The sequence below is a fragment of the Thioclava sp. GXIMD4215 genome (genome assembly GCF_045291555.1).
GTDB classification, from domain to species: domain Bacteria; phylum Pseudomonadota; class Alphaproteobacteria; order Rhodobacterales; family Rhodobacteraceae; genus Thioclava; species Thioclava litoralis.
Map to the genome: position 1 here is coordinate 2018832 of NZ_CP149515.1, position 57231 is coordinate 2076062.

Sequence of the window (57231 nt, forward strand, 5' to 3'; positions counted from 1 at the left end):
ATAACCATCCGTATTATCGGCAAAAATACTGCCATCTTCCGCCAGAACCAGCGTATTGGCAGACCCGATCAGCTTAGCACGGTCGCTGACCTCATCTGCCAGCGCCAGAGCCGCCTCCTTATGGGGAATGGTAATATTCACCCCGACAAATCCGGCCTTATGCAAGCCGCGCAAAACCGCTTCCAGATCCGCAGGCGCGACATCCATCGGCACATAATAACCTGACAAGCCATAGCTGCGCAGCCAGAACCCGTGCAATGCCGGAGAACGCGAATGCGACACGGGATGACCGATCACACCGGCCAGCGGAATTTTCTTATGGCTCATGTTGTCAGCTCCCCACGCGCACGCAACCAGTTCAGAAACTCCATTAACGGCAGTCCCAATACGTGGAAATAATCGCCTTCCACCTTGGAAAACAAGCGCACACCCTCTTCTTCAAGCTTGTAGCATCCGACAGCCTGCTGGATAGACTCCCAGTTACGCGTGACATACTCCTCGATAAACCCTTCCGAGAGATCATGCATCGTCAGGCGCACAACGCCGACATGCCGCCAGAGCGGTTCATTGTCACGTATGATCACAGCCGCCGACAAAAGCTTATGCGTCTTGCCCGAAAGAGCGCGTAACTGTGCAATCGCCGCTTCCTGGGTGTCCGGCTTGGAAAAGATCCGCCCCTCCAGATCAAGCACCTGATCCGCCCCCAGAACCATGACGCCAGCGACGCTGCGCGAGAGCTTCTTGGCTTTCATCTCGGCCAGAAAATCAGCGACATCACGCGGCGATGCACCTTCTGCCTGCATCGAGGCACGGATCATCTCTTCATCGATACGGGCGGGTTTTGCCACGATTTCCAGCCCCGCATTGCGCAGCAATTGGGCCCGAATTTCGGACTGGGACGCCAGCAGGATGGGGATAGTCATGTGGATAAGCCTCTCGGTAACCGTATGTATAAAACAGGGGATAACCCCGACAGGCGATTTCCTCCACAGTTATCGGCAGGTTTCACGCAGCTTCGAAGATATTTTTCCACCTGTGAGAAGAGTCTTCCTCAGTCTGTGAGCGACTCATATAGGTTAACTTTTCCCACCAGTTTATCCACAAGCCGAATCGGACTTTGCAAACTTTGCAAACATTTGAAAACATGATTTTTTCTTGTTAAATCGTGCAGGTTATCGACTCTGTGGGCAAATAGTTTATCCACTGTGGATAAATCGGGGAATAACGGTGAATCCACAGTATCCACAGGGCCTATAATCATCTTCTATTCTTTCTTAATTATATTTTTATTTTTAGAGAGAGATTGGCGCCTAACACCGGAGACCAAGCCATGCTGACAGCCGTGCAAGATTTTCTCGCGATCTATTATCCGTGGATCAAAGCCTTCCACGTGATGTCGGTGCTGGCGTGGATGGCAGGGCTGTTCTATTTGCCGCGGCTCTTCGTGTATCACGTGGAAGGGCTCAAGAAGCAGGGGGTCACAGCGGGTTCGGAAATGGATCTTCTGTTCCAGCATCAGGAGCGTCTGCTTTTGAAAGCGATCATGAACCCTGCGATGATCTCGGCATGGAGCTTCGGTCTGTGTCTGGTTCTGATCCCTGGCGTTGTTGACTGGACGATGGCGTGGTCGTGGGTCAAAGCGGCTTCGGTGATCGGGATGACGTGGTTTCATCACTGGCTTGGATTGCGCCGGAAAGATTTTGTGAATGGCCGCAATACCCGTAGCGGCAAAACCTATCGGATGATGAACGAGCTCCCCACGCTTTTCATGGTTCTGATTGTCATCGCCGTGATCGTGAAATTCTAGGCAATCGTTGACTCGCGGGCGATTTTGATCTAGCGCAGGACAAAACCCCGACCGTCCTGGCCGGGAGTCGTTCCAATTACATCGAGATTTCGTTTCGGCTGGCCCGAAAGCGAGGGGAATTCATGACCGAAGAGCGTCCGCATCCCGAAGACGAGCGTCTGAATCTGGCTGACCTGAAGGCGAAAAGCCCCAAGGCATTGCTGGCTATGGCCGAAGAGTGGGAAATCGAGAACGCCTCGACCATGCGCAAGGGCGAAATGATGTTCGCACTGCTGAAAGCGCATGCCGAAGAAGACATCACCATTGGCGGGGACGGGGTTCTGGAAGTGTTGCAGGACGGTTTCGGCTTCCTGCGCTCGACCGAGGCCAACTATCTGCCGGGTCCGGACGATATCTATGTCTCGCCCGACATGATCCGCCAGCATGCGTTGCGCACTGGCGACACCGTCGAGGGCATCATCCGCTCTCCGGGTGAAAACGAACGCTATTTCGTGCTGACCAAAGTCGAGAAAATTAACTTTGAAGAGCCCGAAAAGGCGCGTCACAAGGTTGCTTTTGATAACCTGACGCCGCTTTATCCCGACGAGCGCCTGAAAATGGAGATCGAGGACCCGACGATCAAGGATCGCTCGGCACGGATCATCGATCTGGTTGCTCCGATCGGGAAGGGGCAGCGGTCGCTGATCGTGGCACCGCCGCGGACCGGTAAAACGGTTCTGCTGCAGAATATCGCCACCTCGATCGAGAAAAATCACCCCGAGTGCTATCTGATCGTGCTTCTGATCGACGAACGTCCGGAAGAGGTGACCGATATGCAGCGTTCGGTGAAGGGGGAGGTTGTTTCCTCGACCTTCGACGAACCGGCAACGCGCCACGTGGCCGTGTCCGAGATGGTGATGGAAAAAGCCAAGCGTCTGGTTGAACACAAGCGCGATGTGGTGATCCTGCTCGACTCGATCACCCGTCTGGGGCGCGCGTTCAACACCGTGGTGCCGAGCTCGGGCAAGGTTCTGACCGGTGGTGTGGATGCCAACGCGCTTCAACGCCCGAAACGCTTCTTCGGGGCGGCACGGAACATCGAAGAGGGCGGGTCGCTGACGATCATCGCGACCGCGCTGATCGATACCGGTTCGCGTATGGATGAGGTCATCTTTGAGGAATTCAAAGGGACGGGGAACTCGGAGATCGTGCTGGACCGCAAGGTGGCCGACAAGCGCGTCTTCCCGGCGATGGATATCCTTAAATCCGGTACGCGGAAAGAGGATCTGCTGGTTGAACAGAAGGATCTGCAGAAGACCTATCTGTTGCGCCGCATCCTCAACCCGATGGGCACGACCGATGCGATCGAGTTCCTGATCTCGAAGCTCAAACAGACCAAAACGAATTCGGAATTCTTCGACTCCATGAACGGTTAATCCGTTCCCGAAAGGGATATGATGGATACGATCTTTGCACTGGCCACTGCCCGCGGAAAAGCGGGGGTGGCCGTTATTCGTATTTCCGGGCCGAAAGCCTGGGAAGCTGCCTCGCGTCTTTGCGGGACGTTGCCGCCTGCGCGACAGACCGCGCTGCGTGTGTTGCGGCTGGAGGGTGAGGCGCTGGACGAGGCAGTGGTGCTGCCCTTTGCCAAGGGGCATAGTTTTACCGGCGAAGAGGTCGTAGAGTTTCATATCCACGGAGCCGTGGCGACAGTAAGTGCGGTCTTGCGGGCCTTGGGCACGAATCCCGACCTGCGAATGGCGGAAGCGGGCGAATTCACCCGCCGCGCGATGGAGAATGAGCGCTTGGATCTTTCTCAGGTCGAAGGTCTGGCTGATCTCATCGAGGCGGAAACAGAATCCCAAAGAAAGCAGGCTCTTAAAGTTCTGTCTGGCTCTGTCGGGAAGGTCGTGGACGGCTGGCGCGAGCGGTTGGTCAGAGCTGCGGCGCTGTTGGAAGTGACCATCGACTTCGCCGATGAAGATGTACCGGTCGATGTGACGCCTGAAGTCCTTGCTGAAATTGATGCGGTTCAAAGCAGTTTGAGCGAGGAAATCCGGCGTTTTGGTGCGGCCGAGCGTATTCGCGATGGTTTCGAGGTGGCGATTGTTGGCCGTCCTAATGCTGGAAAATCAACACTTCTCAATGCGTTAGCGGGAAGAGAGGCCGCAATTACTTCCGAGATTGCCGGCACGACAAGGGATGTGATCGAAGTTCGCATGGATCTGGCGGGATTGGCGGTTACATTACTGGATACCGCTGGATTGCGCGAAACCACAGATGTTGTCGAAGCGATTGGGGTAGATCGCGCGATCAGTCGAGCCAAAGAAGCCGATCTGCGGGTTTTCTTGCTGGATGGGGAAGAGTTACCTCTCCTAGAGCCACATGCGGGAGATCTGATCGCTTATGGAAAAGCCGATATTGTAAGCGGGGAAGGGCTTCGCGTGTCAGGAAAAACCGGCACGGGAATAGACCAGCTTGTTGCCGAGATTACCCGGCGCCTTCTTGCTCAAGCCGAGGGGGCAGGGATCATGACGCGGGAACGACATCGTGATGCACTTATTAACGCAAACCGGGCTTTGGATTCGGCGCGAAATGAGGTAATGAGCAGTTTCGACCGTCCTGAACTTTCTGCGGTTTATCTGCGGGAGGCCGCTCGGTCTTTGGAATCTTTGTTGGGCAGGGTGGATGTCGAGAATCTCTTGGATGAGATATTCTTGAGTTTTTGCATCGGGAAATAGGAGTGTTTCACGTGAAACATTTTGACGTTATTGTTGTCGGCGGCGGACATGCCGGAACCGAAGCAGCCCATGCAGCCGCTCGCATGGGAGCAAAGACTGCGTTGGTCACACTTCGCCGTGAGGCGATAGGCGTTATGTCGTGCAATCCGGCGATAGGGGGGCTTGGTAAGGGGCACCTTGTTCGCGAGATTGACGCGATGGACGGTGTTATGGGTGTTGCAGCCGATAGGGCAGGGATCCAGTTCCGTCTTCTTAACCGGCGCAAAGGGCCCGCGGTTCAGGGACCAAGAGCTCAAGCGGACCGAAAGCTTTATCGTCAGGCGATGGCTGATCTTACAGCTCAACAGGCCAATCTTGAGGTCGTTGAAGGAGAAGCCGTTGATCTTGTGATTAAAAATGGTCGCATTGCCGGTGTGATGCTTGCAGATGGCGCAGAAATAGAATGTCAGTCGGTCGTCTTGACGACTGGCACGTTTTTGCACGGTGTTATCCACATCGGTGATAAAAGCTATCCTGGTGGACGCATGGGAGATCGCCCGTCCGTTCCACTTGCCGATAGGCTGAAAGCCCTGGACCTCCCTCTTGGGCGCCTTAAAACAGGGACGCCACCAAGGTTGAACGGTAAGACCATTGATTGGTCAATTCTTGAAAGTCAACCCGGTGATGATGATCCGGCCATGTTCAGCTTTCTGAATAAGAAGCCGCTGGTGCGGCAGATCTCTTGCGGAATCACGCATACCAACGAAGTGACGCATCAGATTATTCGCGAAAATCTGTCCCGTTCGGCAATGTATGGGGGACATATTGAAGGGGTAGGGCCGCGGTATTGCCCTTCAATCGAAGACAAGATTGTTCGATTTGCGGATAAGACATCGCATCAGGTCTTTTTGGAGCCAGAGGGACTTGATGATGATACCGTATATCCTAACGGTATTTCGACGTCTCTTCCCGAAGACGTTCAACATGAATATGTGCGTTCGATGCGGGGGCTTGAGAATGTAGAGATCCTCCAACCCGGATATGCGATCGAATATGATTACGTCGATCCGCGCAGCTTAAATTCCTCTTTGGAAATGCGCGCGCAACCCGGATTGTATCTGGCGGGGCAAATTAATGGCACGACCGGATATGAAGAGGCTGCTGCGCAAGGCCTGGTTGCCGGTCTGAATGCCGCGGCTGCTGCGCTAGGGCGGGAGCAGGTCCAGTTTTCGCGCACGCAGAGCTATATCGGTGTGATGGTTGATGATCTTATCACCCGCGGAGTAACGGAACCTTACCGCATGTTTACATCGCGAGCGGAGTTCCGGCTTTCCCTTAGGGCAGATAACGCCGATCAACGTTTGACCCCACTCGCATTGGAAATCGGCTGCGTATCCGATGTTCGGACCGCCACATATCTGGCAAAACAAGAAGCGATGGACGCAGGGCGCGCGCTTATGGAAGCCTGTGTTCTGACGCCGAAAGAGGCGATCTCTCATGGGTTCAAGGTTAATCAAGATGGACAGCGTCGGTCTGCATTTTCCTTCCTGTCTTTCCCCGACATAACTTTTGACGATATGGCGCGGGTGTTCCCTGAACTTCAGGATATCGGTCCCGAAATTTCCGATCAGTTGGCGAAAGACGCGCTTTACGCAAATTATCTTATCCGTCAGGAGCGAGATATTGCAGCAATGCAGCGCGATGAAGCTTGGAAAATTCCTGAGGATTTTGACTATTCGGGTTTGTCTGGTCTTTCGAACGAACTCCGGCTCAAACTCGGCAAGGCACAACCTAGCACTCTTGGACAGGCGGGGCGTGTCGATGGTGTGACACCAGCTGCGTTGGCGTTGATTCTGGCGAAACTGCGCCAGTCGCGGAAACAGAAGTCAGCGTGAGGCGCAGCTATGGAGCCTAATTTCCTCATTGATGTTTCACGTGAAACAATCGAGCGTTTCGAAATTTATGAAGCGCTGGTCAAAAAGTGGAATCCTGCGATCAATCTTGTGGCGAAATCGACGATATCGCAGTTTCAGAAACGGCATCTGGCAGATTCTATTCAAATTTATGACCCGACGCTATCATGGAAGCGCTGGGTCGATTTGGGATCTGGCGGCGGTCTACCGGGGATAGTTGTGGCCATTTTGGCGGCCCAACATAATCCAGAAGCTCAGGTGCATCTTGTTGAGAGTGATCAGCGCAAATGTGCGTTTCTTATGACTTGCATTCGCGAGTTGTCTATTTCAGCGCAGGTTCACAGCCAGAGAATTCTGGATATCCCTTCGTTACAAGCCGATGTTATTTCAGCGCGGGCCTTGGCTGCCCTTGACATGCTTCTTGAGTTCTCAACCTACCACCAGCGTGAAAATGCTGTTTTCCTTTTCCCGAAAGGGGCGAATTGGAAAAGTGAAGTGCTCGAGGCGCAAAAGTCATGGACCTTCAAATATGAAGCTTCTAGAAGCAACACAGATCCAGATGCAACAATACTAAAAATCTCAGGAGCAGAGCGTGTCTGACCGTTCCTTGATAAAGGCGCCGCGTATTATTGCGGTGACCAACCAGAAGGGTGGCGTGGGAAAAACCACTACGGCGATCAACCTTGCCAGCGCACTGATCGAGCAGGGCTGCCGTGTTCTTGTGGTTGATCTTGATCCGCAGGGAAACGCATCGACCGGGCTTGGGTTGGAACTCGAAGATCGTGATTACAGCACCTATGATCTGCTGACGGGGGAGGCAGACGTTGGTGATATTGTTGTCAAAACGCAATGGGACGGCCTGTGGCTCAGTCCTGCAACAACCGATCTGGCCTCTGCCGATATGGAACTCCATGACGCCGACCAGCGCAGCTTCCTGCTTCAGAAGGCACTACGTTCCGAAGACATCAATGATCTTGAACTGGACTATATCCTGATTGATTGCCCGCCGTCCCTAAGTCTTCTGACGGTTAATGCGATGGTGGCAGCAGATTCCGTACTTGTGCCGCTTCAGGCCGAATTTTTCGCACTTGAGGGTCTATCGCAGCTGATGCTGAGCGTTCGAGAGGTGCGGCAGGGCGCGAATCCGAATTTGCGCATCGAGGGGGTCGTTCTCACCATGTATGATGTCCGTAACAACCTCTCGCAGCTGGTCGAAGCCGATGCACGGGCGACTTTGGGCGAAATCGTCTTCAAAACGATGATTCCGCGCAATGTCCGGATCTCTGAAGCGCCGTCTTATGCGCAATCCGTTTTGCATTATGATAGCGGGTCACGCGGGGCGAAAGCCTATCGTGCTCTTGCAAAAGAATTATTGGAGCGCCACGAAGGCGCAAATCGCAGGGGGGCACATGAGCAAGAAGCCTGAACGCCGGGGGTTGGGGCGCGGATTGAGTGCCCTGATGGCTGATGTAAATATTGAACCGAACCAGGATAATACGGTGCCGCGTCGTCCCGAAAGTTTCATCCCGATCGAGAAGATCGAACCCAATCCCGAACAGCCGCGCCGTCATTTCGACGAGCAGGCGCTTCAGGAGCTGGCGGATTCTATTCGTGAGAAGGGTGTCATTCAGCCGCTCATCGTCAGGGCGCATCCTTCTAAAAGCGATATGTACGAGATCGTTGCGGGGGAACGCCGCTGGCGGGCGTCGCAACTGGCGCAGTTGCACGAGCTTCCGGTCATTATTCGGGATTTCAACGACACCGAAGTTCTTGAAGTCGCCATTATCGAGAACATTCAGCGTGCAGACCTCAATCCTCTGGAAGAGGCGCTGAGCTATCGCCAGTTGATGGATCGTTTCGGTCATACGCAGGAAAAGGTGGCCGAGGCTCTTTCGAAAAGCCGCAGCCATATTGCGAACCTTTTGCGCCTTCTCAATCTGCCCGACGAAGTTCAGGAATATTTGCGCGATGGTCGTCTGACAGCCGGTCATGCGCGCGCAATGATTACCGCCGACGATCCGATCGGTTTGGCAAAAGAAGCGGTGTCAAAAGGTCTTTCGGTTCGCGAAGTCGAGCGTAAGGCCAAGTCTCCGACAGCCGAGAAAAAGCCGAAGAACCGCCCTGTGATTGAAAAGGATGCGGATACTCGCGCGCTGGAAGCCGATCTTTCCGCGACAATCGGCATGAAGGTCGAGATCAATCATAGAGGCGAAGAGGGCGGGACGGTTGTTCTCAGCTATAAAGATCTCGAGCAGCTTGATGCAATCTGTCAGATGCTGACAAAACTTTAATCCGGCATCAGTTCACGGATAACCGCATTGAGAACCGCGCGACCTTCACGGGTGGCGCGGATTTTCGTTTGATCCGTCTCTAACATGCCGATATCGACAAGATAGGCGATGCGATCCTGTGGCAGTTGTGCGCCGCTTAGTGCTTCGTAGCGTGTCACATCCAGACCCTCCTGAAGCCGCATGCCGAACAGCAGGAATTCCACCACTTCCTCACTGCGCGGCAGAGCCTCGCGGGAAAGCTCGCCAGACCCCGTTTTGCGGACCTGATCTATCCATGCACCGGGTTGTTTGAGGGTGTCCGTCGCATGGCGGATCCCATCATGGGTCAAACGACCATGTGCGCCTGGACCGATACCGGCATAGTCACCATAGCGCCAGTAAATCAGGTTATGCCGGCTTTCAGAGCCTTCTTTCGCATGGTTAGACACTTCATAGGCCGGAAAACCGGCCGATTCCGCTATATCTTGTGTCAGCAGATACATATCCGCAGCACTGTCATCATCGGGTAATCCCTTCAGAAGTCCGCGCTCTGCCCGTGCGCCGAAAACAGTGCCTTCCTCAACTGTCAGTTGATAAAGCGAAAGGTGGTCAATCGCCATCGACAGCGCCTCAGATAGTTCTTTGCGCCAGTCGGACAGGGTCTGGTCCTGCCGTGCATAGATCAGATCGAAGCTCACGCGATCAAAGACGGAACGCGCGATATCAAAGGCTTTGCGGCCTTCCGCAACCGAATGCATCCGCCCCAGTTTACGCAGATCGGCATCGTTCATGGCCTGCATGCCCATCGACACACGGTTAACGCCCGCTTCGGAATAGGCTCTGAAGCGACCCGCTTCGATGCTCGTGGGGTTCGCCTCCAGCGTGATCTCGAGATCATTCGACATGCGCCAGCTTTTGCGCACGCGGGTCAGAATGGCGTCAACCACATCCGGATCCATCAGCGACGGCGTGCCGCCACCGAAAAACACCGTGTTCAGCACACGGCCCCCGGTTTCACCTGCGAGACGGTCGATTTCCGATAGATAGGCCTCGGCCCAGACTTTCTGGTCGATAGAGGCCGTGACATGGGAATTGAAATCGCAATAGGGACATTTTGCGGCGCAGAATGGCCAATGGATATAAAGTCCGAACCCTCCGGCGCGCCAATCTTCAATAGCAGTCGTCATGGGCGCACTCCGGTGGTGGGTGCCACGTGTTTCACGTGGCACAACAGGTCAGGCAGGCTCGAAAGCCTCGGTCAGTTTCTTGAAGGCGGCCGCGCGATGCGACAACTGGTTTTTGCGCTCGTGGCTCATCTCGGCGAAGGTATGGCTCGAGCCTTGCGGCTGGAACATCGGGTCATAGCCATGCCCCTGTTCGCCGCGCATAGGCCAGACAAGATGACCCTCGCAGATGCCTTCGAAGACCTCGTCATGCCCGTCCGGCCATGCCAGAACGAGGGTCGAGCAGAACCGGGCCGTGCGTGGCCGGTCAGCGCCGGATTTTTCGCACTCGGCCCATGTCTTTTCCATCGCCATCTTGAAATCGCGGCCATTGGGGGTCTCTGCCCAATCGGCGGTATAGACACCGGGCGCCCCGCCCAGACAATCCACCTCGATGCCGCTATCGTCCGACAGCGCGGGCAGGCCGGTGGCTTTGGCGGCGGCATGGGCCTTGATCCGTGCATTGCCGACAAAGGTGGTTTCCGTCTCGTCCGGCACGGGAAGATCCAGTTCGGCGGCGCCTACGCATTCGATGCCATAGGGTTTCAGAAGTTCCGATATTTCTTCCAGCTTGCCGGCGTTATGGGTCGCGACAAGCAGTTTTTTCTCTGTGAATTTTCTCATCCAATAGCGTCCTTCTGTGCGGCAACCAGTTCTGCAATCCCGCTTTCAGCAAGATCCATCAGCTGGTTCATCTGATCGCGGGTATAGGTAGAGCCTTCTGCCGACATTTGTACCTCGATCAGCTTACCCTTGCCGGTCATGATGAAATTGCCGTCCACACCGGCCTCGCTATCCTCGGCATAATCGAGGTCGCAGACATTCTGGCCCGCATAGATCCCGCAGGAGACAGCCGCCACATGGTCGATCAGCGGATCGGAGGTGATGATCCCCTTGGCCAGCAGTTTGTTGGTGGCAAGACGCAGCGCCACCCAGCCACCGGTGATCGAGGCGCAGCGTGTGCCGCCATCGGCCTGAATGACATCGCAGTCAATCACGATCTGCCGCTCGCCAAGGGCGCTCCGGTCAAGCCCTGCACGCAAGGCCCGACCGATCAGGCGCTGGATCTCGACGGTGCGGCCACCCTGTTTGCCAGCGGCGGCCTCGCGGCGGGTGCGCGAATGAGTGGCGCGGGGTAGCATGCCATATTCCGCCGTTACCCAGCCAAGACCGGTATTTTTCAGGAACGACGGCGCGCGGTCTTCGATGGTTGCGGTGCACAGCACGTGGGTGTCGCCCACCTTGATCAGGCAGGACCCTTCGGCATGTTTGGTAACACCGGTCTCGATAGTGACCTTGCGCATTTCGTTGAGGTTCCGTCCTGAGGGCCGCATATCCGCTCCTTTGGTGTAAATCGTCCTGCCCCATTTGCGCGCCTTCCTCGTATGATGCAAGGGCTCAGGACAGATTGACGATCGCTCTCGCAACCCGTTTACTGCGGCTCAGGAGTTTTGAGACCATGACAGAGCAAAAACAGACCCTGACAGAGCTGAATGACCGCTCGCGCGAGGTATTCCGCCGCGTGGTCGAGGGCTATCTGGAAACCGGCGATCCGGTCGGCTCGCGTAGCCTGACCCGCATGATGAGCGAAAAGCTTTCGGCGGCAACCATCCGCAATGTGATGAACGATCTCGAATTCCTCGGTTTGCTGGACAGCCCGCATATTTCGGCGGGGCGGGTGCCGACGCAGATGGGGCTGCGGATGTTTGTCGACGGTTTCATGGAGGTTGGCACATTGGGGGCCGAGGACCGCGCGGCGCTGGATGCCAGCGTTGGCGGCAATGATCCCGATCTGGGCAATCTGATGGACCGCGTCGGCTCGGCCCTGTCGGGAATGACGCATGGGGCGAGCCTTGTTCTGTCGCCCAAGCAGGAAGCGCCGATCAAACACATCGAATTTGTGGGCCTTGCGCCCGATCGTGCGCTGGTGGTGCTGGTTTTTGCCAATGGTCAGGTCGAAAACCGTGTCTTCACACCGCCGCCCGGCCAGACGCCATCCTCGCTACGGGAGGCGGCGAATTTCATCAACTCGCTGGCCGAGGGGCGCACCTTGACCGAGCTGCGCCACGTGATGGCCGATGAAATCAGAAACCGCCGTGCCGAGCTGGACACGCTGGCGGCTGATCTGGTCGAGCAGGGGCTGGCCGAATGGGAGGACAAGGGTACCTCTTACGAACGCCTGATCGTGCGCGGACAGTCGAATCTTCTGGAGCAGATCTCCGATCTCGACCGTATCCGCACCTTGTTTGATGATCTGGAACGCAAGCGTGACATCGCGGAATTTCTCGATCTGGCGCAGGACGGGGACGGTGTGCGCATTTTTATTGGCTCCGAGAACAAGCTTTTTTCACTTTCGGGTTCCTCTCTGGTGGTAAGTCCCTATATGAACGCTGATCGGAAGATAATCGGTGCGATTGGCGTCATCGGCCCGACACGGCTGAATTACGGGCGGATCGTGCCGATCGTGGACTATACAGCGCAACTGGTCGGGCGGATGCTGTCGGGCCGGGGCAAAGGATGAAACGCATGAGCGACAAAAAAGACGAAATGAGCGAAGATCAGGTTCATCTCGACGAGACGTTCGAAGACATCATGAACGAAGGCGAGGGCGAGCTTGAAGCCCTGCGTGCCGAACGCGACGAGCTGCGCGACCGCTGGATGCGCGCATTGGCCGATGCCGAGAATTCGCGCAAGCGTGCCGATAAAGAGCGCCGCGATGCCGAAAATTACGGTGGGTCGCGTCTGGCCCGCGACATGCTGCCGGTTTTCGACAATATGCAGCGCGCGCTGAACGCTATCTCGGACGAGCTGCGCGAAAAAGCCGAGGCGCTGATCGAGGGCGTCGAACTGACCCAGCGTGAGTTGCTGAACGTCTTCGAAAAGCACGGTATCAACCAGATCGCGCCGCAGGTGGGTGACAAATTCGACCCGACCCATCACGAAGCGATGTTCGAAGCCCCCGTGCCGAACACCGTGGCGGGCGACATCATTCAGGTGATGGATGTGGGCTTTATGATCCACGACCGTCTGCTGCGTCCGGCCAAGGTCGGTGTCAGCTCGACGCCGAAGTGATGTTTCACGTGACGCATTGAAAAGGGGGCCGCTTGGCCCCCTTTGTCATTTCAGCATCTCGCGCAGCTCATAAAGCGCCTGTAGCGCCTCGCGCGGGGACAGGTCATCGGGATTGATCCCGCTCAGGCGTTCTTCCAGCGGGCTGGGGCCTTGCGGCACTGGCGCAGGCGGCGGCGCAGAGGCGAAAAGCGGCAGATCATCAATCAGCATCTGTTTCTTGGCACCGCTGTCACGGTCGCCTTTCTCCAGCATATCCAGCACCGATTTCGCGCGTGATACCACGCTATCGGGCAGACCCGCTAAGCGCGCGACCTGCACCCCGTAGGACCGGTCAGCCGCGCCCTTCTTCACCTCATGCAGGAAGATCACATCGCCCGCATGTTCCTTCACGCTGACGGTCGCATTTTCCACCCCGTCCAATTTGGCCGAAAGCGCTGTCATCTCGTGGTAATGGGTCGCAAAAAGGGCACGGCAGCGGTTGGTGGCATGTAGATGCTCCATCACCGCCCAAGCAATCGACAGCCCGTCATAGGTGGCGGTGCCGCGCCCGATCTCGTCGAGGATCACCAGCGCGCGGTCATCGGCCTGATTGAGGATCGCTGCGGTTTCGACCATCTCGACCATGAAGGTCGAGCGCCCCCGCGCCAGATCATCGGCGGCCCCCACGCGGGAAAACAGCTGGCTCACCAGCCCGATATGCGCCCGTTCCGCAGGCACGAAACTGCCTGCCTGCGCCAGTAGCGCGATGATCGCATTCTGTCGCAGGAAGGTCGATTTACCCGCCATATTCGGGCCGGTCAGCAGCCAGATCGCAGGCGTGCTATCCTTGGTCAGCCCGCAATCATTGGCGATAAACGGCGTGCCCGAGCGCTTGAGCGCATGTTCCACCACCGGATGCCGCCCTGCGGTGATTTCAAACGCGCGGGAGCTGTCGATCTCGGGGCGGACCCAGTCACCCGAGCGCGCCAGATCGGCAAAAGCACAGCCCAGATCAATCTCGGCCAGCGCACGCGACGCCTCGCCGATCGGCCCTGCCTGATCCATGATCGCGGCTTTCAGCCTGTCATAGAGCCGCTTTTCGATCTCCAGCGCCCGCGCACCGGCATTATGGATGCGCGTTTCCAGTTCCGACAGCTCTACTGTGGTGAAACGCACCTGATTGGCGGTGGTCTGACGATGGATGAATTTCTCGGACAGAGGCGGGGAAAGCATCTTCTCGGCATGGGTCGAGGTGCATTCGATGAAATAGCCCAGCACGTTGTTATGCTTGATCTTCAGGCTCGAAATGCCGGTTTCCTCGACAAATCCGGCCTGCATACCCGCAATCACCCCGCGCCCCTCGTCCCGAAGGCGGCGCGTTTCGTCGAGTTCCTCATCATAGCCCTGCGCGATAAACCCGCCATCACGCGCCAGCAGCGGCGGCTCGGCAATCAGGGCGGCATCGAGCAGCGCCACCAGCGCATCATGGCCCTGTAGCGCCTGCGCCGCATCCTGCAACAAACGCGGAGCCTCAGAGCCTGTGATCACATCATAAAGCCCGTCCGCCTGACCTAAGCCATTGCGGATCGCGGCCATATCGCGCGGGCCGCCGCGGTCCAGCGCCAGCCGCGACAGGGCGCGGTCCATATCGGGGCAGCGCTTCAGATCGGACCGCAGATCTTCTATAAAACGGGTCTGTTCCACGAGAAACGCCACCGTGTCATGGCGGGCATGGATCTGCGCCAGATCGCGCGAGGGGGCCGCCACGCGACGTTCCAGCAGACGCGCCCCACCCGCCGTCACAGTGCGGTCGATGACATTCAGCAAAGACCCTTCGCGCCCGCCTGACAGAGCCTGCGTCAGTTCCAGATTGCGCCGCGTCGAGGCGTCGATCTGCACGATGGTGCCTGCCTCTTCGCGCTGGGGGCGGCGCAGAAGCGGCAGTTTGCCGCGTTGGGTCAGGTCGAGGTAGTCGACAATCGCGCCCATGGCCGAAAGCTCGGCACGGGTGAAACTGCCAAAGGCCTCAAGCGAGCCCACCTGATAGAGATCGCGCAGCTTCTGCTCGCCCGAGGCACTGTCAAACACCGCCCGCGCCAAGGGGGTCACGGCGGCCCTCACATCCTCGATCACCTCGCGGAAGGCCTCTTCGCCGCTATCCGACACCAGCACCTCACGCGGGGTCAGGCGGGCCAGTTCCGGCCCCAGACGCGCGGGTGCACAGGCCATCACACGGAATTCGCCGGTGGAAATATCAACCCAAGCCAGCGCGCCCTCGTCCCGCAGGGCGGAATAGGCCGCAAGGAAATTGTGGCGCCGCGCTTCCAGAAGGCTTTCCTCGGTCAGCGTGCCGGGGGTGACCAGCCGCACGACATCGCGTTTGACGACCGATTTATAGCCGCGCTTCTTGGCCTCGGCGGGATCTTCCAACTGCTCGGCAATCGCCACGCGAAATCCCTTACGGATCAGCGTCAGCAGATAGCCTTCGGCGGCATGGACAGGCACGCCGCACATCGGGATCTCTTCGCCCTCATGGCTGCCGCGCTTGGTCAGCGCGATATCGAGCGCCGCAGCCGCCTCGACCGCATCCTGAAAGAACATCTCGTAGAAATCGCCCATGCGGTAGAACAGCAAAGCCCCCGGATTGGCGTCTTTGATCCCCAGATATTGTTCCATCATCGGTGTGACGGTCGGCTTTGCCATCGGTTGCCCCCTGTTTGCTCGTGGCGGACCCTACAAAAGGCGAAGCCGGCCCGCAATCTATTGAGACGCAGGCCCCAAGCGGCTAAGAAGATTGTGACTTGCAAGAAGGATATCGGCCCACATGTCCGGAAAGAACAAAATCACCCGTGAAGAAGCTCTGAGCTATCACTTGGAGCCCACGCCGGGGAAATTCGAAATTACCCCGACCACCCCCATGACCACCCAGCGTGACCTGTCGCTGGCCTATAGCCCGGGGGTGGCGGTTCCGGTGGAAGCCATCGCCGAGAACCCCGAGACCGCTTATGACTACACGGTCAAAGGCAATATGGTTGCCGTTATCTCGAATGGGTCGGCCATTCTGGGGCTGGGTAATCTTGGCGCGCTGGCGTCCAAGCCCGTGATGGAAGGCAAGGCGGTTCTGTTCAAGAAATTCGCCGATGTGAATGCCGTCGATATCGAACTGGATACGATGGAGGCCGACGAGATCATCAAGGCCGTCAAGCTGATGGAGCCGACTTTCGGCGGCATCAACCTTGAAGACATCAAAGCGCCCGAATGTTTCATCATCGAACAGGCGCTGAAGGAACAGATGGATATTCCGGTGTTCCATGATGACCAGCACGGGACGGCGGTGATCTGTGCGGCGGGCCTTCTGAACGCGCTCGAGATTTCGGGCAAGAAGATCGAGGACTGCAAGATCGTGCTCAATGGCGCCGGTGCTGCAGGTATCGCCTGCCTTGAACTCATCAAGACGATGGGCGCGCGTAACGAGAACTGCATCATGTGCGACACCAAGGGCGTGATCTATAAAGGTCGCACCGAGGGCATGAACCAGTGGAAATCGGCTCATGCGATCGAGACCACGGCGCGGACGCTGGAAGATGCGATGGAAGGGGCGGATGTGTTCCTTGGTGTCTCGGCCAAGGGCGCTGTGACGCAGGATATGGTGAAATCGATGGCCGATAATCCGGTCATCTTCGCGATGGCCAACCCCGACCCCGAGATCACCCCCGAAGAGGCCCATGAGGTCCGCGAGGATGCGATCGTGGCGACGGGCCGTTCGGATTATCCCAACCAGGTCAATAACGTGCTGGGCTTCCCCTATCTGTTCCGCGGGGCGCTCGATATCCATGCCCGCGCGATCAATGACGAGATGAAGATCGCCTGTGCCGAGGCGCTGGCGAAACTCGCCCGCGAGGACGTGCCGGATGAGGTGGCAATGGCCTATGGCCGCAAGCTGTCTTTCGGGCGCGACTATATCATCCCCACGCCCTTCGATCCGCGTCTGATCCATGTGATCCCGCCTGCGGTGGCCAAAGCCGGTATGGATACGGGTGTGGCGCGTCGTCCGATCATCGATATGGAGGCCTATGTCCATAGCCTGAGGGCCCGTATGGACCCGACCGCGACGATCCTGCAGTCGATCCATGCCCGTGCGCGCAAGGCGCAGGCCCGTATGATCTTTGCCGAGGGCGATGATCTGCGCGTGCTGCGCGCGGCTGTGCAATACCAGCGCTCGGGCACCGGCACCTCTATTGTGGTGGGCCGCGAGAACGAGGTGCGCGAAAATCTGGAAAGCGCAGGTCTTGGCGATGCCTTCCGCGAGCTGACCGTGGTGAATGCCGCCAATACCAAGCACCTCGATGCCTATCGCGACTTCCTTTACAAGCGCCTGCAGCGTCAGGGGGTGGACCGCGAGGATGCCTATAAGATGGCCGCCCGCGACCGTCACGTTTTTGCGGCGCTGATGCTGGTGCATGGTCATGGCGATGCGCTGGTGACCGGTGTGACCCGCAAATCGGCCCATGTGCTGGAACGCATCAATAAGGTGGTTGATGCCACCTCGGAAAGCGGGGCCGTCGGCATTACTGCCGTGCTGAACAAGGGCAAGATCGTGCTACTGGGCGATACGCTGGTGCATGAATGGCCCGACGAGAACGATCTGGCCGATATCGCGACCGCCGGAGCGGGGGTTGCCCGTTCGCTGGGGCTTGATCCGCGCGTGGCCTTCTGTTCCTTCTCGACCTTCGGCTATCCGGTGTCGGAACGCTCGCAGAAGATGCATGTCGCGCCGCAGGTGCTCGACGCGCGTGGCGCCGATTTCGAATATGACGGCGAGATGGCTGTGGATGTGGCGCTCAATGCGTCGGTGATGAAGAAATACGACTTCTGCCGCCTGTCGGGTCCGGCCAATATTCTGGTCATGCCCGCGCGTCACTCGGCCTCGATCTCGATCAAGCTGTTGCAAGAGATGGGCGGGGCCACCGTGATCGGCCCGATCCTGACCGGCGTGGAACATCCGATTCAGGTGTGTTCGACCACCGCGACTGTGTCCGACATCGTCAATATGGCGGCGCTGGCGGCCTGTAGCGCGAAATAAGCGCCACAAAACTGTAAAACAAAACAGGTCCGGCAAGGGGGAAACCCTTTGCCGGACCTTGTTCTTTCCGACTGCAAAAGAGTAGCCTTCCAAGGGGCTGGCATCTTTCGGGGGCTTTATGAAAATCTTCAATCTTGGCTCGATCAATGCGGATTTTTTCTACCGCTTGCCGCATCTGCCACAACCGGGCGAGACATTGGCATCCGTCGGATATGACCGCGGTCTGGGGGGGAAAGGGGCCAACCAATCGGTTGCCTGTGCCCGTGCGGGGGCGCAGATCCGCCATATCGGGGCCATCGGGGCGGAAGGGCGCTGGATGGTCGAACGGATGGAGGAGGCCGGTGTCGATTGCTCGCAGGTGGTCATCGTGCGTGAGGCTTCGGGCCATGCGATCATCTATGTCGATCAGGCGGGCGAGAATTCGATCGTGCTTCATCCCGGAGCCAACCGTACCATTCCCGAAACCGCGCTGGACGAGGCATTGGATCAGGCCGAGGACGGCGATCTGATGATCTTGCAGAACGAGACGGGCCTGCAGGTCGAGGCGGCGCAACTGGCTGCCGAGCGGGGGCTGTTCGTGATCTATTCCGCCGCCCCCTTTGACGAGGCGGCTGTGCGTGCCGTGCTGCCCTATGTCTCGCTGCTGATCGTGAACGAGGGCGAGGCGCGTGCCCTTTGCGCCAGTTTCGGGCTCAGCTTACAGGAGTTGCCCGTGAAACAGATTGTGGTGACCAAGGGCGCGCAGGGGGCTACGTGGCACAATCTGGAAACCGGCGGGCTGATCGTGATGCCGGCCTTTCCCGTGACACCGGTCGATACGACGGGGGCAGGCGATACATTCGCGGGCTATCTGGCAGCGGCGCTGGCCGAAGGATGCACGCGGGAACGGGCGATGCGTCTGGCTTCGGCGGCCTCTGCGCTCAAGGTCACACGGGCGGGAACAGCCGATGCCATTCCGACCCGTGCCGATGTCGAGGATTTTCTGGACAATCAGCCCAAGCTGTAACCGGTGCCGCGCACCGTGCGCACGGGATCATTGCCGCCATGGGCCATCAACGCCTTGCGCAACCGGCCCACATGCACGTCGATGGTGCGGGTATCGACATAGATGTCGCGGCCCCAGACGCGGTCAAGAAGCTGGTCGCGGGTCCACACACGGCCCGGCTTTTCCATTAAGGTTGATAGCAGGCGGAATTCGGTCGGACCCAGTTTCAGTGGCTGGCCATCGCGGAAGACACGGTGCTCGGCGCTATCAAGGATGATATCCTCGAAATTCAGCCGCTCGCCCATCGTGGCGGGGCGGGTGCGGCGCAACTGGGTGCGCAGCCGCGCCATCAGTTCAACCACCGAATAGGGTTTGACGACATAGTCATCGGCCCCCGTCTCCAGCCCGCGCACGCGGTCGGTTTCTTCCGAGCGCGCGGAGAGCATGATGATCGGGATATGCCGTGTGTCGCCCGAGGCTTTCACGCGGCGGCAGATCTCGATGCCCGAGACATTGGGCAGCATCCAGTCCAGCACCATCAGGTCGGGCTTCTCTTCCTTGACCATCAACAGCGCCTCTTCGCCATTGACCGCCATCACAACGCGAAACCCTTCGGCTTCAAGGTTATACTGAAGAACTTCACGCTGGGCCGATTCGTCCTCGACCACCAGAACACAGGGCTGTTGTGCCGGGGACATGTTACTTCTCCGTCGTATCCATCGGTATCACGCTCGATTGCTTCGGGCGTTCTTCATCGGGGGTCTCGCCGGTGACGAGATAGATCACCTGCTCGGCGATCGAGGTCGCATGGTCGCCCATCCGTTCGATATTCTTCGCGATGAAATGCAGATGCATGCAGCCGGTGATATTGCGCGGATCTTCCATCATATAGGTCAGGAACTCGCGGAACAGCGCGTTATACATCTGGTCCACCTCCACATCACGGTCGCGCACATCGCGGGCCAGTTGCGGGTCGCGCTGGATATAGGCATCCAGCACATCCTTGAGCATGCCCTCGACCGCCTGCGCCATACGGCGGATCGCCTTCGACGACCCGTCAACGGCCGGCACATCCATCAGGATCTGGGTCCGCTTGGCGATATTCTTGGCGTAGTCACCCGCACGTTCAAGGCTGGCCGCGATCTTGATCACCGACAGCGTCAGACGCAGATCGCGCGACACAGGCGCCCGCAGCGCGATGATGCGGGCCGCTTCCTCGTTGATCTGCTCTTCAAGCGCGTCGATGGCCTTATCCTGCGCGCGCACGCGTTGGGCCAGCTCTTCATCGCGGCTTTCAAGGGCTTCGGCAGCATCAAGGATCTGCTGTTCAACCATGCCGCCCATCTTCACGACAAGCGCCTGAACGGCCTCCAGGTCACGGTCGAAAGCGGAAGAAATATGTTCTTGGCTCATTTATTATCCTTCTCTTCCTGTCGTCCCTTAGCCGATCCGGCCAGTGATATAGGCCTCGGTGCGCGGGTCTTTGGGGTTGGTGAAAATATCGCCCGTTTCGCCATATTCCACGAGGTTCCCGAGGTGGAAGAAGGCAGTGCGCTGCGACACGCGGGCCGCCTGCTGCATCGAGTGCGTCACGATCACCACCGAGAACTGCGTGCGGAGTTCATCGATCAGTTCTTCGACCTGACCGGTGGCAATCGGGTCCAGCGCCGAGCAGGGCTCGTCCATCAGCAGAACCTCGGGCGAGGTCGCCACGGCGCGCGCGATGCACAGACGCTGCTGCTGGCCACCCGAAAGGCCCGTACCGGGGGCCTGAAGGCGGTCCTTCACCTCGTTCCAGATGGCGGCACCGCGCAGGGCGCGTTCCACGATCTCGTCCAGATCGGCCTTGTTCTTGGCCAGACCGTGGATACGCGGGCCGTAAGCCACATTGTCATAGATCGACTTGGGGAAGGGGTTGGGCTTCTGGAACACCATCCCCACCTTGGCACGCAGCTGCACGGGGTCCACACGCTTGTCGTAGATATCCTCGCCATCCAGCAGGATCTCGCCCTTGACCTTGCAGATGTCGATCGTGTCATTCATCCGGTTCAGCGTGCGCAGGAAGGTCGATTTCCCGCAGCCCGACGGCCCGATAAAGGCGGTGACGGTCTTGTCGAGGATATCGACATCGACATCCTTGATGGCGTGAGTGTCACCGTAATAGACCTGCACCTTACGGGCTTGGATTTTCATATCCTTGGCGTCCACTTTTCTCTCCGTCAGTCTCATGTCGTTCATGATGGTGGGTCCCTTACCAGCGGCGCTCGAATTTGCGGCGCAGGATGATTGCAATGATGTTCATCGTCAGCAGGAACACCAGGAGGATAATGATGCCCCCCCATGCCCGTTCATAATAGGCGGGGTCGGCGCGTTTTGCCCATTCATAGATCTGTGCGGGCATCGCGGAGTTGGGCGAGAGGAAGCCCGCAATGATGCCATCCGGCGGGTTGGAGGCGATATAGCCGATCATCCCGATCAGCAGCAGCGGTGCGGTTTCACCCAAGGCCTGAGCCAGACCGATGATCGTGCCGGTCAGAATGCCGGGCATGGCCAGCGGCAGCACATGGTGGAAGACCGATTGCATCTTCGAGGCACCAATCCCCAGCGCCGCGTCACGGATCGAGGGCGGCACGGCCTTCAGCGAGGCGCGGGTCGAGATGATGATCGTCGGCAGGGTCATCAGCGTCAGCACAAGACCACCGACCAGCGGCGCCGATTGCGGCAGATGCATGAACTGGATGAACACCGCGAGGCCAAGGATACCGAAGACAATTGACGGAACCGCAGCGAGGTTCGAGATATTCACCTCGATCAGGTCGGTCCATTTGTTCTGCGGCGCGAATTCCTCGAGGTAGATCGAGGCAGCCACCCCGATGGGCAGCGACAGGAACAGCACCACCAGCATCATGAACAGCGAGCCGATCATCGAGGTGCCGATACCGGCCTGCTCGGCGCGGCTTTCCGAGGCGTCCGATCCGGTGATGAAGTCCCAGTTGAACTGTTTCTTCACAATACCGGCCTCGACCAGCGCATCGGTCAGGTCGAGCTGCGCCACGGTGATGTTTTTATCCAAAGCGATCTCGTCGCGGTGCACACGGCCTTTCAGGTAGCCATCCACGCGCGACGAGGCGAGCACCTTGAAGGTCAGCGTCTGGCCGATCAGCGAGGGGTCATTGATCACGTCCTGACGCACCACATTGGCGGCAGAAGCCGAGATCAGGTTCTTCATATCCTTGGCTTTGGTCAGCGCGGTATCGATGCCTGCTTTCTGGACCGTATCCAGAAGCGCGTTCTCGATCAGCGGGCCATAGCCGAAGGTCGAGACCTTGGCGATATCGGCAGGGTCGCGATTGCCCTTCTTGTCCAGTTTCGCGGGGTCCAGATAGACCGGCACATTGATGAATGTCTGCTGGAAGGCCGAGACGCCATTGGTCAGGATGGTGAACAGAAGGACCACCAGAAAGACCAGACCCAGACCGATGGCCCCGATCCCCATCGCACGGAAGCGTTTTTCCTGCGCGTTGCGTTTGCGGGTGCGGGCGTCGGGGTGGTGGATCGAGCGGCGCTCGGGGGGGATTGCAGCGGCGTCGGTCATTCGTATTGCTCCCGATACTTGCGCACGATGTAGAGCGCGACAATGTTCAGCGCGAGGGTCATGACGAAAAGCGTCATCCCCAGAGAGAAGGCCACCAGAGCCTCGGGCGAGGCGAAATCGGCGTCGCCGGTCAGCTGGCTGACGATCTTGGCGGTGACGGTGGTCATCGCCTCGAAGGGGTTCATGCTGAGACGGGCGGCGGCACCGGCCCCCAGCACCACGATCATCGTCTCGCCGATAGCGCGCGAGGCGGCCAGAAGGATCGCCCCGATGATGCCCGGAAGGGCGGCGGGGAAGACAACTTGCTTGATGGTTTCCGATTTGGTGGCACCAAGCCCGTAAGAGCCGTCGCGCAGCGATTGCGGCACGGCGTTGATGATGTCATCGGACAGCGAGGAGACGAAGGGGATCAGCATGATGCCCATCACCAGACCCGCGGTCATCACCGAGCTTGCAGCCCCCATCCAGTCCAGCCCGTCGCGGCCAAAGACCGTCTGTAGGGCAGGGCCCACGGTCAGCAGCGCGAAGAGGCCGTAAACGATGGTCGGGATACCGGCGAGCACTTCCAGCAACGGCTTGGCAATCGCGCGCACCGGCTTGGACGCATATTCCGACAGGTAGATCGCGGCGAAAAGGCCGATCGGCACGGCCACGGCCAGCGCGATGAAGCTGATGTAAAGCGTGCCCCAGAGAAGCGGCAGGATGCCCAGTTGCGAGCCACCCCCGAAGGAGGGCGTCCAGTTGGTGCCGAAGAAGAAATCCGTCGCCGGATAGAGGCGGAAGAAATGCACCGTGTTGAAGATCAGCGATAGCACGATCCCGATAGTAGTCAGAATGGCGATGGACGCCGCCAAAATCAGCAGCGTCTTGATGCCGCGCTCCACGATATTGCGGGCGCGCAGGTCTTTATGGGTGGCTTTCAGCGTCAGCAGGAAGAACCCGATGGCCACGCCCAGCACCACGACCATGCGGATCATATTGCCGGTGGCGGTGAGGCTGCGATAGTGCTGTGCGGCCTTCAGTGTGGGGGCATCGACCTGCGAGCCAAGCGCCACACCCAGACCTGCCATCTTCGCGCGCAGAGTGCCGCCTGCTTGCAGATGGGCGGCTTCCGAGGCGGTCATGGCCCCTTTGGCAACCGCGATATCCAGCCCCTCGGCCAGACGTGTCACATCTGACATCATCAGGCTGATATTGCTATGTTCCTCAACCGTGGCCGCAGGGATGGCCGCGGTGACCTGCATATTGACCACGAAGGGCTGCGCGATCAGCCAGACGGCCAGCACCAGAAGGGCAGGCACAAGCGTCATCATCGCGACGTTGCTGCCATAATAACTCGGGAGCGAATGGAGAATGCGGCTGTCGCCCCCCGCAGAGGACAGGGCACGGGAACGGCCCAGCACGAAGCCAAGGGCCGCGAGCACCAGCACGATAACCAAAAGCCAGATAGCAGGCATGTCAGCTCCGATCGATTGAGTATGCCAAGGTGAAAGGCGGAGAAACAAAGAAGAGGGCGGCACAGGATCTGCCGCCCCCCGAATAAGCCGGGTAGGGCAGATTACATGCCCGATCCCATGGTTTTCTCGTCAGCAACGTCCTGTTGGGTTGTTGCCAGTTCCGGATCGGAGACCAGACCGTATTGTGCCAGCGGGCCATCGGGGCCTGCGATCTCGTCGGAGACGAAGAATTCCGCGTATTCTTTCAGTCCGGGGATCACGCCGATATGCGCTTTCTTGATGTAGAAGTAGAGCGGACGCGACACCGGATAGTCACCCGAGGCGATGGTTTCGGTCGAGGGTTCGACGCCGCCCATCGTGGCCACTTTCAGCTTGTCGGTGTTGTTCTCGTAGAAGGCCAGACCGAAGACGCCGACGCCATCGGGGTTCGAGGCGATGCGGGCGAGGGTTTCGGTGTAATCCCCGTCGATATCGACCGATTTGCCATCGGTGCGCACCGACATACAGGCCTTTTCGGCGTCTTTCTCGTCCATGCCACCCGAGACCATTGCGTCCAGCGCGCCGGAATCCTTGCAGCCCTGAACGAGGACTTTCTCTTCGAACACTTCACGGGTGCCGTGTTTGGTGCCCGGGATATAGGCCGCGATCTCGACATCCGGCAGATCGGCGTTGAAATCCGACCATTTGGCATAGCTGTTATCGACCAGCTTGCCGTCTTTCAGGACTTTGGCGCCAAGCGCGTTATAGAGGTCTGCCGGTTGGAAGGCGGTAAATTCGGGGCCGGTTTTCTGGCTGGCGAAGACGATCCCGTCATAGCCGATGCGGACCTGAATGATGTCATTCACGCCATTGGCGTGGCAGGTCTCGATCTCTTTGTCCTTGATGGCGCGCGAGGCGTTCGCGATGTCGATGGTGTTTTCACCGACCCCTTCGCAGAAGCGCTTCAGACCCGAGGAAGAGCCACCCGATTCAACGACCGGAGTGGGGAAATCGAAGTTTTCGCCGAAAGCTTCCGCCACGATCGAGGCGTAAGGCAGAACGGTGGACGAGCCTGCGACTTGGATATTGTCACGCGCAAAGGCACCTGCCGTAGAGGCAACGGTGATGGCAAGGGCGGATGCCGTCAGCTTAACAGTGTTCATGGTTCTCTCCCAGAAGATCTTAAACGGGCCGCTATGGGCTCGCTGCCTGTGCTAGAGGGCGGCTGTGACGCTTATGCGAACGTTGTGTAACGCTTATATGACAAACGGCCGTTCTCGGGAAAAACCCCAAGAAAAAGTTAATTTGCGATATAGCGCGTGATGGCGCGTGCAATCAGCGCGGGTATCGCCGCATGCTCGCCAATCGGTGCCAGAAGCGGGCCGGTAAAGCCTGCCAGACGCAGCGCATGGGGAATGTCACCTTCGACATGACCGGCGCGCAATGCGAAGAAAGGCAGGCACAGGCCCTGACGGCTTGTTCTGGCGACGGTCTCGATAAAGGGGGCTTCTTCGATCAGCCCCACGCGCACCCGCCAGAACGGTCCCGCGGCCTGTAGTTTCTGCGCCATCGCATAGGCGCTGTCTTTCGAGCGACGGGCAATCTTGGAGCCGTGCGCACAAAGGATCAGATCCGTTTCGGCAGGCTCCAGACCGGCATCCTTGGCGGCCTGCAGGCTGTCTTGCAGAATCAGCGCCTCCAACGCCGGATCAATACCGAACGGGTCCATATGCGCAGCGCTTCGGCCCATCTTTTCCAGCCGGCGTGGAATTTCGCGTTTGGTAAACCAGCCTTCCGCCATGAAAAACGGATAGATCACCGGATTTTCGCAATCCTCCAGCGCGCTTTCCAGCGCCCCCTGTTTGGCCAGCGTGGCGGCTTTGACAGGGATATCGGGGCAAAGCGACTGCACCTTGGCCGCAAGAGCGTCCAGCGCGGCTTGCTTTGGCTCCGGATCCGAGGGGGAGCCGTGGGCGACGATGATGACGGTGTTCATGATGTGATGATAGCAGGCCTTCGGGGTCCGGCAATCTTTCTCGAGAATGGCCGGATTGGCAAGCGCAACTGTATGTGTTCCATTAACACACTGTAAATACTCTATTTTTAAGCGATTATCTTTTGCTTTGCGGCAAAACTTGGCTTATACCCATAGATACCGGCCAGGAAGGCCAGAACCAAATAGAGTTTCACGTGTGGTGCGTAGGGGTGCACGTGGGGTGGTGAGGGTTCTGGTAGGGGTGCCGGAACCCTCATTTTTATGTCCGGCTCTGGTCGATGGCTCAGTTCGGGTCGGTTTCGGCCATCGCGCAGACGATGCGCCATTCCTCTTCCGTTACCGGCTGTACCGAAAGCCGCATCGATGTCACGAGGGCCATCTCTGCCAGCCGTGGCTCCGCTTTCACATCGGCCAGCGTCACGGGCAGCTTGACCGGACGCACCGCGCGGATATGCACGCAATCCCAGCGCGGATCATCGGTGGTGCTGTCTGGGGCGCTTTCGGCGCAGACCTCGCAGATCCCCACCACTTCCTTGCCGATATTGGAATGGTAGAACAGCCCGCGATCGCCGATCTTCATCTCGCGCATATTGTTGCGCGCCAGATAGTTACGCACGCCGTCCCATTCCTCGCCCGCCTCTCCTTTGGCAACGAGCTGGTCCCAGGAAAACTTGTTGGGCTCGGATTTGAACAGCCAGTAACGCATCAGATGACCTTCTTCCATTCCATGACAGAGACGCTTTCGAAGAGACCCGCCTTGGCATAGGGATCATTTGCGGCCCAATCCTGTGCGGCGGCAAGGCTGTCGGTTTCAAGCACGACCAAAGACCCGCACATCGCGCCATTCTCGAGGAAGGGGCCTGCCTGTGCCACGATACCCGTTTCCTTGAGATAGGCCAGATGCGCCTCGCGCGTGTCCAGACGGGTTTGCAGGTGGTCGGGCTTGTCGCGGCAGATTACGGCGTAGAACATTCATTCCTCCTTCAAAGGGCGCGAAAGCAGCGCCAGAGTGGCTTGCGCCACGGTCATTCGGTTGTCGCAAAGTGCGGCGATCATCACTGCGATCGGCATCTCGATTCCGCCATGTTCGGCCATACGCGCAACCGCATGGGCAGTGGCCACACCCTCTACGGTCACAGTCTGGTCTATGGTCTCGCCTGCGCCAAGCGCGAAGCCGTGGCGGAAATTGCGTGACTGGCTGGAGGTGCAGGTGAGCACCAGATCACCAAAGCCCGCCAGCCCCGACAGTGTTTCGGGGCGTGCACCACGGGCCACGGCCAGCCGGTTCATTTCCGCGAAACCGCGGGTCATCAGGGCAGCGCGGGCGGAATCTCCCATGCCTGCGCCCATCACGACGCCCGCGCCGATGGCGATCACGTTCTTCAGGGCGCCGCCCAGTTCGGCCCCGATGGTATCGGCGCTGCGATACAGGCGCAGGCTGGGAGTGGAGAGTTCGGCCTGAAGCGCCTCGGCCCCATCCGCGCAGGCCAGCGTCAGCGCGGTCGGCAAGCCACGCCCGATATCGGCGGCAAAGCTCGGGCCGGTCAGGATGGCGGCGCGCGCCTGCGGTACAAGGGCGGCCATCAGCGCCGTCGGTCCCTTGCCGGTTTCAAGATCGATTCCCTTGGAGCAACTGACAAGCGTCTTGCCTTTCAGAAGCTGGGCATGTTCGGCCAGAAAGGCAGCGGTCCGTTGCATGGGAAGCGCCAGAAGGATGGTCTGCGCCCGACAGGCGGCATCCAGATCTGCGGTGATGGTGATGGCATCGGGCAGGCTGGCCCCCGGCAGGCGTTTGGCATTCTCGCGGGTCTCACGCATCGCGCGGACCTGCTCGCCATCACGCGACCATAGCGTGACGGGACCGTTTTGCGACAGGCTGATCGCCAGTGCGGTGCCGAAAGCCCCTGATCCCAGAACCGAAATCACGCCTTTGCCCCTTTCTTGCCCGACCCCAGCAAGGGGGCCGCTTTGCGGTCCAGCGGCCAGCGCGGGCGCGCGACCAGATCCATGCCATCGCGATGCCCCAGCCGGAAACGTTCCAGGCCTGCCCATGCAATCATCGCGGCGTTATCGGTGCAAAGCCGCAGGGGGGGGGCCACAAATGTTGCACCAAATTCGGTTGCCACGCTTTCGAGCCCCGCGCGGATGGCACGGTTTGCGGCCACCCCGCCGGCCACGGCAAAACCGGGGGCGCTGGGCGCGAGGTCCATATATTCGGTCAGGGCACGCCGCGATTTCTTGACCAGAACATCGGTCACGGCGGCTTGGAAGCTGGCGCAGATATCGCGGCGAATGGCGCGCGGCAGGCCGCCATGCTGGGCCACGACCTCGTCACGGGTGCGCAAAAGCGCGGTCTTGAGCCCCGAAAAAGACATATCGCATCCCGGACGGTCCAGAAGCGGGCGCGGAAAGGCATAGGCTTTGGGATTGCCGCCCTCGGCCTCGGTCTCGACATTGGGGCCACCGGGTTGGGGCAGGGCCAGAAGTTTGGCGGTTTTGTCGAAGGCCTCGCCCGGTGCATCGTCAATCGTGCCGCCCAGACGGGTGAATTCCTCGGGGCCGTGGGCGATCAGGAACTGGCAATGCCCGCCCGAGACCAGCAGCATCAGATAGGGAAAGGCCATGCCATCGGTCAGGCGCGGGGTCAGCGCATGGCCCGCCAGATGGTTGACCCCCACCAGGGGCAGTCCCGTTCCGGCGGCAATTCCTTTGGCGCACATCACGCCCGACATCACGCCGCCAATCAGGCCGGGGCCTGCCGTGACCGCGATCCCATCCAGATCCGTCAGCCCGAGCTGCGCCTGCTCCAGCGCCTGTTCGACACAAAGATCGAGCTTTTCGGCATGGGCGCGGGCTGCAATTTCGGGGACAACGCCGCCAAAGGCTGCATGCAACTCGGTCTGGCCCGAAACGATGCTGGCCAGAATCTGTGTGCCGTCATCGCCGTGACGCACGATGGCAGCGGCCGTGTCATCGCAGCTGGATTCGATACCAAGAAAAGTCAGGGTCCGGGCCATGGTGCCTCGATTGCGTATGGGTCAGGCTGCAGGTAACACTGCTTGGGGCATGAGACAATCCCGCGCTCACGGCCCTTTGCCCCGAACAGGATGCCGATGGACCCGTTTCCGACCCTTTTGCTGACCCGTCCCGCCGAAGCGAATGCGCGGTTTCTGGCCGCGTTGCGGGCTGCGGGCGTGACCCTGCCCGCGCTGTGTTCGCCCCTGATCGAAATCGAGCCGCTTCCCCCCGCAAACTGTCCGGAGGGCGATCTGGTCTTTACCTCGCAGCAGGCGGTTGCGCCTTTTGCGGCGGCTTTTCCCCGGATGCAGGGACGGCGGGCATGGTGCGTGGGGGCACGCACGGCCGAGGTGGCGCGGCAGGCCGGATATGCGGTGCGCGTCGGTGCGGGGCAGGCCAAGGCGCTTGAACAACAGATTCTGGCCGAAGGCGGTGCGGGGCCGTTTGTCCATGTCTGTGGCGATCATCTGGCCCATGATCTGGTGGGCGGGCTTCTGGCGGCGGGGCGGCAGGCCTTTGCGCTTCAGGTCTATCGACAGGTGCCGCAGCGTCCGACAAGGCAGGCGCTTGCACTTCTTTCGGGAGAAACCCCTGTTTTGGTGCCGGTTTTTTCACCGCGTACGGCACAGATCTTTACGAAATATTTGCCGGAAAACCATGCCCCCCTATACCTTGGCGCAATCAGCACTACTGTAGCTCGGCAGCTTGCAGCTGTGGCAAACGCCCATATCGAGGTTTCACGGGAAACAAGTTCGGCTGCGATGGTCGAGCTTCTCAAGCGTTTGGCATGTCGGAGCGTTGCGACTTGAAGAGAGGTTGATCCGGGGGCTAGAGTGGCCACGGTTCAATACAGCGGATTGCTTAGGAGGAATTGCCGTGGCTGCACCCGAGGATAAGAAATCGGAAAAACCTGATGCAGCGAAGGATGAAAGCGTTACGCCTGAATCCGTCCCGGCCGTTCCGGAGCCTCTCTCTGACACCCTGACCGCGCAAAAGCCTGCCGATACCGCACCGGAGGCGGAAGAGGTGGAGACGGATGATCCGCTGGAAGGCCGCAACGAGGGGCTGGCGGAAGAAACGGCTTTTGGCAGCGATGATATCGTTGCCGCAGAGCAGGTCGAGGCCGAACAGAAAGAGGATGCGCCGGAGGCCGGAGATACCGCCCCCGTGGAGGCGGCGCCTCTTGTAGAGCCCGAGACGCCAGAGCCTGCGGTCAAACCTGCGGTCGCGCCGGTTGCTTCGCATACGGTTGTCGAAAAGCGGGGTGGTTTCGGGGCGCTACTGGCAGGCGGCGTTGTGGCGGCGGTCATCGGGGCTGCTGCCGCGATCTGGGCATTGCCGCAGCTTCCACAAGATCTTCAGGCAAGGATTTTCCCGCCGCAACAGGCCTTTGACAGCTCTGCGCTGGAAGGATCCGTAGCCGATCTGTCGTCGCAGGTCAGCGCGTTGCAGCAAAGCGTTTCGGCGCTACAGGACAATATAGCGGCAATGGGCCAGTCTCAGGGGCAATCTGGGGGGGGCGATATCTCCGGCTTGCAAGAGCAGATCACTGCGCTGCAGTCCAAACTTGACGGGGTGACCGGTCCCAATGCGGCGGCCGCCGAAGAGGCAGAGCGCCGTGCCCGTGCCCGCGCGGCCATTGCGCAAATCCGCGCCGCGCTCCTCAATGGTACCCCGATTGCCGAACCCGTGGCACAGGCGCGCGATGCAAAGCTTGATGTGCCGGAGGCGCTAGGGATCGAACCCCAGAGCACCAAGGCACTACAGGAGGCCTTCCCCGCGCCTGCACGGAGCGCACTGGATGCGGCCCGTCGCGCGGATGCCGGAGATAATCTGGGCGCCCGCATAGAGACGTTCCTGCTGACGCAGACAGGGGCGCGTTCCGTGGCCCCGCAAGAGGGCAGCGGGCCGGATGCCGTGCTGTCGCGTGCGCAGGCCGCTGTCGATGCGGGGGACTTCAAAACCGCCATTACCGAAATTTCTGCCCTTCCGCAGGTGTCGCAGGACATTCTGTCGGGGTGGGTTGCTCAGGCACAGAAACGTGTCGCCGCTGAGGAGGCAGTCGCTTCGCTTGCCTCGCAGGTCCAATAAGGAGGGACGGCCATGCTTTGGTCTTTCATCAAAATCGCTGTCTTTCTGATTGCGGTCACCGGTGTCACTTATGGCGCGATGACGCTGGCCAGTTCGGCGGATGGGGTGCAGGTCGTTCTGGCAGGGGTGGAATATAACCTCGGTCCGGTTCAGGCGATTATCGCCGCGCTCGTGCTGATCCTTGCCGTGTTCATTTTCCTGAAACTGGTGGGCTTTGTGGTCGCGCTTTTGCGGTTTCTCGTGGGTGACGAGACCGCGCTGACCCGCTATTTTGACCGTTCGCGCGAGCGTCGCGGTTACAAGGCGCTGGCCGATGGCATGATTTCTGTCGCATCGGGCGAGGGGCGTCTGGCCTATTCCCAGGCCAAGAAGGCGCAACGCCTGCTGGGCCGCCCCGAGCTGACCAATCTTCTGGTCGCGCAGGCGGCGGAAACCAAAGGGGACACCAAGAAAGCGACAGAAGCCTACAAGCTTTTGCTATCGGACCAGCGCACCCGTTTTATCGGTGTGCGGGGGTTGATGCGCCAGAAGCTGGCCGAGGGCGATACCGATACCGCGCTTGCGCTTGCGCAGAAAGCCTATGCCCTCAAACCGTCGCATGAGGAAACGCAGGATACGCTGCTCAAGCTCTCGACCGAGAAGGGCGAGTGGAGCGATGCGCGCAAGGTGATCAGCTATAAGCGGCATAGCGGTCTGCTGCCGAAAGATGTGGCCAAGCGCCGTGACGCGGTGCTGGCGCTGCAAGAGGCCAAAGGTATTCTCGACGAGGGGGCCAGCATCGAGGCCCGCGAAGCCGCGATTGCGGCCAATAAGTCCTCGCCCGATCTGATTCCGGCGGCGGCCCTGGCGGCCCGTTCCTATATCGAGAAGGGCAAGCCGAAGAATGCAGAGCGGGTGATCCGCAAGGCATGGGAGGCCCAGCCGCATCCGGATCTGGCATCTGCCTATGCAGCGATCCTGCCCGACGAGACCCCGCAGGCGCGCCTGAAGCGCTTCCAGAAGCTTTTGGTGCTGCGCCCCGATCACGAAGAGACCCGTCTTTTGCGGGCCGAGCTGAATATCGCGGCGGAAAACTTCCCCGAGGCGCGTCGGGCGCTGGGCAATCTGGCCGACACCCATCCCACCTCGCGCGTGCTGGCCATTATGGCTGCGGTAGAGCGTGGCGAAGGGTCGGATGACGCGGTCGTTCGTGGCTGGCTGGCCAAGGCGCTGACCGCGCCGCGTGGCCCGCAATGGTGCTGTGACGCTTGCCAGAATATCCAAAGCGAGTGGACACCGGTCTGCGATAATTGCGGTGGGTTCGATACGCTTAGCTGGCGCGAGCCGCCGAAATCGGACCAGCCCCTGCCGCATGGGGCAGAGATGCTGCCGTTGATCGTGGGGGCTCCGGCCGTGATGACCGAAAGCGAGGCAGAGCGGAATGCCGAAGAGGCGGGGATCGAGGTTGAAGAGGCCGAGATCGTGACCGGGGCGACCGAAGAGCCTCCTGCGGACGAAAACAGCACGGGGTCGGACCCCTTGATGTCTGCCGGAACCGGAGAAGATCAAAAGAAATCCGCTTTGGGATAAAATAGGGGCTACACATCCCCGGCGCGGCATGCTAATTGCCGCGCCACACCGTACAGGTGTAGCTTGGCTGGCAGAGCACATCATTCGTATCAAACGGGTCCGCCCGTGAATGAAGGAAGTGCAAAGCCAGTTACTTGCAGGCGGCCTAAGTCACAAATAGGGCCGTGTAAAAGAAGGATGCCGCTGTAGCTCAGCTGGTAGAGCACGTCATTCGTAATGATGGGGTCGGGGGTTCGAGTCCCTTCAGCGGCACCATCCTTCTTTGTTATAGTTGGACCATAAGAGTGCAGATTTGGAGCATAATGCTACCAAACCGCAGTCAATATGGGAAATCCAACACACTTGGGTGTCTTGGTCGACACACTATCCCAAAATAACAATGCAGGTTGCCTGGAAATTCTCTGAAACGCCTCGTCAAACTACCTGCGACTGAAGTCGCAGGGTCTATGCAGCGTCACATCAAGCGGGCGCCATTTGTGGGTCGAATTTATCCCGAGCGAAAAGCATTCAAGCCGATAATTCTCTGCAAATGTCTGATCATGTCTCGAACGTGACATAATCAGACAATAAGGGCGGACAGCCGACCTTCGCCGCAGGAGTGAGCTATCCAAGCTGGCAGGTAGGAAGCAGACATTCAGACCACGCCGAACTCGGGCTTGGCGCTGCACCGCCACAAGGCGGCTTCGAGCTGTATGCGGACCCCGAGACGCGCACGGCGGAAGTGAATCGCCGCACGATCTGCATGTTCGCGGACGACCAGTAAAAGACGATCTCGTGCTGCCGGTTGTCGTTGGGTTGGCTCGTAGCGGCACTGACATCGTTAAACAGCGATGCGCCGGTATAAAAAGGCAGCGGGGCCGGTTGTGAAGGCTCCACGCCCTCGGTAGCATCACCAGAAAATCGCAAATCGCAGAGCACTATGACCTTCAATTTTACTATCCCCACCCCGGGTGAAGCTCTCTCAGTAGAGTTTGACCCAGGCGAGACCGTCATATTCGTCGGCGCGAACGGTGGCGGGAAAACTCGTCTTGCTGTCCATATCGAAAATAACTTGAACGATGTTGCACACCGGGTATCTGCACATCGCGCACTCTCGATGAACCCTGAGGTTCAAAAAATCAGCGAAAGGCAAGCGCTCTCCGGGTTGCGGTATGGATACAAGGGCAACGCGTCACGAGATGCTAACGTTCAATATAGGCTTGGCCACAGATGGGGCGATAAAAGTGCGACCCATCTCTTGAATGATTTCGATTATTTGATTCAAGCGCTTTTTGCCGATCAATCCAACACCTCGTTGAAAGCCTATCATCGGCATAAGCCGGGCGCAGATCACAGTGAAGACAGCTTTGAGATCACCAAGTTCGACAAGCTTCTTGAAATCTGGAACCGACTGCTTCCTCATCGTCAACTTCACATCTCTGGGGATAACATCACAGTTTCCGCCGGTGACGCTGGCGAAACCTACCCTGCCTCAGAGATGAGTGATGGGGAGAGAGCGATTTTCTACATGATAGGGCAAGCACTGGTTGCAGCGGAAGGAACGGTCTTGATCGTCGATGAACCAGAGCTTCACGTTCACCGCTCGATTATGGCTAAGCTGTGGGACGAAATAGAAGCCACTCGAAGGGATTGCGGATTTATATATATTACTCACGACCTCGATTTTGCGGCAGCGCGATCCGCAAAAAAATATGTCATTCGAGATTTTTCGCCTCAGCTCCACTGGATGATTGAAGGGATTCCGGAGAACACCGGATTTCCAGAGGAACTGGTCACACTCATTCTGGGCAGCAGGCGCCCCATCCTCTTTGTCGAGGGCACACATGATAGCCTTGACTACGCAATATACCGCGCATGCTATCCAGAATGGACAGTTGTTCCAAAGGCTTCTTGCTCTGAAGTAATCCATTCAGTGGTTTCAATGCGGGCCAATGCGAGCCTGACCCGAGTAACATGTTCCGGTATCGTGGACGGCGATGACTACAGCGATGATGATGTGGCTTATTTTGAAGGCTTGGGTATTAAGATCATTCCTGTATCGGAGATCGAGAACCTTATCGCACTTCCAGTTGTTTGCTCCGCGATTGCCGAATCTGATGGATTCACTGGGGCTGACTTGCAGAAAAAGCTCGATGATGTCTCCAACGGAATATTCGGCTTACTCGATAGCGATGAAAAGATTGATAAGGTGGTCGCCCGTCATTGCCAAAGGCGTATTGATCGAATGCTGAAGCTGCTCGATTTCTCAGGCTCAACATCGAGTGAAGAACTGATCCGGGATTACAATTCTCGCACTGCGAATCTGGATATTTCTGGAATTGTAGAAACTCGAACACAAGAGATTCGGACTGCCATAGAGAAAAAGGATTTGGCGGCACTGCTGCGCTATTACGACAATAAAAAAGGGATCACCGCAACCTTGGCGTCAGTTTTGAAAGGGACCAGAAGGGAAAACTTTGAGTCGTGGGTTATCAGGGTTCTTGCAGCAAATAGCGTAAGCGGCATAGCAAAAGCTGTGAAAAGCGTTCTTCCAGTTATCGAGCCTCGATAGCTCGAGTCCGTTCTTTCCGCACACCTGACCTCCGACGGCACCCGCAGGACGCATGCGCAGCGAAAGTCCGGTTCAACGGGCCGCGCCGCCGCATCTCCGGTATCGCTTCAACGGCAGCTCTGGGCCGATCGCGTCGATAGGGTGGCGCGGCCCTCGTGATGGGGCTGTCGTACCTCCGCATGACCGGTTTGAGCCCTTCTGCGACATTCGCGTTGCCTCGGCCGGTCGCTAAATCCAACCTTTCTGAAGCTGCAGCCGCCCCCCTTGCAAGGGTTCTCAGCGTTGCTACAATAACGCGAGCAAGATTAGGAAATGGTCATGAAATTCGGTCTCTTGTTGTTTCCGAAACTCACGCAGCTCGATCTGACTGGCCCGCTTGAGGTCTTCAGTCGAATGAATGGTGTTGAAACCGCATTGATCTGGAAGACGCGAGACCCCGTTCCGTCAGACCGTGGTTGCATGCGCATCCTGCCTACGCACACCTTTGACGAGGCCCGAGAGTTGGACCTCATTTTCGTGCCAGGCGGACCGGGCCAGATCGATTTGATGGAGGACCACGAAACGCTGAATTATCTGCGGCTCGTCGCAGAGCAGTGCCAGTGGGTCACTTCCGTCTGCACAGGCTCTCTGGTCCTCGCCGCAGCAGGTCTGCTCACGGGATACCGTGCAACGTCGCATTGGTCTTCGATTGATCAACTTGCCCTGTTTGGCGTCGAACCTGTTGCTGAACGCGTGGTCCGAGACCGAAACCGGATTTCCGGCGCCGGGGTCACATCTGGCATCGACTTTGCTCTGAACATTGCAGCCGATCTACTTGGCGAGAAGGCCGCCCGATCAATCCAGCTCCAGATCGAGTATGATCCTGAACCGCCTTTCAAAGACGGCTCCCCTCGTAGCGCCAACCCCGAGCTAATGTCTCAAATTCGCTCGGACATCGCGCCTTTCATTGCCAGACGACAGCGGGCGTCTGAAGCGGCAGCTCGTGCTTTGCGACCGTCAAAAGAATCTGAGGCGTGACGGAGGCCGACTGGAATATAAACGTCCGGAATGTCCCGCATTGCTGACGTTTGCAGCGGATGTGTCGCGCAGGTTCGGCGCAACATAACACCCGTTGGAGGCCAAAGGCAGCTTCGAGCCCAGACTACCACATGCAGCTAACGCAGCATTCTGCAGATGCAGAAAGGTCGCGCCGGTAATTCCGGCTCTATCCGGGCATTCATCGGGCCGATCTACGCGGTGGTGTCGTTCAAGTGCCACATCACCCAGCGGGCTTCTTCCATCGCGCTGCGCCCGAAGTGCTTGCGGAAGTCACGGCTGAATTGGGAGGCGCTCTGATAGCCGACCTCGGCCGCAACACTGGCAACGGAGCCGTGGTTTCGCGCGATCATCAGACGTGCCTCGTGAAGGCGCATCGCCTTGATGTAGCGGACTGGCGACGTGCCCGTCAGCTGCTTGAAATGTGCGTGGTAGGATGGAACGCTCATCCCCGCCGCAGCCGCCAGATCCGGCACGGAGAGGACTGCAGTGAAGTTCTCCCTTATGCGCCCCAAGCTCTCGACAATCCTTCCGGCGGGGCCCCGCTGACGCAGCGCTGCGCGCAGGGCATCGCCCTGCGGCCCGACGAGCACGCGGTAATGCAGCTCCCGCAGCAGTCCCCGGCCCAAGATCGCGCCTTCCTGGGGATCCGCAAGTGCGGCGAGCACCCTGCCCAAAAGCGCCCGCATTATCGGCTCCATCGGGCTCGAGATCAGGCTCCGGGCTCGCGCAGGCGCCGTCTCTCGCACGGCGTCCAACGCAATGGCGATTTCGGCGGCGAGCTGCAGGTCGAACTCGAGATAGAGCGCCAGCAGAGGGTGTTCGGGATCAGCTTGGGACGCCATGCGGAACGGCACGGGGACCGACACTGCAAGATAGTGATCGGCATCGTAGCGATAGACTTTCCCGTCCAGAAACCCCTGCTTTGCCCCTTGCAGCACGAAGACTGCGCCGGGACGATAAAGGACCGGGACGTCCTCCAGAACGGTTTCGGAGCGCAGGATGCGTAGGCCGGGCAGTGTCGTGCGGTTATACCCCGCAAGGGGCGCGAGCCGGTCCGCCTGACAGGGAAGATCATCGCATTTCATAGGATCGGACAATTCTGAGAGAGGATATGCCGTTACTGGCGCATTCGATCAAGACTATCTGTCAATTCACTAAAACACTCAAGCGAGGGCCTCATCATGTCAGGCAAGACCTTCTTCATTACCGGCGCCAATTCGGGGTTCGGCTTTTCCATTGCCAAGGCGGCATCGGGGGCGGGACACAAAGTCATCGGCACGGTTCGCTCTGATGCAGCGCGGACATCGCTGCTCGAACGTCTGCCCGGCGTTCACACGGTGCTCTGCGACGTCACGGATTTTGATCGCATCGACGGGATCGTCGATCAGGCAGAGGCCGATTTCGGCCCGGTGGATGTTCTGGTGAACAATGCCGGCTACGGGCACGAGGGAGTGCTGGAAGAATCCCCTCTGTCCGAGATGCGGCGTCAGTTTGACGTCAATGTCTTCGGAGCCGTGGCAGTCGCCAAGGCCTTTCTGCCCCGCTTTCGCCAGCGGCGCGCAGGCTTCATCCTCAATGTCACCTCGATGGGCGGCCTAATCACCATGCCCGGGATCGCCTATTACTGCGGCAGCAAATTCGCTCTGCAAGGCATCTCCGAGGTCATGCGCAGCGAGATGGCGCCGTTTGGCGTCCATGTGACAGCTCTCTGTCCCGGTTCATTCCGTACCGACTGGGCAGGGCGCTCCATGGTTCGAACCGAACGCTCCATCGCCGAATACGACCCCCTTTTCGATCCGATCCGCCAGACGCGGCAACAGAAGGACGGGAAGCAGCTGGGCGACCCAGACAAGCTGGCCGCAGCCGTCCTCAACCTTGTGATGTCGGACAATCCCCCGCCGCAACTCCTGCTTGGCAGTGACGCGCTCGGCCTCGTGCAGAGCCGACTGCACGCGATGCTTCAGGAAATCGACGATTGGGAAACGGTCACCTGCTCGACGGACGGCTGGGTCCGCTGACGGATCAGTAGTTCGCGGACGCGGAAGACACTGGCTGCGCCCTGTGTTTCCTCGCTTTTGATCGGGACAAAGCGCATGTTCGGTCGTTGTGCTGCTTCGCAGATCGCCTCGGCATCGTTCGCATCATTTTTCTAACGCTTGACGAACGGCTTCACGTAGGCAGGCGGAATAAGCCGAACGCCGTGGCCGAACTTGGTCAACTCCCGACCCCAGAAATGCGCGCCTCCGCAAGCCTCCATCGCCACAGCGCAAGGCTGAAGCGTTGCAAAGAAATCCAACACCTGCGCACGTCACAGCTTCTTTCTAAGTATGACCTGACCACGAGCATCAGCGCCGTGTACTTTGAACACGTTCTTCGCCAGATCGAGTCCCACAGTGGTAATCTCCGACATAACCGCCTCCCAGAATGGATTGTTGCGATCCCACCTTGGCACAGAGATGCCGTCGGGGGGCGGTTACATCATCAAGCCCGCTCGGAACTGCCCTTGGCTCTCAACGGGTGTTATGTCGCGCCGAACCTGCGCGACACATCCGCTGTAAACGTCAGCAATGCGGACGAAGCCGACCTTTGCTCTACGGCTTTCAGGCTTATGATGTCCGCGCAGAAGAAATGGCGAAAGCTCGACGGCCAGAACCGCTTGCCAGAGGTCATCAGCGCGGTTGAGTTCCGCGAACGGCCTCCGCCAATTTCAAGACGCCGCTTGGTCAAGCGTCACTAACTTTTGTGCATATTTCGGAAGCACCGCTTGGGCGGTGCTGTCCCAATCAGTTCAGTCTCGGTCAGAGAGGTATAATTCGTGTTGCCTGGCGGAGGCAGATGTCATGGTTGCTCGACAAGCTCGACCTTTGACGCCAAAGCGTTCAACGCAATTTTGTGGACGATCTCCGAGGGGGCTGTGCATAGCTCACTTGCCACCAGTATACGGAAGCGATCGGCCGAACGTGATAATGCGGTGAACGCTACGCAATTCTGTGTCATCATCCCACAAAGCAGAAGTTCATCACATTCCCCCAAGTGAGACAGCAAGTCAGTGTCCTGAAACGCATCTGCAACATGTTTGACGACCACGGGCGCGTCCTCGGCAACGCTCAGGATCAAGGGGCTGATTTCTGAGCCGACGGAGCCTTGTGCAAATAGTCCTGAGGGAGATTTGGAAATATGCCTTACTAGGATGATTTTGTCACCTCGATCACGTGAGCGCTTGATGGTATCTGCAATACGTTGCTCGATTTCGTTGACGTTCCACAGTGGTAGGCTGCCACCTTCGAAATAGTCCTTTTGAACGTCGATGACGATTAGTGCTCTAGCCATGAATAAGGTTCCTTTGAGGTATATGCTCAAAGAAATTACACTGAAATGGAATATAGTTTCAGTGGCCCGATGGGCATATTTCGTATATATCGGGCCAATGAAGGTCGCAATTATTGCCTATGATGGGATCAGCCCTTTCATGCTTTCCACGCCGATGGCGGTGTTTGGAGAGTCCTTTCTCACGAGCGGTCATCTCGTAAATGTTTGCTCTTCTGAACCCCGGTTCACCGCCTCAGGAGGTCTAAATATCGAGGCGCCCTGCTCGCTTAAGGAAGCGCGAGGAGCGGACATCGTAATTTTGCCTGGGTGGCGAGATCACGAAGAGGCGGTTCCAAATTCGATCCTAGACGAACTTGGCGCTGCGCATGACAGAGGAGCCATTGTCGTCGGGCTATGTCTCGGTGCGTTTGGTTTGGCGCAATCTGGGATCTTAGATGGAAGGCGCGCCACCACCCATTGGGCCCGATGTGAGGTTTTCAGTTTGCGTTTCCCGCATGTCACTGTTGATAAGAAGGCAATTTTCGTGGACGAGGGAAGCGTGGTCACGTCCGCAGGAATCGCCTCAGGGATCGATTGCTGCCTTCATCTCCTTGCACGCATTTCTGGCACAGGCGAAGCGAATAGAATTGCACGACACCTCGTCGTAGCACCACAGAGGTTTGGGACTCAACCGCAACTGATTGAGCGGTCTGCAGCGGGTACGTCGGCTGATAAGCGCATCGAAGATCTGCTTGATGAAATTCGAGCAGATCCAACCTTGGCTCCGTCACTCGATGATCTTGCTGCTCGGGCGGGTATGAGCAGACGGACCCTGACCCGACATATACGGGCGCGAACCGGTGGCAGTCTAGGGGATTGGATACGACGGTTGCGGTTGATGAGAGCGCAGGAATTGATGTGTGCGGGAATTCGCGGTTTGAGTGGTATCGCGGTCCGAAGCGGTTTTCCCGATGACCATGCATTGCGCGCAGCCTTTAAGACCGAGCTCGGCGTCTCGCCACGCCAGTGGTTGGCTCGACAAAGGTGCAATTAATCTGCGCAGTGAGGTTTTGTGCGCGAGCATAAACATGATTTCAACGCAGAGGGAGAGAGAAAGTGAGCGGAGTTAAACGAGTGAGCGATATCGCGCCAGAGCGACTCGCTGCGCTGAATGCGGGCGAGATCGAGGCCGCGACCCTAACAGAATGCCTCGCAGTGGACTTCGCCAGGCTGATGCAAGCCAGCTTCCCCGAGATCGATCAATCATCGATCAATGAGATGGACGCGGCACAAACACAAGGTATCACGCGGCGCATGTTGCTCGCGGCACGGATCCTGCACGATCAGCTGGGCGCGGATGCATCAACGCGGCTAATCGATCATCCGTCCGATACGGTGAGGGGCTGGGCCTGTTTTGCACTCGGCACACGCGACGATATGGTTCTGGCGACCAAGCTGGACGTAATCCGCCCGCTGGCCGATGATGAGCATTTCGGCGTGCGCGAATGGGCTTGGCTTGCGCTGCGCCCCGAAATTGCCGCGCAGATCGACGCGGCGATCTGCTATCTGACTCCTTGGGTTACAGATCCTTCGGCACGGCTGCGTCGTTTTGCGTGCGAGTCAACCCGCCCCCGCGGCGTCTGGTGCTCCCATATCAAGCCGCTGCGCGAAGATCCGGCGCGCGCTCTGCGCCTGTTGGCACCCCTGCGTGCGGATCCGGCGAAGTATGTGCAGGATTCTGTCGGAAACTGGCTTAACGATGCCGCCAAGGATCGCCCCGATTGGGTACGTGCGCTCTGTCGCGACTGGGAGAATATGAGCCCTGCGCCAGAAACAGCGAGGATCGTCAAGCGCGCCTTGCGCAACATTGGAGGCGCCTGAAACATCGCCACGGCACCTCGAGCATGGGGCTCAACTGCGCAGGAGAGCGTCGATCTCGCCCGGTTTATAGCGGATTTCCTCGAACCGGGCTTCGCCCATCTCATCGATCAGCAAACGCCCGAGCACATCGGCCTTGACATATTCCGTCGCCAGAAGCCCGATCACTGAACTATCGGTGCGGACCGCCTCGACGCTATCACCGGGATGGAATTCAGCCACTAGCGCGTCGCGTCCATCGGCCACAAGTGTCATGAGGCGACGACCCGCCATTCGTTCCATCGCCGAAACCCCGCATACGGTCAGGTCATAAATCATTGGCCCCGCAAGCTGTGCCGTGCCATAAATCGCCAGATGAACGCGACAGCCACGCTGGGCCGCCGCTTCGAAGGCTGGACCAAGCAAGGCAACTTCTTCATCCCAGACAGCCGCGAAAATCACCTTTTTTGCGGCCCCGATCAGCCGCTCGGACATCGACAAGACCGCCCTACGGTCGGGAAGTGACCAAATCATGCCCGGCGTACTCGGGGCTTCGAGCGCAGCCAGTCCGTCGGTCACTGTCTGTGCTGCCTCATCGAGTTTAGCCTTGAGCGCCTCCGAGACCTCATCCCATGGTCGCGCCGCATAGCGCACTGGATCTTCCTGTGCGCTCAACGCAGCGCCTTTATCAATCAGCCGTCCCAGCGTCTCATAGATCTTGGGGGAGGGCACGCCGGATGCCTTGGCCACTTCGTTGCCATTCATCGCGCCCCCGGCCAGTAAAGCACAATAGGCACGCGCCTCATATTGCGAAAAGCCGAGCGCTCCGAGCGAGGTAATAAGAGGATTATCAGCACTCATTTTCATAGCTCGCCATACTTCATTAATTTGCGGAATTTGCAAGGTAGAGGCGCCTCACGATGGGGCCATCGCCTGCGGATCGGCTCTTGCCCGTCGCGCCCCGAAATTGGCGCAGATCAGTGCCACGAAGCATAGCGCCAGACTCCAGAGGCAGAGCCCCTTCCAACCGATATGAGCGAAAAGAACAGGTCCGCAGGCGGCCCCCAGCGTTCCAAGACCATAATAAACCACCATATAGGCACTGTAATCGCGCCCCGCGCGTCCCGGAGTAAGACCAAGAATCAGTGCTTGATTGGTGGCCTGCGCAGCAAAGCTACCGACATCTATAAGGAATATACCGAGAGCTAATCCCCATAAGCTATGTCCAAACACCACAAGCGATACCACCCCAATGATCGCGACGCCTAGGGCGAGTTGCATGACAACGCGCGGACCGAACTGGTCGCTTGCCCTGCCCGCGAATTGCGACGACAACGCCCCAGCCACACCGATCAACCCGAAGCTGCCAGCAACGATCGGCCCAAAGCCGAAGGCAGGCGTTGCGAGATAAAGCGCAAGCACCGCCCAAGTCCCAGAAAACATCGCAAACCATGCACCACCCGCCACAGCCAGAAGCCGTAAGGCTGGAGCGTCGCAAAAAGCCAAGGGCACGGCGCGGAGCAGGCCAAAGACGCGCGTCTCGCCGACCGACTCGTGGACCCGCGGCGCCCAGAGTGCGACAGAGCTGCCCATCAAGAGAGTAACTGCCCCCAGAAGAGCAGTCATCGCCCGCCACCCTAGCGCCTCGCCAAGTGCTCCGCCGACGACCCGCCCCAGCAAGATGCCGAGCGCAATCCCCATCGCGATCGTACCGACGACCCGGCCCCGCTGCATCCCAGCGAGTTTGCTACCGAATGCCGCGCATTGCGCCGCTGCGCTAGCCAACGCCCCGCCTAATGTAGAGGCCAGCAGGAGCACTCCTAGGTTGGACGCTAAAGCCACCGCGCCAAGGCAAAGCGCAAGCCCCGCAAGCTGCCATGCGATCAGCCTGTTCGCGGCGTAGCGGTCCCCCATCGGGACGAAGATAAGCAACCCCGCTGCGTATCCCAGCGACGGGGCTGCTGCGATCCAACCCGCCGCAGAGATCGGAACCCCGAGGCTGGTGCAGACGGCGGGCAAAAGCGGTTGCAAACTGAAATTGCCCGCAATCGCCACACCGGCAACGGTGGTTAGCAGCCAGATCTGGGGGCGCGTTAAAACAACGGGATCGGACATGACAGATCAGGCGTCCTTCATCGCAGTGATTTCGATTTCCACCAGTATGTCTTGGCTCACGAAAGGCTTGACATGCAGCAAGCTCAGCGCGGGGCGGATTTCCGAGAACACCTCACCATGAGCGCGCGCGACATCTTCAAAGAGCGCGATATCAGTCAAATAGATCCGACTTTGCACGACATCTTCAAGCTTGGAACCCGCCTCGATTAATACTTTCTCGACAGAGTAGAGAATAGTGCGCGCCTGCAAATAGGCGTCGCCTTTGCCGATAATCTGGCCATCCGGACCCGAAGCGGCGGTTGCAGAAACAAAGACTATCCCCCGTTTGATGACCGCGCGTGAGTAGCCGACCTTTTGCTCCCAAGGGGAGCCAGACGAAATTCTTTCCATACTACATCTCCTTTTATACTACCTAGGTAGTAATATGAAGATCGGCTTTGAAAACCGCCCTGTCCAGAGCCTACGTTGGGATATCACACAATCTTGAAATTAATGATCCAGCTGTTTCCGTACCTTCTCGACGAGCTCTTGCCACACTGAAAAATTCAATCTTTCGAAATAGTGTTTCGTATGATGAAGGACGGAGTTGTCACGTTAACCGGGTAGCGAATGCCTCCTCGCTGTCTACTACGTGGCATCTCAGCGATGCAGACACCTCTCAGCAGCGACAAGCGGCACCGGTCCCACCCTCGATTGTTGCCTAGGCGGTCTTGCTGTACGTCCGGTTCAATTTAAGTCCGAGAGAGGTCGAGGGGTGCTCCTCGAACTTGCCAGAGACGTCTCCTAAGAAACGGTTCGGCATTGGACGACCAAATTCTGGCTGCAACTCGCGAGGCACCTGCGGCAATACCGGCGGCACCTAATATCTTGATAAAGTCGTGGTAAAGTTTTCCGATAGCAGGTTATGGCTCTGGCGCGCCGTTGATCAACTCGGCGTCGTTCTTGACGAAACCTTCCGGTCCTTACGGGACAAACAAGCCGCCAAACAGCTTTTGCGCAAATTGATAAAACGCACGAGGTCTGTTCCCAAGCCGATATCACGGACAAATTCCGCTCATTTGGCGCGGCCAGACACAGTCACCTTCGTCTTGAACTCTGCGCAATAATTCTCCCATTTGCCAGCTTTACTGTTCGTGCTAGTCTCCATGGTAATAGGGGCGAGCAAGACAATATTTGCCTTGAGGCCGCCTCATGGTGATTGAAGTCTTCAGAGGAAGTGACAGAAATTCAATGTCTTGCGTGATTTCCTGAAATGTATGCGCCATCTCGTCGGATTGATCGTTGAGATAGAAGTTATGCAGCGCATCCTCATAAATCGTGCAACGGTCAGGAACGGATTTCATCCAGTCCTCTGTTGGTATGTTCGTGTCGCGCCCACCAAAAAATACGCTGTTTGCGACTATAATGCTGCTTTCACTCCGTAACCTCGTCGATGAAACGCAAAAAATCTTGGTAAAACTCGCACCGAAAACCGTTGATTTCCAAAGTGCTGTACCACCAGCACTGAACCCTATGCCGAAACTTGGTCTATCTATGAAACTTGCTAGTTTCCGTGCTGCAATATCTATTCCACCTCTGAGAAATAACTGATGATGCAGTTCTTCCCCAGATAAATTCGCATGATCACAAAGATCATTCAGACCTAGGTAGATAATGTCGATATCCTTCCTAAGGATTTGGGGTAATGGGGCGCAACCTTCGGGTTTAAGATTTATATCTTTAACTACGTAAAGCTTATAGCTCATTTAAGATATCTCTCTTGTAGGTCCGATGATAATCTCACTGTTTCAGCGGAAGCCATCTTTATGGGCGCATCAAGTCTCGTGCGGAGGATTTTCTTCCGTTACAAAGATCACGCAGGCCGGTGATACGCATGGCGACGACTTATTGCTGATCTCTCACGAGTGTATTTTTACTCGTAACAGTCGGGCGAGAGGCGCAGGCTGGACCATTGCCTCGCGTCGTGACCATAAATGACTATAGCTCCCTCGCGCACCGCGATGCGCGCAACCTTGCGGGTGCTCTCGCGAATCTTCGTCTCGTTGCCATGTCCCTCGCTCCAGTCTGTGATCCAGATCTGCCGCGTGTCAGGGTCGGCCATCGAGGCATCCATAACAGCATCGACCGCCAGCAGCACCGCCCCTGTCACCGGCAGATGTAGCAGAACGGATTGGTGGCCCGGCACATGGCCGCTCGTTGACAGAAGCTCGACGTTGGGCGCAATCTCGGCATCGCCATCCACAAGTACATAGTTCAGCGCGGGATGATCCCAGGCGGGCCGGGTCTCGGCAAACCGAGGGTGGCCCGTCCGGGCAAGCTCGAAATGCTCGCGCTGAATAAGGAACGTAGCGCTTGGGAAAAGATCGTGATTGCCGGAATGATCGTCATCGAAATGAGAACAGACGACCATGTCGATATCGGCGGGTAAGAGGCCGATCTCCGCAAGCCGCGACGTAACAGTGTCTTCTGGCCGGATGTCCAGCGTCAGCCCTGGCGGATGCCTGGGGGCCTCCACGTAGCTGCGGGGAAAGCCGGTATCGACGAGGATATTCTGGCCGGCGTCGGTTTGAATGAGATAGCCGGGTATGGGCAGACCGCCGGGGTGCATCCGGCCATAAAGGAAGAGGAAGAGTCTCACATTGGTTCCTTGGTCTCTTGGTGTTACGGACGCCATTCGGGGGATGCATTACTCAAGGACGCGTATTGCCCAGTCCGGCGAGGAAATCGCTCAGGAGCGTTCGCCCCTGCGGCCAGCGTCCCACTCCACTGGCGGCGTTGACATGCCCAAGTGCTCCGATCTCGACCAGCTCCGCACCAAGCGAGAAGGCGAAGTTTCTGCCGTAATCCAGAGATCCGAATGGATCATTGGCGCTGATCGCGACCCGTGCTGGGAACGGAAGCGGTCTTAGGGGAACCGGTGCGAATCCGGCGGCTTCATCGGGAAACGGCGAACTGGCGGGATCGGGGGGAGCAACGAGTAGTGCGCCCGCGATCCCCGCTCCCCCTGCAGCCGCCCAGTGTGGCACAAGAAGACAAGCAAGAGAATGCGCCAGCAGTACCGGCGGGCGCGGGGCCTCGGCGATAGCGCGGCTCAGTGCTGCGAGCCAGTCGGCGAGATCGGGTCTGTTCCAGTCGGAAGGCTCAAAGCGGCTCATGCGGGGATCTTCCGCCTGCCAGAGACTCTGCCAGTGATCGGGGCCGGATCCACCGATACCGGGTAGGATGATGATATCAGTCATGTGCTATTCATTCTCTAGGCTGTATAGTCGGGGCCCAGTCCGGGCTCCGACATTGGCGAATTTCTATCCTACTTCATTGCCTTGGCGAGGGCCTCTGTATCTTCATAGAAGTGATAGAGCGTTAGTTTGCCGTCCTCAACGGAGGTGATCAGAGCCCAATCGCTCACGAAGGGCTTGCCGGTGGCGCGGACGGTATGGGCCAGCGTCCCGTAAAGTGCGGCATGGTTGTCGTCGCCAAAGGCGGCCGTTATCTCAAAATCGCCCGGCTCAAGCGTTTCCCCGAAGCCACCGAAGAATGCGGCTGCGCCATCGTGGCCTGTAAATGTGCCATGCATGGCATTGTCGGAGTTTCTGCGCGGGTTGGTCGAGATGAAAACGGCATCAGGCGCTGTCTGGGCCATCGCGGTTTCCATCGCTCCGGAGAAGATCGCGCCAAGGAAAGCTTGGGTGATTTCGACGGCGGTCTGTGCGGCATCGTTCATGGGAAAGTCCTTTCAGTCGGTGATTTGGTTAGAGATCGGAAGGAAAACCGGCGAGCACCAACTTGCCTATGGTGCGCTTGCCCTCAATGTGGCGATGCGCGGCAAGAAGAGTCTGTGCGGTAATCGGGCCGAGTTCTTGCGGTGCCGGTGGTGTTAGCCGCCCGGCGTCGATCAGGGTCGCAACCTTGGCGAGGATCTCGCCCTGTCGTGCGCGGTCGGGAGTGGCGAACATCGCGCGAGTGAACATGAACTCCCATGCAAGACTCGCGCTTTTCTGCATGAGCAGGTTCATGTCGGGCGGCGCATCGAAGGGTACGATGCAGCAGATACGGCCCTGAGGCGCAATAAGCTGTGCTAGTGCGGGGAAATGCCCATCGGGATCGGCGGCGAGCAGTATGAGATCCGGTGCGGGCAGGCCGCGAGTCGCGATCTGCGCGGGCATGTCGGTGGAATGGTCAATCACGGCATCGGCACCCAGAGACAGGCAGCAGTCACGCGAAGCCTCGCGGGACGCCGTAGCGATGACGTTGAGGCCAGGCAGGAGCTTCGCGATCTGGATCGCCATCGAGCCAACCCCGCCCGCACCGCCCACCACGAGCAGCGTCTTGCCGAGCGGTGCATCTGCCTCGCCGGGTTCCGGCAGAGCGAGCCTATCGAAGAGAGATTCCCACACCGTTAGTGCCGTTAGCGGAATGGCGGCAGCTGAGGAGGCCGCAATTGTTTCGGGGCGTCTGGCAACGAGCGCGGCTTCGATCACATGCAACTCCGCATTGCCGCCCGGTCGCGTAAGATCGCCCGCATAGAACACCGCATCGCCGGGTACGAAACCGGCCGCATCGCGGCCCGCCTTGATCACCGTGCCCGCAACATCCCAGCCGAGTACCTGAAACTTGCCGTCATTGGCTTTGCGCATTCGCACCCGTGCGTCGGCAGGATTCACGCTAATGGCTTCGACGCGGACCAGCAGATCGCTCGGCCCCGGCTCCGGGACGGGAATTTCGTGGTCAATCAGCGCCTCAGGCGCGTTGGTAGGGAGAGCCTGCCACAGTCCGACGGCTTTCATGGATGTTCCCTTTCGCTTGTCTGAAAGGAAAGATAGGCTGATAATATGTCGACGTAAGAAGGAGAAAATTGGCATCGTATGGTCAAAAATGCACACAAGGCTCCGCTTTCCTGGGACGACTTACGCTTCTTTCTCGAACTTGTACGCGCAGGCAGCCTGATGGCAGCGGCAGCGCGTCTTTCTGTCGAACATTCTACGGTGGCGCGCCGCATTTCCGGGCTGGAAGCGGCGCTCGGCTTACGTCTTTTCGACAGGTTGCCGCGCGGCTGGCAGCCAACGAGCAACGCAACTCGGCTGATAGCGCGGGCGGAGGCGGTGGAACGTGAGATTTTGGCGCTTGGGCGCTCTGCTTCCAGCATAGATGAGCTGAAGGGCGAGGTTCGGATTTCTGCGCCGCCAGTACTTCTGGCGCTTCTGGTTGCTCCGGGTCTGGCCCGTCTTGGCGTTACGCATCCAGGCATTGTACCGATTATGATCGGTGCGCGCCGTGCCAGCGATCTCGATCGCGCCGAGGCGGACATTGCCCTGCGGCTTGGGCCGGTAAGCGGGCTGGATCTGATCGTCCGGAAGCTAGGAAATGTTCCTTACGGGCTGTACGGGCGTCAGGATCAGATTGAACGGCCCGCCGCAGAGCGTGTTTATATTGGCTTCGACGACAGTATGCCAGACCTGCCGCAGGCTGTCTGGCTCGAAGAGTACGTTCGGAAAGCGGGAGCGCGAATTGGAGTGCGAAGCAACGACATGGCGACGCTTCTCGAAAGCGCGCGGGCCGGCAATGGCATCGCGATGCTGCCGTGCTTCGCTGCGACAGAGCAGCCAGAGTTGACGGAGCTGCCTTGCAACGCTCCGTTCGAGGCGCGTCCGCTTCATCTGGTGATGCATCCAGACGTCAGACGTGCACCGCGGGTGCGCCTGGTCGCGGACCGAGTTGCGGAGCATGTACGGCGGCAGCTTGATCAAAATCGCTAAATGGATGCTGTCCGCATCGAGGTGCGCTTATAGCTACCGCCTTGATCCAGCTGCTCAGCTTGGTTGGGATGAATTCGGGGCCGTAGCACGTCGGGAAGACAACGAAAAGCCCTGGCGAGAAGATCGTCAAAGACATTAAGCGCGCCACGCGCAAACGTGAGGCGCTGGAAGAGGTGCGGACAGACAGAGACGCGTGGAAGCAGCAGGCTACAGCGTTGTTGAACGCCCCTCAAAAACGCCGAAAATGGTGGCCGTGGTCATAGGTCTCTGATTTACGTTGGCGGACGCAAGAAGGTCATCCGAAAGCTATTTTGGTGCTAGTAACTGACCGTTCCAATACCGTAGGAACATCGATCTTGCGTCACCGGCAGCAGCCTTCATTTCTTCAAAAGTCTCAGGCGGCGCATCGTCGGGCCATCCCCACCCAAAAATGGCGCTGAAAGAAACAAGAAGCGACGGTAAGCGAGCCATATCGAGAAAATCGTAAGGCATACTCATCACATGATAGCTTCCGGGCCGATAGCTAAACATGAAGCTGCGTTTCTCAGGATCTTCCAGATAGAAATCAAAATTGCTTTCCGGGTTTGCATCCAGATAGTGAACGATCCCGGCAAACGTCTCTTCTGAATGCACGATGTCGCCGGTTTCATAATTCACGACATCGAACACGTCATGGGCGGGCGAAAGCGCCAAGCTCATATCTTGCCGAAATCGCTGAAAAGCATCAGCACTGCGCTTCGAAACAAACATAAAATAGGCGTTCGAGTAGAAGTCATCGTTCATCTTGCAAGCCCCGCGCTTACGAACTTACCAATGTCCCATAGCTCGTAATAATAATACCTCTTGCCATTTAACGTGGCCTCGAAATAGCGCACACGGACGGACATTGAATCATAGGGCTTTCTCATGAGAAGAACCTTATCGGCGTTGGCCCGCACCTGCCCGACGGCTGCGTTAAACTGAGCCTGCAGCGCTTCAGCATTTTTAGCACTCCACGCAGGAAGACCAAATTCATGCGCATGGCGACTGTAGCTGTGTTGGAATTTCTTCCGCGCAATGGCCGACATTTGCCCCCATGGCTGCGCGTGGCCAACTCCCATAAAGCCATGCATCAAGCCCGCTTCTTCATCGACAGAATAATGGTTACGCTCCAGAGACGTAGCCTTTGACACGCGCGTCGGCGGGCGTTTTTTTGTCAACTCAGCAAGACGTTTTGCTTGTTTCTTCGTCAGCCGAACAAGGCCCTTAGCGGTGGATTTAGCCAGACTGACCAATCCGCCGCGCCAAGCAAATATCAGCGTTGCGACAGAGGCGTAGAGTTCTGCGCGGGCCCATTTTTCAGATGCAACACGATAGCTCGCATCGTCCCAAGTGGCAAAATCGATCCAGCCGATTTTGAAAAGAGTATCCCAGACATCCTGATCAATCTTATCTGGATCAAGTGTGCAAAAGTAATCCAGAACGGAATCTGCGCCCTTACCAGCATATAACGCGTTAGATTTACAGTAGTCCAAACCGCGCTTCGCAAGTGTACGCGCATTAGAAGCCCTCTCGCGCATGACACGTGCAAGGCCAGGTCTGGCAACCGAATTATCCAACATTACCGGCGTCAGATCTTCGGCAAAAATCTCTTCCGCCGACATACCTTCGAAATGCTGGATCAGGGCCGCCGCATTTTGGTTTGGAACTGTTGGATCGCGATAGCCAGATATTCCAACGCGGGCATATTCGGACTCCCAACCATTCTCGACGATATCTGCCTTCACTTCCAGATAGAACCATGCATCCCGATCAAGCCGCGTTGCAATTTCTTCCAGATGATCCGCCCAAGCGTTCAACTCTTCATAGCGAGGACAGCAGGTGCAGGGACACCCCTGAGTAATCTGTGCTACATCACTCAAAATTCACTCCTGCAAATTCAACCAAATCATATTCAAGCTCAATCAAGAGAGCCGCCGGAGCATGTCCGGCATTCAATGTGCGCCGAATTTCAGGAACGTCTTGCCACGCAGGAGCATATCTGGAGGCATGACGGCTGATCTCAACGAAACGCTTTATATGTATATCACTGCGCAATCCGGCAGCCATTCCCCGCAGCACAGCACAGTAGACATCCTCCAGACTATCGGCGGGATTACCCCCTTCATTCGCTGCTATCTCACAGGCTACTTTGCGGCTAAACGAGCGGCGTCTTTGCTCTTGAAGAGCTAACAGAGTGCGCTCCGTCAGAACGGCTGGCCGCGATCTGAAGCGCTCCGTCTCGTTCACGTTTCCAGAAACGATCAGAACTTGCGCCAAAATAGGATCGCAAACCATTAGCTGGTTCACATCCAATAGTCGCGAGAGCAAATCGAGTCCCTCACCTGTCCGCACGATTGATCGCAATATTTCCGGTTCCCAAAAGCGAAAATAGAACCACTGGCCATGATAATCTTGTAGACGCGTGAATTTGCGGAAATGCCGCCGCAAATCATCAAAGGACGCACGAGAACGGACATAGATCCCCAATTCCTGATCCCACAACCCAACGCCATCGTCCAAACGGGTCATAAGATGGCGGGTGAAATCATGACCTTTTTGGAGCTCCACAAGATAAGGGGCGCATTCCTCCAATTCTTCAGCGGCACTGCCCTGAAACAACGATTGGAACATTAAATCGGCCTGATCCAGCAGCCCTGTCAGAAGGTAGGGCGCCTTTGCTGCGTCAAGGATGGCGTAGGTACGCATCGACGGCACCTGTTCTGCCGCTCCATATGTGGCAATTTCAGCAGCATCGGGAGCGACATCGCCAAACAACGGCCCGGCCAGTCCATCCGGAACGGTCTGCTTTGGCCATTTTCCGAATTGGCGGCCTAAAGGAACCACACCGGATAAAGTCTCAATCAATAAAGCAGCCAGATCAGATCCGGCCTGAGGGGCCGCACCAATGTTAAGCCAAAAATCGCTCTCCACGAAGCATCCCGAAAGCTAAAATTATTCCAAAAACTGCCGGAAACATGCCGAAGGAACGAAGCTAGGACAAGACATCAGTCTAGAAATTGGCTGCTCCGCTCCCAGCATGCGCAACTTTCAGCCAAGCCCTGCCGCATGGCGCAATGCGTCGTTCACCGTTCGGCCACCCGTACTGTATTGTCTGGGAACCAAGCCGACCCATGCCGCAAAATCCCGTCCGCGCCCGAATGCCTCTCCCGTGCCAATCGCGGCAACCATCGCCGTCGAAATCATCGGTCCGATACCAGGAATGGTCATGACGTTGACGCAGTTCTCCTCGGTGCGGCTGATCTGCTCGATCTCTTTTGAGACCGCGTCGATCCGGTCATCCAGCCAGAGCCAGTCGCCGTATAGACCGATCAGGATGGCCCGCATGCGCGGCGATATCTCGTCTTTGCGTTCCTCGAGGATGGCCTCGAAGGAGTTCTTCAAAGCCCGAAGCCCTTTGCGCACCGTGATGCCTTGCTCGATCAGGAAGGCGCGGATCTGGTTGATAGTCGCGGTCCGGCGCGACACCAGACGCGAGCGCACCCGGTGAAGGGCCTGCAGGTCGAGCTGGTCCTGGCTCTTCTCCGGCACGGTTGGTAAGTTCGGGCGCAGCGCCGCTTCCGCGATGGCCTCGGCATCATTGTAGTCGTTCTTCTGCCCCTTGACGAAAGGCTTCACATAAATCGCGGGGATGATGCGCGGCTCGAAACCAAGCTGGCGTAGGGTCCGACTGACGAAATGGGCACTCAGGCAAGCCTCCATGCCGGCGATGCATCTAGGATCGACGCAGAGCACTACATCGAAGGGTGTGCTGCAGATGTCTGGAAAGTGGATTCAAGAGCGACTGGCCAAAGCGGGATTGAGTCAAGACCAGCTTGACGACCTTGCAATGGGTTACGACTCTGTGCTCTTGAAGGTCGACAAATACGGAGATGTCTCTGATGTTTGGCTGGATAGAGATGGGATGCCAATCACCGCACCGACGTGGAGCACAGAATGAGAGATAAACTGGCACCGCCGCAATTTTGGTTGGAGAGAGAAGCGTGGCAACAGCGTCGCCTCTCTCGTTTCACCGCTATTTATGAAGACCAACAAGAGACGAAGGCACGCCGTTGTAATGTGGGCACTGCGCTATTAAATTTTTTGTTCGAACAAAGCCTTATCAGTTTCTCTGTTAGCGCCCCGATGCCCGAGGTCGTAGTCTCGGGGCTTCGGGCGGTCGGGCACCATTTCCCCGAAATGGTTTCGCGCTTCGGAACCAAGATGCCGGATGGCATTGCGCGCGAAGGTTATGATGACTATCTGCGCTACATATCGATGTTGGTATTGTGCTGCGCTAACCAAGATGAATTTAAAGCGTTCTTCGATGCTCTTGACCAGTTTGACCTAACTAAGCGCGATTACGGTGGCTACGACCAAATCTGGTCAGCCTTCCGGCGTCAGCTTGGCCAAGGGGATGTGGCGCCGCAAAGCTCCGTACATTGGCCGGAAGCCTATCACAACCTCTGGCTCGCGATTGATCCCGAAGAGCCCGATTTCGCGCGCCCACATCACTTGGGAAAATTCCTGAAGGGTTGGTACGACGAGATGGCGACCGAACTCGCGGCGCAGACCACGCGGGCGGAAGATCTTGGTGAGAACAGCACTTATGTTGGCTACTGGTGCTTGGAAGCAGCTGCCGCATCGGTCGCCTTCGGGATTGATGACACGCAGTTGCGAGACCACCCTCACTATCCGACTGAATGGGCAGATTGGGCCCGCAATTGCCGCCCCTTGGCATGAAAGTGGGGGAGGCAGAGAGTGTGCCATGTGCTCCTTAAGGTCGTTTAACCAAGCTACCGCGCCAAAGCTATAGCGATACTTTTCACACGGTCTACTCAACGTAACATATTGAAATAGCGCCGTCTCACGGCCGAAATTTCTGCGTCAATATTGGAGGCAATATGCCCGCATCGACCCGTCTCGGAGACATCGGCTCCGGCCATGATGGTTTTCCGCCAACACCTGCTACAGCGGCCAGTGGCGATGTCTTTGTGAATGGCCAAGGTGCTGTGCGGCAAGGTGATAGCTATGCCGCACATAGCAAACCCAAACACCCGCCCCACGGCCGAAGTCTTGCCGGCGGCTCTGGAACGGTTTTTATCAATGGCAAACCCGCAGGGCGCGTCGGCGACGCTATCTCTTGCGGAGGATCAGCTGCGAGCGGGTCCAGCAACGTTTTCATTGGTGATTGATTAAAGCAGCCGTTCGCTCCCGCCGCGGCGAAGGCCGGCTGTCCGCCCTGATGGTCAAAAGATGGGGTCTCTTGGTGCGCGGCGGATTAATGGCCGCTATCCCAAACTTGCCGCGGGCGCCAAGCCGCACCGCCGCAAGTCAGATTTCCGCCCTTTTTTGCTGGATAACGTTTCTGTTCAGTGACGAAGATCTGCCCGTCAGCAATAGTGCAGCCCGTTTTTTTTAGATGAATCTTGGTTTGCAGCGCGAAGTTTCATCGGCAATGAGCGGTTTGTCCCGAAACTTTCCTCTCGGCTAGCCATACCTTTTGCCAAAGATAGTATGCGGATTGACTAATCGGCGGACCCGTCATCGCACGGACAACGGGCAGGATCTGCATTCCGCGTTTTCCTTGAGCCAGCATTCGAGCCGCTGTCACCTGACGCTGAGGCGTCATCACCAACGGTCGCCCATACGCGGAGTGGGAAGCTTTCGCTCTGCGCAGCTCTCGCGTTGTTCGTTGTGAAGTATTTTGCCGTTCTATCGCCGACAAGACCTGCAGCAACTCCGGTACGGCGCGCTCAAGTTTCAGATCACAATCATCGCCTAGTTTGACATCGATAGAAGCACCCGCCCGATGCAGTGAAGATAGCCTATTCATGATTTCAGATGGTTGTCGTCCGAGGGGCCGCAGTCCTTCGAAGGAAATCGAGCACTCCTGCGATCGAGCGACACGCCGTATTCGACGTATCAAACTGATGGCTGCTTCATGGGATTTGTCGCAGTCTTCTGAAAAGTAGAATTTCACGCCGCCCCCAATGTTCATGATTTGTTTTATTCTGAGCTTGTTGTCCTCTACTCGCAAGTGATTTTCTGAGTGAGTGAAAAAGTGCAAGAAGCGGTACTTTAATCAATATATAGCGCGACATAATGACGCACTACATATTGATAATAGTTCACAGTTTGACACAATGGATAAATGCTAAGTATTTGTAATTTTGTAATAATAATTAATAGATTGGTCTATCAGAGCAATTTTGCGTAGGTCAAATTAGGACAGGCCATGCTTGCTGCTTTCCATTTCATACACGTATTTTCGAAGCCTCCCCCAAAACCTCCCTCAAAACAAATCTTGTACCGCGTCCTTTTACGGGCATGATTCTCTCATAGTGCTGCGAACAATATTTTTGCGGCTCGATCTGGAGGATCTGGACGACAATGTCTTGGGACACGACGAGCATCAATCTGGTACGGCACGATGATATCCGGCGCAGGTTACGTGCGAAGGGTGTCCGGCTGCTGGATATTGCCGTTGAGACAAGCAGACAGTCCAGCCTCGTGACGCAAACGAGCCAAGGATACCGGCGCTGTCCCGAGATCGAAGAAGCGATCGCCCGTCACCTCGACCAGAGTGTCGATAGCCTATTTCCAGAGCGCTACGGGCCCTCCACGACCGAACAGGGAGATCAGCCATGACCTCATAAATAAAAGCGACCCCGAAGCATAGCTCGCGAGGTCGCCTGATTTGCTGAACTTTGGCCGGTACCAGCAACATCAGATTCCCTCGCATCGTCTAATTTGTCAAGTCTGCACACCGTTTGAATGGCGGAGGCAGGGCTGATCTTACATGCAAAGGAACGCGTCTGGCTGCGGAAGTCACAATAGACGGCTTCCCGCTAGACCTTAAAATCTATGACAGGACACCAAATTGAACGCCGCTTGGATGCGGCGACCGGAGGCGCACGCATGTTGCAGCGCTTACCTCTCTCGCTTGATATGGAGCCATGCGAAACCGCGACATCTCTATGCTCGCGAATTTCGGCTAGGAATGGCTTGCCGCGGATGCGCGTGCTGTGCCGTGATTTTTCGATAAACAGCGTGGCCCTCGGCAACGGGGAGGAGGAAGCGGTTGCCCGCATCGCCCGTCTTGCCGGGGTGGAGCCAGTACGGCTGCAGCTTCATACCCCAACATTGATCGAAGTCGGTCGATATCGGGTCGGCCACGAGAACATCAAGTTCTCTGCGATGTTGCGCAGAGGGGGACAGCTTTGCCCGCTCTGTATCGCAGAAGATGAATGCCGCGATCCAAAGTTCGGGCCCTATCAGAGGGATATCTGGCAGATCGCCGCGTTCCGGCACTGCCAAAAGCATGGTGTTGCGTTTGAGCGCCCGCAGTTTGCATGTCGGCTAGGCGATATCCATGATTTCACACAGGTGCTGAAGACCTGGGCCCCAAGTGCGATCATCGAGGTCGGAACCGATGGGTCCGCTTTAGAGGATTATCTGCTCAATCGCATCCGGACGGGGGCTAGCGAGGATTGGATCGACCAACAGGCGTTCCACGTCGTGTGGCAGGTCTCAGAGGCTCTTGGCCTTCTTCTGACCGAAGGTGCGCAGGCCAAGCTGCATCATCAGCCGGTTGAAAAGCTGATCCGCGCTGGGGCGGCGGGCTATGAGGTTTTGCGCAAAGGGCTGGATGCGCTGCAGGTGACATTGACTGACCTCCGAGAAGCGGGCGGTCAGCATCGGAATAACTATGGTAAGCTCTACGGGCCGCTCATGAGCTGTCTTCTGGAGCGCCGCCGCGACCCCGAGTTTGACGAAATCCGTCGCTTCGTGCGGGACTACATCCTGAATAACTTCCGTATTGCGCCAAACACCTCGGTGCTGGGCGAAAAG

At 58.0% G+C, this 57231-nt stretch carries 56 protein-coding genes, 1 tRNA gene and 2 pseudogenes (2 of these 59 running past the window's edge); 26 read left to right on the plus strand and 33 right to left on the minus strand.

The genetic code is table 11. The annotated features are described in order from the left end of the window. Nucleotides 1-327, minus strand: the beginning of a protein-coding gene (locus tag WDB86_RS09975; RefSeq protein WP_339108613.1) for a shikimate dehydrogenase. 510 nt of this gene lie to the left of the window's left edge; 327 of the gene's 837 nt are visible here — the first part of the coding sequence; the start codon lies at nt 325-327; the stop codon falls past the left edge of the window. Continuing rightward, nucleotides 324-923 (minus strand): Maf family nucleotide pyrophosphatase, encoded by a 600-nt coding sequence (locus WDB86_RS09980; RefSeq protein WP_406735819.1) that lies wholly within the window; start codon nt 921-923, stop codon nt 324-326. The genes WDB86_RS09975 and WDB86_RS09980 overlap by 4 nt, the downstream gene beginning before the upstream one ends. A gap of 407 nt (nt 924-1330) precedes the next feature. Between WDB86_RS09980 and WDB86_RS09985 the strand changes: the two genes are divergently transcribed. The 7 genes from WDB86_RS09985 to WDB86_RS10015 all read left to right on the plus strand — a co-directional run bounded on the left by WDB86_RS09985 (nt 1331) and on the right by WDB86_RS10015 (nt 8710). Continuing rightward, the gene (locus WDB86_RS09985; protein WP_339108611.1) at nt 1331-1807 is read left to right on the plus strand and encodes a CopD family protein; all 477 of its coding nucleotides are present in this window, start codon (nt 1331-1333) and stop codon (nt 1805-1807) included. A gap of 122 nt (nt 1808-1929) precedes the next feature. Further along, entirely contained in the window at nt 1930-3222 is a 1293-nt protein-coding gene (gene rho, locus WDB86_RS09990) for a transcription termination factor Rho (RefSeq protein WP_339108610.1), read from the plus strand. A gap of 21 nt (nt 3223-3243) precedes the next feature. Then, on the plus strand, nt 3244-4527 hold the full coding sequence (gene mnmE / locus WDB86_RS09995) for a tRNA uridine-5-carboxymethylaminomethyl(34) synthesis GTPase MnmE (RefSeq protein WP_406737037.1): 1284 nt from the start codon (nt 3244-3246) through the stop codon (nt 4525-4527). Nucleotides 4528-4538: 11 nt separating this feature from the next. Then, nucleotides 4539-6401 carry a tRNA uridine-5-carboxymethylaminomethyl(34) synthesis enzyme MnmG gene (gene mnmG / locus WDB86_RS10000; protein ID WP_406735820.1) on the plus strand — a complete coding sequence of 621 codons (1863 nt, stop codon included), beginning with the start codon at nt 4539-4541 and terminating at the stop codon, nt 6399-6401. A 9-nt stretch (nt 6402-6410) separates the two neighbouring features. Next, nucleotides 6411-7019 (plus strand): 16S rRNA (guanine(527)-N(7))-methyltransferase RsmG, encoded by a 609-nt coding sequence (rsmG, locus tag WDB86_RS10005; protein ID WP_406735821.1) that lies wholly within the window; start codon nt 6411-6413, stop codon nt 7017-7019. Beyond that, nucleotides 7012-7845, plus strand: a complete 834-nt coding sequence (locus tag WDB86_RS10010; protein WP_339108607.1) for an AAA family ATPase — start codon at nt 7012-7014, stop codon at nt 7843-7845. The genes rsmG and WDB86_RS10010 overlap by 8 nt, the downstream gene beginning before the upstream one ends. Next, on the plus strand, nt 7829-8710 hold the full coding sequence (locus WDB86_RS10015) for a ParB/RepB/Spo0J family partition protein (protein WP_406721508.1): 882 nt from the start codon (nt 7829-7831) through the stop codon (nt 8708-8710). The genes WDB86_RS10010 and WDB86_RS10015 overlap by 17 nt, the downstream gene beginning before the upstream one ends. Here the strand turns inward: WDB86_RS10015 and hemW are convergent. From hemW to rph, 3 genes are read right to left on the minus strand one after another with little or no spacing between them, the layout of a single operon-like run. Continuing rightward, nucleotides 8707-9876, minus strand: a complete 1170-nt coding sequence (hemW, locus tag WDB86_RS10020; protein ID WP_406735822.1) for a radical SAM family heme chaperone HemW — start codon at nt 9874-9876, stop codon at nt 8707-8709. The genes WDB86_RS10015 and hemW overlap by 4 nt on opposite strands. 48 nt (nt 9877-9924) lie before the next feature. Next, the gene (gene rdgB / locus WDB86_RS10025) at nt 9925-10536 is read right to left on the minus strand and encodes an RdgB/HAM1 family non-canonical purine NTP pyrophosphatase (RefSeq protein WP_339108604.1); all 612 of its coding nucleotides are present in this window, start codon (nt 10534-10536) and stop codon (nt 9925-9927) included. Further along, nucleotides 10533-11246: a ribonuclease PH gene (gene rph, locus WDB86_RS10030; protein ID WP_339108603.1), complete on the minus strand. Its 714-nt coding sequence runs from the start codon at nt 11244-11246 to the stop codon at nt 10533-10535. Before rph ends, rdgB begins: the two co-directional genes overlap by 4 nt. Nucleotides 11247-11371: 125 nt before the next feature. On the opposite strand from rph, the gene hrcA reads away from it, so the two are divergent. Then, nucleotides 11372-12433: a heat-inducible transcriptional repressor HrcA gene (gene hrcA / locus WDB86_RS10035; RefSeq protein WP_339108602.1), complete on the plus strand. Its 1062-nt coding sequence runs from the start codon at nt 11372-11374 to the stop codon at nt 12431-12433. Nucleotides 12434-12438: 5 nt separating this feature from the next. After that, nucleotides 12439-12984, plus strand: a complete 546-nt coding sequence (locus WDB86_RS10040; RefSeq protein ID WP_339108601.1) for a nucleotide exchange factor GrpE — start codon at nt 12439-12441, stop codon at nt 12982-12984. Nucleotides 12985-13029: 45 nt separating this feature from the next. On the opposite strand, the gene mutS is transcribed toward WDB86_RS10040, so the two are convergent. Next, entirely contained in the window at nt 13030-15666 is a 2637-nt protein-coding gene (gene mutS, locus WDB86_RS10045; protein ID WP_406735823.1) for a DNA mismatch repair protein MutS, read from the minus strand. 121 nt (nt 15667-15787) lie between these two features. On the opposite strand from mutS, the gene WDB86_RS10050 reads away from it, so the two are divergent. Beyond that, nucleotides 15788-18046 carry an NADP-dependent malic enzyme gene (locus WDB86_RS10050; RefSeq protein ID WP_406735824.1) on the plus strand — a complete coding sequence of 753 codons (2259 nt, stop codon included), beginning with the start codon at nt 15788-15790 and terminating at the stop codon, nt 18044-18046. A 118-nt stretch (nt 18047-18164) separates the two neighbouring features. Beyond that, complete coding sequence (locus WDB86_RS10055) at nt 18165-19052, plus strand: ribokinase (protein WP_339108598.1); 888 nt, start codon at nt 18165-18167, stop codon at nt 19050-19052. Here WDB86_RS10055 and phoB read toward each other — a convergent pair. The 11 genes from phoB to tsaD form a co-directional block, all read right to left on the minus strand. Continuing rightward, nucleotides 19037-19729 (minus strand): phosphate regulon transcriptional regulator PhoB, encoded by a 693-nt coding sequence (gene phoB / locus WDB86_RS10060; protein WP_339108597.1) that lies wholly within the window; start codon nt 19727-19729, stop codon nt 19037-19039. The two genes, WDB86_RS10055 and phoB, sit on opposite strands and share 16 nt — an antisense overlap. A gap of 1 nt (nt 19730) precedes the next feature. Next, entirely contained in the window at nt 19731-20444 is a 714-nt protein-coding gene (gene phoU / locus WDB86_RS10065) for a phosphate signaling complex protein PhoU (protein WP_339108596.1), read from the minus strand. Nucleotides 20445-20471: 27 nt separating this feature from the next. Then, nucleotides 20472-21269, minus strand: coding sequence for a phosphate ABC transporter ATP-binding protein PstB (gene pstB / locus WDB86_RS10070; protein WP_339108595.1), 798 nt, complete (start codon nt 21267-21269; stop codon nt 20472-20474). Between the two features lie 13 nt (nt 21270-21282). Beyond that, nucleotides 21283-22626 (minus strand): phosphate ABC transporter permease PstA, encoded by a 1344-nt coding sequence (gene pstA / locus WDB86_RS10075; protein ID WP_406735825.1) that lies wholly within the window; start codon nt 22624-22626, stop codon nt 21283-21285. Further along, on the minus strand, nt 22623-24083 hold the full coding sequence (pstC, locus tag WDB86_RS10080; protein ID WP_406735826.1) for a phosphate ABC transporter permease subunit PstC: 1461 nt from the start codon (nt 24081-24083) through the stop codon (nt 22623-22625). The genes pstA and pstC overlap by 4 nt, the downstream gene beginning before the upstream one ends. A 101-nt stretch (nt 24084-24184) precedes the next feature. After that, complete coding sequence (locus tag WDB86_RS10085) at nt 24185-25225, minus strand: substrate-binding domain-containing protein (RefSeq protein WP_339108592.1); 1041 nt, start codon at nt 25223-25225, stop codon at nt 24185-24187. Between the two features lie 137 nt (nt 25226-25362). Next, nucleotides 25363-26058, minus strand: coding sequence for a CbiX/SirB N-terminal domain-containing protein (locus WDB86_RS10090; RefSeq protein ID WP_406735827.1), 696 nt, complete (start codon nt 26056-26058; stop codon nt 25363-25365). Between the two features lie 283 nt (nt 26059-26341). Then, nucleotides 26342-26764 carry an EVE domain-containing protein gene (locus WDB86_RS10095; RefSeq protein ID WP_339108590.1) on the minus strand — a complete coding sequence of 141 codons (423 nt, stop codon included), beginning with the start codon at nt 26762-26764 and terminating at the stop codon, nt 26342-26344. Continuing rightward, nucleotides 26764-27030, minus strand: coding sequence for a YciI family protein (locus tag WDB86_RS10100; RefSeq protein WP_339108589.1), 267 nt, complete (start codon nt 27028-27030; stop codon nt 26764-26766). The genes WDB86_RS10095 and WDB86_RS10100 overlap by 1 nt, the downstream gene beginning before the upstream one ends. After that, complete coding sequence (locus WDB86_RS10105) at nt 27031-27984, minus strand: NAD(P)H-dependent glycerol-3-phosphate dehydrogenase (RefSeq protein WP_339108588.1); 954 nt, start codon at nt 27982-27984, stop codon at nt 27031-27033. After that, entirely contained in the window at nt 27981-29075 is a 1095-nt protein-coding gene (gene tsaD / locus WDB86_RS10110; protein WP_406735828.1) for a tRNA (adenosine(37)-N6)-threonylcarbamoyltransferase complex transferase subunit TsaD, read from the minus strand. The genes WDB86_RS10105 and tsaD overlap by 4 nt, the downstream gene beginning before the upstream one ends. Nucleotides 29076-29171: 96 nt before the next feature. Here tsaD and WDB86_RS10115 point away from each other — a divergent pair, with 96 nt between their 5' ends. The 6 genes from WDB86_RS10115 to WDB86_RS10140 all read left to right on the plus strand — a co-directional run bounded on the left by WDB86_RS10115 (nt 29172) and on the right by WDB86_RS10140 (nt 36304). Continuing rightward, on the plus strand, nt 29172-29885 hold the full coding sequence (locus WDB86_RS10115) for a uroporphyrinogen-III synthase (protein ID WP_406735829.1): 714 nt from the start codon (nt 29172-29174) through the stop codon (nt 29883-29885). 67 nt (nt 29886-29952) lie between these two features. Further along, on the plus strand, nt 29953-31167 hold the full coding sequence (locus WDB86_RS10120; RefSeq protein WP_406735830.1) for a hypothetical protein: 1215 nt from the start codon (nt 29953-29955) through the stop codon (nt 31165-31167). A 12-nt stretch (nt 31168-31179) separates the two neighbouring features. Beyond that, nucleotides 31180-32736, plus strand: a complete 1557-nt coding sequence (locus tag WDB86_RS10125) for a heme biosynthesis protein HemY (protein WP_406735831.1) — start codon at nt 31180-31182, stop codon at nt 32734-32736. 179 nt (nt 32737-32915) lie between these two features. Beyond that, a tRNA-Thr gene (locus WDB86_RS10130) sits at nt 32916-32991 on the plus strand. Between the two features lie 664 nt (nt 32992-33655). Beyond that, complete coding sequence (locus WDB86_RS10135; protein WP_406735832.1) at nt 33656-35287, plus strand: AAA family ATPase; 1632 nt, start codon at nt 33656-33658, stop codon at nt 35285-35287. A 318-nt stretch (nt 35288-35605) separates the two neighbouring features. Continuing rightward, nucleotides 35606-36304, plus strand: coding sequence for a DJ-1/PfpI family protein (locus WDB86_RS10140; protein ID WP_406735833.1), 699 nt, complete (start codon nt 35606-35608; stop codon nt 36302-36304). Between the two features lie 212 nt (nt 36305-36516). Here WDB86_RS10140 and WDB86_RS10145 read toward each other — a convergent pair whose 3' ends face one another. Further along, complete coding sequence (locus WDB86_RS10145) at nt 36517-37410, minus strand: AraC family transcriptional regulator N-terminal domain-containing protein (RefSeq protein ID WP_406735834.1); 894 nt, start codon at nt 37408-37410, stop codon at nt 36517-36519. Nucleotides 37411-37506: 96 nt separating this feature from the next. On the opposite strand from WDB86_RS10145, the gene WDB86_RS10150 reads away from it, so the two are divergent. Continuing rightward, nucleotides 37507-38343: an oxidoreductase gene (locus WDB86_RS10150; protein WP_339108551.1), complete on the plus strand. Its 837-nt coding sequence runs from the start codon at nt 37507-37509 to the stop codon at nt 38341-38343. Here the strand turns inward: WDB86_RS10150 and WDB86_RS10155 are convergent. Together WDB86_RS10155 and WDB86_RS10160 are read right to left on the minus strand one after the other, a co-directional pair. Continuing rightward, a pseudogene (locus WDB86_RS10155) lies at nt 38331-38735 on the minus strand (IS110 family transposase); the annotation flags it as partial. The gene WDB86_RS10150 and the pseudogene WDB86_RS10155 sit on opposite strands and share 13 nt — an antisense overlap. A gap of 428 nt (nt 38736-39163) precedes the next feature. Continuing rightward, entirely contained in the window at nt 39164-39655 is a 492-nt protein-coding gene (locus tag WDB86_RS10160; protein ID WP_339108550.1) for an isochorismatase family protein, read from the minus strand. Between the two features lie 22 nt (nt 39656-39677). On the opposite strand from WDB86_RS10160, the gene WDB86_RS10165 reads away from it, so the two are divergent. Further along, a complete protein-coding gene (locus tag WDB86_RS10165) occupies nt 39678-40688 on the plus strand; it encodes a GlxA family transcriptional regulator (RefSeq protein WP_406735835.1) in 1011 nt (336 codons plus the stop codon). Nucleotides 40689-40768: 80 nt separating this feature from the next. Next, nucleotides 40769-41515 (plus strand): HEAT repeat domain-containing protein, encoded by a 747-nt coding sequence (locus tag WDB86_RS10170; RefSeq protein ID WP_406735836.1) that lies wholly within the window; start codon nt 40769-40771, stop codon nt 41513-41515. 30 nt (nt 41516-41545) lie between these two features. Here WDB86_RS10170 and WDB86_RS10175 read toward each other — a convergent pair whose 3' ends face one another. From WDB86_RS10175 to WDB86_RS10185, 3 genes are read right to left on the minus strand one after another with little or no spacing between them, the layout of a single operon-like run. After that, a complete protein-coding gene (locus tag WDB86_RS10175) occupies nt 41546-42394 on the minus strand; it encodes a TrmB family transcriptional regulator (protein ID WP_406735837.1) in 849 nt (282 codons plus the stop codon). Between the two features lie 12 nt (nt 42395-42406). Continuing rightward, on the minus strand, nt 42407-43606 hold the full coding sequence (locus tag WDB86_RS10180; RefSeq protein ID WP_406735838.1) for an MFS transporter: 1200 nt from the start codon (nt 43604-43606) through the stop codon (nt 42407-42409). 6 nt (nt 43607-43612) lie between these two features. Next, on the minus strand, nt 43613-43996 hold the full coding sequence (locus WDB86_RS10185; RefSeq protein WP_339108546.1) for a RidA family protein: 384 nt from the start codon (nt 43994-43996) through the stop codon (nt 43613-43615). A gap of 488 nt (nt 43997-44484) precedes the next feature. Here WDB86_RS10185 and WDB86_RS10190 point away from each other — a divergent pair, with 488 nt between their 5' ends. After that, nucleotides 44485-44712: a DDE-type integrase/transposase/recombinase gene (locus tag WDB86_RS10190; protein ID WP_406735839.1), complete on the plus strand. Its 228-nt coding sequence runs from the start codon at nt 44485-44487 to the stop codon at nt 44710-44712. Between the two features lie 30 nt (nt 44713-44742). Here WDB86_RS10190 and WDB86_RS10195 read toward each other — a convergent pair whose 3' ends face one another. From WDB86_RS10195 to WDB86_RS10215, 5 genes are all read right to left on the minus strand, one after another. Then, nucleotides 44743-45351 carry a hypothetical protein gene (locus tag WDB86_RS10195; RefSeq protein ID WP_406735840.1) on the minus strand — a complete coding sequence of 203 codons (609 nt, stop codon included), beginning with the start codon at nt 45349-45351 and terminating at the stop codon, nt 44743-44745. A gap of 167 nt (nt 45352-45518) precedes the next feature. After that, nucleotides 45519-46244, minus strand: a complete 726-nt coding sequence (locus WDB86_RS10200) for an N-acyl homoserine lactonase family protein (protein ID WP_339108543.1) — start codon at nt 46242-46244, stop codon at nt 45519-45521. A gap of 52 nt (nt 46245-46296) precedes the next feature. Further along, a complete protein-coding gene (locus WDB86_RS10205; RefSeq protein ID WP_339108542.1) occupies nt 46297-46845 on the minus strand; it encodes an alpha/beta hydrolase in 549 nt (182 codons plus the stop codon). Between the two features lie 68 nt (nt 46846-46913). Further along, a complete protein-coding gene (locus tag WDB86_RS10210; RefSeq protein WP_339108541.1) occupies nt 46914-47327 on the minus strand; it encodes a nuclear transport factor 2 family protein in 414 nt (137 codons plus the stop codon). Nucleotides 47328-47355: 28 nt separating this feature from the next. Continuing rightward, nucleotides 47356-48390, minus strand: coding sequence for a zinc-binding alcohol dehydrogenase family protein (locus WDB86_RS10215; protein WP_406735841.1), 1035 nt, complete (start codon nt 48388-48390; stop codon nt 47356-47358). 78 nt (nt 48391-48468) lie between these two features. Between WDB86_RS10215 and WDB86_RS10220 the strand changes: the two genes are divergently transcribed. Further along, the gene (locus WDB86_RS10220; protein ID WP_406735842.1) at nt 48469-49359 is read left to right on the plus strand and encodes a LysR family transcriptional regulator; all 891 of its coding nucleotides are present in this window, start codon (nt 48469-48471) and stop codon (nt 49357-49359) included. A gap of 306 nt (nt 49360-49665) precedes the next feature. On the opposite strand, the gene WDB86_RS10225 is transcribed toward WDB86_RS10220, so the two are convergent. From WDB86_RS10225 to WDB86_RS10240, 4 genes and pseudogenes are all read right to left on the minus strand, one after another. Continuing rightward, nucleotides 49666-50142 carry a hypothetical protein gene (locus WDB86_RS10225; RefSeq protein WP_339108537.1) on the minus strand — a complete coding sequence of 159 codons (477 nt, stop codon included), beginning with the start codon at nt 50140-50142 and terminating at the stop codon, nt 49666-49668. After that, nucleotides 50139-51260: a hypothetical protein gene (locus WDB86_RS10230; RefSeq protein ID WP_339108536.1), complete on the minus strand. Its 1122-nt coding sequence runs from the start codon at nt 51258-51260 to the stop codon at nt 50139-50141. The genes WDB86_RS10225 and WDB86_RS10230 overlap by 4 nt, the downstream gene beginning before the upstream one ends. Next, entirely contained in the window at nt 51253-52311 is a 1059-nt protein-coding gene (locus WDB86_RS10235) for a DUF4123 domain-containing protein (protein WP_406735843.1), read from the minus strand. Before WDB86_RS10235 ends, WDB86_RS10230 begins: the two co-directional genes overlap by 8 nt. 153 nt (nt 52312-52464) lie before the next feature. Then, a pseudogene (locus tag WDB86_RS10240) lies at nt 52465-53118 on the minus strand (IS110 family transposase); the annotation flags it as partial. A gap of 216 nt (nt 53119-53334) precedes the next feature. On the opposite strand from WDB86_RS10240, the gene WDB86_RS10245 reads away from it, so the two are divergent. Further along, nucleotides 53335-54120 (plus strand): PoNe immunity protein domain-containing protein, encoded by a 786-nt coding sequence (locus tag WDB86_RS10245; protein ID WP_406735844.1) that lies wholly within the window; start codon nt 53335-53337, stop codon nt 54118-54120. 161 nt (nt 54121-54281) lie between these two features. Then, nucleotides 54282-54572, plus strand: coding sequence for a type VI secretion system PAAR protein (locus WDB86_RS10250; RefSeq protein WP_406735845.1), 291 nt, complete (start codon nt 54282-54284; stop codon nt 54570-54572). Nucleotides 54573-54826: 254 nt separating this feature from the next. Here WDB86_RS10250 and WDB86_RS10255 read toward each other — a convergent pair whose 3' ends face one another. Further along, nucleotides 54827-55378: a recombinase family protein gene (locus WDB86_RS10255; RefSeq protein ID WP_406737038.1), complete on the minus strand. Its 552-nt coding sequence runs from the start codon at nt 55376-55378 to the stop codon at nt 54827-54829. 392 nt (nt 55379-55770) lie between these two features. Between WDB86_RS10255 and WDB86_RS10260 the strand changes: the two genes are divergently transcribed. Together WDB86_RS10260 and WDB86_RS10265 are read left to right on the plus strand one after the other, a co-directional pair. After that, entirely contained in the window at nt 55771-56028 is a 258-nt protein-coding gene (locus WDB86_RS10260) for a helix-turn-helix domain-containing protein (protein WP_406735846.1), read from the plus strand. 270 nt (nt 56029-56298) lie between these two features. Beyond that, on the plus strand, nt 56299-57231 hold the beginning of the coding sequence (locus WDB86_RS10265; protein WP_406737039.1) for a TniQ family protein. 981 nt of this gene lie beyond the right edge of the window; only the first 933 of its 1914 coding nucleotides appear in the window; it begins with the start codon at nt 56299-56301; the stop codon falls past the right edge of the window.

Coding starts and splice junctions, on each gene's coding strand:
- WDB86_RS09980 (WP_406735819.1), bottom strand. CDS start 923: ATGACTATCCCCATCCTGCTGGCGTCCCAGTCCGAAATTCGGGCCCAA.
- WDB86_RS09985 (WP_339108611.1), top strand. CDS start 1,331: ATGCTGACAGCCGTGCAAGATTTTCTCGCGATCTATTATCCGTGGATC.
- rho (WP_339108610.1), top strand. CDS start 1,930: ATGACCGAAGAGCGTCCGCATCCCGAAGACGAGCGTCTGAATCTGGCT.
- mnmE (WP_406737037.1), top strand. CDS start 3,244: ATGGATACGATCTTTGCACTGGCCACTGCCCGCGGAAAAGCGGGGGTG.
- rsmG (WP_406735821.1), top strand. CDS start 6,411: ATGGAGCCTAATTTCCTCATTGATGTTTCACGTGAAACAATCGAGCGT.
- WDB86_RS10015 (WP_406721508.1), top strand. CDS start 7,829: ATGAGCAAGAAGCCTGAACGCCGGGGGTTGGGGCGCGGATTGAGTGCC.
- hemW (WP_406735822.1), bottom strand. CDS start 9,876: ATGACGACTGCTATTGAAGATTGGCGCGCCGGAGGGTTCGGACTTTAT.
- rdgB (WP_339108604.1), bottom strand. CDS start 10,536: ATGAGAAAATTCACAGAGAAAAAACTGCTTGTCGCGACCCATAACGCC.
- rph (WP_339108603.1), bottom strand. CDS start 11,246: ATGCGGCCCTCAGGACGGAACCTCAACGAAATGCGCAAGGTCACTATC.
- hrcA (WP_339108602.1), top strand. CDS start 11,372: ATGACAGAGCAAAAACAGACCCTGACAGAGCTGAATGACCGCTCGCGC.
- WDB86_RS10040 (WP_339108601.1), top strand. CDS start 12,439: ATGAGCGACAAAAAAGACGAAATGAGCGAAGATCAGGTTCATCTCGAC.
- mutS (WP_406735823.1), bottom strand. CDS start 15,666: ATGGCAAAGCCGACCGTCACACCGATGATGGAACAATATCTGGGGATC.
- WDB86_RS10050 (WP_406735824.1), top strand. CDS start 15,788: ATGTCCGGAAAGAACAAAATCACCCGTGAAGAAGCTCTGAGCTATCAC.
- WDB86_RS10055 (WP_339108598.1), top strand. CDS start 18,165: ATGAAAATCTTCAATCTTGGCTCGATCAATGCGGATTTTTTCTACCGC.
- phoB (WP_339108597.1), bottom strand. CDS start 19,729: ATGTCCCCGGCACAACAGCCCTGTGTTCTGGTGGTCGAGGACGAATCG.
- phoU (WP_339108596.1), bottom strand. CDS start 20,444: ATGAGCCAAGAACATATTTCTTCCGCTTTCGACCGTGACCTGGAGGCC.
- pstB (WP_339108595.1), bottom strand. CDS start 21,269: ATGAACGACATGAGACTGACGGAGAGAAAAGTGGACGCCAAGGATATG.
- pstA (WP_406735825.1), bottom strand. CDS start 22,626: ATGACCGACGCCGCTGCAATCCCCCCCGAGCGCCGCTCGATCCACCAC.
- pstC (WP_406735826.1), bottom strand. CDS start 24,083: ATGCCTGCTATCTGGCTTTTGGTTATCGTGCTGGTGCTCGCGGCCCTT.
- WDB86_RS10085 (WP_339108592.1), bottom strand. CDS start 25,225: ATGAACACTGTTAAGCTGACGGCATCCGCCCTTGCCATCACCGTTGCC.
- WDB86_RS10090 (WP_406735827.1), bottom strand. CDS start 26,058: ATGAACACCGTCATCATCGTCGCCCACGGCTCCCCCTCGGATCCGGAG.
- WDB86_RS10095 (WP_339108590.1), bottom strand. CDS start 26,764: ATGCGTTACTGGCTGTTCAAATCCGAGCCCAACAAGTTTTCCTGGGAC.
- WDB86_RS10100 (WP_339108589.1), bottom strand. CDS start 27,030: ATGTTCTACGCCGTAATCTGCCGCGACAAGCCCGACCACCTGCAAACC.
- tsaD (WP_406735828.1), bottom strand. CDS start 29,075: ATGGCCCGGACCCTGACTTTTCTTGGTATCGAATCCAGCTGCGATGAC.
- WDB86_RS10115 (WP_406735829.1), top strand. CDS start 29,172: ATGGACCCGTTTCCGACCCTTTTGCTGACCCGTCCCGCCGAAGCGAAT.
- WDB86_RS10125 (WP_406735831.1), top strand. CDS start 31,180: ATGCTTTGGTCTTTCATCAAAATCGCTGTCTTTCTGATTGCGGTCACC.
- WDB86_RS10135 (WP_406735832.1), top strand. CDS start 33,656: ATGACCTTCAATTTTACTATCCCCACCCCGGGTGAAGCTCTCTCAGTA.
- WDB86_RS10140 (WP_406735833.1), top strand. CDS start 35,606: ATGAAATTCGGTCTCTTGTTGTTTCCGAAACTCACGCAGCTCGATCTG.
- WDB86_RS10145 (WP_406735834.1), bottom strand. CDS start 37,410: ATGAAATGCGATGATCTTCCCTGTCAGGCGGACCGGCTCGCGCCCCTT.
- WDB86_RS10150 (WP_339108551.1), top strand. CDS start 37,507: ATGTCAGGCAAGACCTTCTTCATTACCGGCGCCAATTCGGGGTTCGGC.
- WDB86_RS10160 (WP_339108550.1), bottom strand. CDS start 39,655: ATGGCTAGAGCACTAATCGTCATCGACGTTCAAAAGGACTATTTCGAA.
- WDB86_RS10165 (WP_406735835.1), top strand. CDS start 39,678: ATGCTCAAAGAAATTACACTGAAATGGAATATAGTTTCAGTGGCCCGA.
- WDB86_RS10180 (WP_406735838.1), bottom strand. CDS start 43,606: ATGTCCGATCCCGTTGTTTTAACGCGCCCCCAGATCTGGCTGCTAACC.
- WDB86_RS10185 (WP_339108546.1), bottom strand. CDS start 43,996: ATGGAAAGAATTTCGTCTGGCTCCCCTTGGGAGCAAAAGGTCGGCTAC.
- WDB86_RS10195 (WP_406735840.1), bottom strand. CDS start 45,351: ATGAGCTATAAGCTTTACGTAGTTAAAGATATAAATCTTAAACCCGAA.
- WDB86_RS10205 (WP_339108542.1), bottom strand. CDS start 46,845: ATGACTGATATCATCATCCTACCCGGTATCGGTGGATCCGGCCCCGAT.
- WDB86_RS10210 (WP_339108541.1), bottom strand. CDS start 47,327: ATGAACGATGCCGCACAGACCGCCGTCGAAATCACCCAAGCTTTCCTT.
- WDB86_RS10215 (WP_406735841.1), bottom strand. CDS start 48,390: ATGAAAGCCGTCGGACTGTGGCAGGCTCTCCCTACCAACGCGCCTGAG.
- WDB86_RS10220 (WP_406735842.1), top strand. CDS start 48,469: ATGGTCAAAAATGCACACAAGGCTCCGCTTTCCTGGGACGACTTACGC.
- WDB86_RS10225 (WP_339108537.1), bottom strand. CDS start 50,142: ATGAACGATGACTTCTACTCGAACGCCTATTTTATGTTTGTTTCGAAG.
- WDB86_RS10245 (WP_406735844.1), top strand. CDS start 53,335: ATGAGAGATAAACTGGCACCGCCGCAATTTTGGTTGGAGAGAGAAGCG.
- WDB86_RS10250 (WP_406735845.1), top strand. CDS start 54,282: ATGCCCGCATCGACCCGTCTCGGAGACATCGGCTCCGGCCATGATGGT.
- WDB86_RS10255 (WP_406737038.1), bottom strand. CDS start 55,378: ATGAACATTGGGGGCGGCGTGAAATTCTACTTTTCAGAAGACTGCGAC.
- WDB86_RS10260 (WP_406735846.1), top strand. CDS start 55,771: ATGTCTTGGGACACGACGAGCATCAATCTGGTACGGCACGATGATATC.